Raw genomic sequence first — 51,123 nt, forward strand, 5'->3', positions numbered from 1 at the left:
CAAGCAAGAGTTTAATTTAGGAGTTACTTTTAATACTGAACAACAAGCTCTTAGTGCGGTATGTTCGGCTATAAAGACATATAATCAAAAACGTCCTCACTATGCATTGAACTTAAAAACTCCTGATCAGGTGTACTTTCAAAAGGTAGCTTAATGAAAAAAATTGACTAATAAAACAATAATTAATTATGACAACCTTTTTTAGGACGTGACAATCCCTTTCTATTATCTTCCCTCTTATAAAAAAGGCAGAGGAGAGTTCAGTAAAAGCATTCTTTTCAACGGTTTTAAAGAACTGCGCAAAGTATGGCAATCTCTCTCAGCTTCTCCTCGTTTGAAGTGGTATCTTATTGCTTTCTTTGTGTACAGTATGGGTGTACAAACCGTTATGCTGATAGCCACTTATTTTGGAGAGCAAGAAATACAATGGGCAAACTCCGAAGAAAGCACTATGGGGCTCATTATAAGTGTACTCATTATTCAATTAGTAGCTATTTTAGGAGCACACCTTACGGTTTTAACAGTGCGTAAATGGGGTAATATTGCTGTGCTTATTGGGCTTAATGTTATATGGATAGGCATCTGTTTGCTTTCATATTGCGTATATAAACCTACTGAGTTTTATGCAATAGCTATTTTAGTAGGGCTTGTAATGGGGGGCATACAAACGCTATCACGTTCCACCTATTCTGCTTACTTACCCGAAACTAAAGATACTACTTCCTTTTTCAGTTTTTACGATGTAACTGAGAAATTGGGTATTGTAATAGGAATGGGGGTTTATGGTATGATAGACCAATTTACCAATAATATGCGCAATGCTACTATTTCACTAATAGTTTTCTTTGTTTTAGGAATGTTACTGCTTTTTAAAGTGCGAAAAGTAAGTCGTGTAGCTAATGAATAATTATGAAGATATTTTCTGAATTTAGGTTTTTCCTTGAGAAATACGGCTTTGCAGTATCATCGCGTTTAGCCGAGAAGTTGGGAATGCGTGCCAAAGACGTTCGTATTGTTTTTATTTACGGCACCTTTGCCACCTTAGGAGCTTGGTTTGGTGTATATTTGCTTTTAGCATCACTTTTGAAAATTAAGGATTTGTTCTTTGCTAAACGCACCTCTGTATTTGATTTGTAATTATTTTTTTCTTTAAATTTGCACCTTTCAAAAATACTTCGTATATTTGTGCGTTTATTAGAGTGTAACTACTAATAACTTTAATCGTAAGTAAAACTAAAATTTATTATATTATGGCAAAAACAGGAAACATATTATTAGGATTGGCAACAGGTGTTGCTATTGGAGTGGGCTTAGGTATTCTCTTTGCTCCTGATAAGGGTAAAGTTACCCGCGAAAAGATTAAAGATAGCGTGAGTGACAAGGCTGAAAAGCTAAAAGAACAACTTGACCGTTTAACTGAGAATGTAAAAGAAAAATCAGCGGAACTAAAAGGTTCTTTGGAAGAAAAAGTAGACACCCTGCTTTCCAAATCAAGCTATAAAGCCGAAGACGTGATTACTTTCTTAGAAAAGAAATTAGCCGCCTTAAAAGCAGCTAACGCTAAATTGCAGAAATAAGCGCATATGTCTATCCACTCTATTAAAGAAACTTTTGAGGAAGTTCCTACAAAAGCAAGTTCTGCTCTCAATTCGCAGATAGCTTACTATAAATTATTCCTTTTTAGGTTTATAGGTAAATCGTCTTACGGACTTATAACCTTTTTTATAGTATCCTTTGCGAGTTTGTTGGTATTGTTCTTTTTGTCTTTCGCCGGAGCGTATGCTATTGGTGAAGCACTTGGTAGCAATGCCTTAGGTTTTGCTATTGTAGGAGCTTTCTATGTGTTGATTGCGGTAATAATATTGGCTTTCCGCAAAAAACTTATTGAGAAGCCTCTATTAGAAAAACTCTCTGAAATCTATTTTAAAGCTGAACCCGATGACGAAGAATAAAATCTATAGCTCTTTTGAAGAAATTGATAACGACCTTAAAATACTGCGCTTAGAAAAGGAAATTGACCGACTATCACTTACCAATCAAGTATCGGCAGTGGCAGAGAGTTTAACACCTAAAAACTTACTCGCTCATACGTGGCTTTCTTTTTTGTTTAACGAAAGAAGATGGCTAAACTTAGCTATTGAATACGCTATGTTTTTCCTTTTCAGAAGAAAACGCAAATAATCCACTTATAACTTACAATGAGACATAGCCTTGTAAAGAACCTCGATTGGACTTCAGTAATACTATACTTACTATTGGTAATGTGTGGTTGGATAGCTATCTTTTCCACTACTTACAGCGACTTAAACGTTACTTCTATCTTCGACCTCAATCAGTTTTACGGAAAGCAGTTGCTTTTTATTGGGCTTAGTTTCTTGCTTATTATCTTTATCTTAGCCATAGATAGCAGGTTTTATATCAACTTTTCAGTAATATTCTACATCATTTCGATTATACTATTAGCCGGACTGTTTATTTTTGGTAAAGAGACGAATGGAGCTAAAGCTTGGTATGCCTTTGGCTCTGTTACGGTACAACCCAGTGAGTTTGCTAAAGTAGCTACAGCTCTTGCCTTTTCGCGTTATGTGAGCGATATCCACACCGATATTCGCCGTACTCCTGACCTCTTACGGGCTATTGCAATTATTTGTATTCCTGCTGTACTCATCTTATTACAACCCGACGTAGGGAGCTTATTGGTGTTCTTTTCATTAGCTTTTGTACTTTTTCGCGAAGGTATGCCCTCTGCCCTACTCTTCTATCTATTTCTTTCAGGAGTAGTATTTGTTTCCTCACTAAAGTTTGGAAGGACTTTCACTCTGTTTGCTTGTGCAGCTTGTATTGGATTTTACGGCTTTTGGCATAAGAGAAAAACAAAACGCATTCCGTTTCAAAATATATTTATCTTATCGGTTATATGCTTGCTTACGGCGTTTGTTACGCACCCAGTATACGATAACGTACTCAAACAACACCACCGCAATCGTTTGAACTTATGGCTACGTCTTGAAACTGACCCTCAGAAGATAGCTGCAATGAAACGCGATTTTGCCTATAATACCAATATGGCTGAATCGGCGATAACCTCAGGAGGTACTTTTGGGAAAGGTTTCTTGGAAGGTACTCGTACCAAAGGGAGCTTTATCCCTGAACAACATACCGACTATATCTTCACAACCGTAGGTGAAGAATGGGGCTTTATGGGTACTGCCTTAGTGGTCATACTCTTCTCATTTTTACTATTGCGACTTATAGTACTTGCCGAGCGACAGAAATCTAAATTTAACAGGGTGTATGGGTATTGTGTGGTATCAATACTGTTTGTGCATTTCTGTATCAATGTCGGTATGGTGATTAGCTTAATTCCTACCATCGGGATTCCGTTGCCTTTCTTCAGCTACGGAGGTTCTGGGCTTTGGTCGTTTACTATTCTGCTTTTTATCTTCTTACGATTGGATGCTAACAGACTGAACGATTGGATTCGATAATAATGACGAATGACAAATTACGAATGACAACAAATTCATATAAAGAAAAACTTTCAGAGGCAACACAGCAATACCTAAAACTTACTAAACAATACAACCAAATTAGCTTCCTCCGATTAGCTGAAATGCTACTTATCATTTGGTCAGTATACAAACTTATAAAAGCTCCATCAGTAGTAATGGGACTATTTTGTATGCTTACTATTGTGGTTTTTCTTCTTTTGATAGTAAAACACAAGAAAATAAGTGCGTTGCGCAGTATCGCTCAAACTAAAATACGCCTCAATGAGCAGGAAATTGCATTTTTAGAACAACATACTTTCTTCACCGATAACGGCAAAGATTTTCAAGAAGAAAACCACCCTTATGCTTACGATTTGGATATTTTAGGCGAACATTCACTTTATCATTATCTTAACCGTACGCATACTTTCTTAGGCAAAAAACTTTTAGCCAAGCGACTTCTCTCTCCTTCTTCTGAGGACATTATCAACACACAAGAACAGATAAAAGCACTTACTCCCGACCTAAGCTGGCGACAAACCTTTACTGCTTATGCTCAACAAATAGATGACAGCAAAGATTTTTACATCAAACTACGCACTTGGGCAAGCAGTACTGCAAAACTATTGAGCAAAACAATGCAATATACTCTCATTGTTCTACCTATATTCCTCATCATAAGTCTTTTGATAGGATATGGGAACGACAATGAACTACTAAAAAGCGTCGGAAAGCTCTTAATCACTGTAAACTTGCTACTGTTTTTCTCTTTTATTGGTAAAATGACGAAAGAAAAACTCGGTTTTGAGCGTACTTATACGATGTTATATGCTTTTAAGGAGTGTATTGCGCAAGTAGAAGCGCGTTTCCCTGAGAAAAACAAACAAGCAAGCGCTAAAATAGCTCAACTTTCCCGATTGTTAGACGATTTGGATAACGTGAGTAATATATTAGTCTCTATACCCCTAAACCTTTTCTCTTTTTATCACGTACATCGTTATCAGCAACTTTTGCAATGGAAGTCGCAATATGCAAACTGTATTGAAGAATGGTTAGAGTCGGTGGGGGAAACGGAAGTGTTGTGCAGTTTTGCTAATTTTAGTTATAACAACCCTGAATTTGTTTATCCTACCCTCAATAATGATTATGAAATAGCTTTTGAAGCCGTAGGACACCCGCTTATCCCTTCTGAACATCGGATTACCAATGATATTACGTTGGACAAGCACGCTTTTGTATTGCTTACAGGCTCTAATATGTCGGGTAAGAGTACTTTCTTGCGCACTTTGGGGGTTAATATGTTGCTTACCCTTGTTGGGTTACCTGTTTGTGCGCGCAAAGCTGATGTACACCCTTTGCGTTTGCTTGTCTCTATGCGTCTTGCTGATTCGCTTAACGACGGCAAATCGTATTTCTTTGCTGAAATCAATCGTATACAGCAGATAATGGAGACCTTAGAGGACGAACGTTGCTTTGTGCTCTTGGACGAAGTACTACGGGGTACTAATTCAGAAGACAAACAGTACGGCACTATTAAGATTATCGAACGATTGCTTTCCTTACAAGCTTTGGGCGTGCTGGCTACTCACGATATAGAAGTGTGTAAACTTACTGAACAATATCCTCATCAACTTCAAAATAAATGCTTTGAGTCTGACATCACCAATGGAGAACTCACTTTCGACTATAAGTTAAGAGAGGGCGTTTGCCAAAACAAAAATGCTACTTTCTTGATGAAGAAATTGGGAATCATTGAAGATTGAAATGATTAATGATTAATGGTTAGTGGTTAATGATTAATAATTGAGTGTGAGTGGAGAGGCTTGAAGAGTTGGGGGGACTTGGAGGAGTTCGGAAAATATCGGAAGAAGAAAATAAAAGAGTTGCTAAAAGGAATAAAACGCTGTATTTTCTATAAAAAGATGAAAAGTACCGGAGAAGGGATTGTGATACAGTTAGCTTATAGGAAGCTTATAGGATAAACGAACAAAGAGTGGCTCTACAGTGGGTCTACAGTGGGTCTACAGTGGGTCTACAACGAACAAAAGACGAACAAAAGACGAACAAAAGACGAACAAAAGACGAACAAAAGACGAAGGAAGAGTGTAGGTAAGTTAGTACTAAGTAGAAGAATACTTGAACGTGTAAGGCAAGTTTCTTCTATTTTTTATGCCTTTAAACTAACATTTTAGGCTTTAAATATTGTTAGTTGGTAATTATTCACTACCTTTGCACCAAATTAAATAGAAATGGCAAATACCAAATATATATTTGTAACTGGGGGCGTAACTTCTTCTTTGGGGAAGGGCATCATTGCGGCTTCGCTTGCCAAGCTCTTGCAGGCTCGTGGCTATAGGGTGACGATACAAAAATTTGACCCTTACATCAATGTAGACCCTGGTACGCTCAACCCTTATGAACACGGCGAATGTTTCGTGACCGAAGACGGTGCTGAGACTGACCTCGACTTGGGACATTATGAACGTTTCCTAAACGTACACACTTCGCAAGCTAATAATGTAACCACAGGACGCGTTTACCAAAGCGTTATCGAGAAAGAACGCCGCGGCGAGTTCTTGGGCAAAACGGTGCAAGTAATACCACACATTACCAACGAAATTAAGGAACGCATTCAGATACTTGGCAAAACAGGCGAATACGACATTGTGATTACCGAAATAGGTGGTACGGTGGGCGACATCGAATCGTTGCCTTATATAGAATCAGTAAGACAGCTTTTGTGGGACTTAGGAGAGCACAATGGCATCGTGATACATCTTACCTTAGTTCCTTACCTTGCTGCGGCGGGTGAACTGAAAACTAAACCTACGCAACACAGCGTGAAAACCCTGATGGAAAGCGGTATTCAAGCCGATATATTGGTTTGCCGTACCGAACACGAACTTTCGGACGAGCTTCGATACAAGCTGGCGCTTTTCTGCAATGTGAAGCGAGAGGCAGTAATCCAGTCTATTGATGTGCCTACTATTTACGATGTACCCAATATGATGCTTTTAGAAGGGTTGGACAAAGTGACACTCAAGAAGCTGAACCTCCCTTGTAAAAACGAACCCGACCTCACCCAATGGAACACTTTTTTGCAACGCTACAAGAACCCCAAACACCGCATAAAAGTAGGGTTAGTAGGCAAATACGTAGAGTTACAAGATGCGTATAAGTCGATTTTAGAAGCCTTTATACACGCTGGAGCGGCGAACGAAGTGCGCGTGGATGTGGAGAGTATTCACTCAGAACACCTCAATGAAGAAAATATAGAAGCCAAATTAGGTCATCTGGACGCTGTGCTCGTAGCCCCAGGTTTTGGCGGTCGCGGTATTGAAGGCAAGATAAAAGCTATTGAATACGTGCGTGAACACCGTATTCCGTTTTTGGGAATTTGCCTTGGTATGCAAATGGCAGTCATTGAATTTGCCCGACACATAGCTGGACTTAAAGGGGCTAATTCTACCGAGATGAACGAGCAAACGCCTTATCCGGTAATCAGCTTGATGGAAAGTCAGAAGGAAATTACTCAGAAAGGAGGCACTATGCGCCTTGGGGCTTGGGCTTGCGAACTTAGCAAAGGCAGTAAGATATACGAAGCCTATGGCAAAAAAGAGATTTCGGAACGACATCGCCACCGCTATGAGTTTAACAACGACTACAAAGAACAGCTCGAAAAGGCAGGCTTGCAGTGTACTGGTATCAACCCCGATACGGGTTTGGTGGAAGTGATAGAATTGCCAAATCACCCTTGGTTTGTGGGCGTACAGTATCACCCCGAATATAAGAGTACCGTTGCCAATCCGCATCCGCTATTTGTAGCTTTTGTGAGAGCAGCCTTAAACAATAAACTAAAAAAGAACTAAAACACGGATAAAAACACTTATATGGAAGAAAAAAAATTCGATTTAAAGAGTATTATAGGTTTTACCTTGATTTTTATACTTTTGATGTGGTTTATGAATAACAATAAACCAAGTGAAGAAGAATTAGCTAAACGCAAAGCTCAACAAGAACAACAAGCAAACCAAGCTACTAACACCCAAAAAGACACCCATACCGCTACCTTCCAAGGTATCCCTACTGATTCGGTAGCCTTAGAAAAGTACAAAGCCAGCTTAGGTGCTTTTGCCTATTCGGCTACTCTACCGTCGGCAAAAGACGGGGTAACTGTATTGGAAAACAAAGACATCAAGCTCACTATCAGCAACCGTGGCGGACAACCCAAGGAGGTTTTGCTCAAAGAATTTAAAACTTATGATTCTTTGCCTGTTTACTTAGTTAAAGATTGGAATGCTACTTTTAACCTCAGTTTTACTACCGCTCAGAACCAAACCCTAAGTTCTAAAGATTTATACTTTGAGCCCACGCTAAGCGAAAACAACGGCAACAAAGTGCTTTCGATGAAGCTCAAAACTTCAGAAAACGCTTATTTAGAATATGTGTACACCCTACCAAAAGAGGGTTATATGTTGGACGTGGCAGTGCGCTCACAAGGTTTATCGGGTGTTGTGAATACTTCTAAGCCTATGAACATCGACTGGAAGTTACAGGCACGCCGTATGGAGAAGAGCGTCACCTATGAAAACCGTTATACGCAAGCGACCGTGCAGTACGACGGCGACCGCATTAGTCGCTTGAGTCAAGGGGGTAATGACGAGCAAAAAGAAGAGAAAGTGAACTGGGTGGCTTACAAACAGCACTTGTTTACATCGGTGCTCATTTCTGACAACCCGTTTGCCAAAGGCGATTTCGTTTCTCACAATATCGCTGTGAGCGAAGGGAAAGATGTAAAATACACCAAGAACTTCCTCACTTCTTTGCCTATACAAGCGAAAAGCGGAGAGCTAAGCGAGTCGTTGCACTTCTATTTTGGACCTAGCGATTACAACGTGCTCAAACAGTACAACGACAAGTATGAACTTACTGAGCTCATTCCGTTAGGATGGGGTATTTTTGGTTGGCTCAACAAATGGTTGTTCATTCCGCTTTACAACTTCCTCACTGATTATTTCTCGGTAGGATTGGTGATTATCTTGATGACTATTATCGTGCGTTTATTATTGTCGCCTATCGTTTACAAATCGTACGTATCGCAGGCTAAGATGAAGGTATTGCGCCCTGAGATTGAGGAAATCAACAAGAAATATGAAGAGCCTATGAAACGCCAACAAGAAACTATGGCGCTCTACAACAAAGCAGGCGTGAACCCACTCAGCGGTTGTATTCCTGCTCTGTTACAGTTGCCTGTGTTCTTGGCACTCTTTAACTTCTTCCCTACCGAATTTGGATTAAGACAAAAGAGTTTTTTATGGGCTCACGACCTATCGTCATACGATGCTATTTTTGAACTTCCTTTCTCTATACCGTTTTACGGAAGTCACGTGAGTTTGTTTCCATTGTTGGCTTCTGTGGCTATTTTCATCTACTCAATGATGACAATGGCACAGACTGCACAACCTCAGCAACCTGGAATGCCTAATATGAAGTTCCTCATCTACTTATCACCAGTGATGATGTTGTTCTTCTTTAACAACTACGCCAGCGGACTGAGTTTGTACTACTTTATATCTAACCTATTGACCATAGGCATTATGTTGGCTATCAAGTATTGGATTATAGACGAGCAGAAGATTCACGCACAGATACAAGAAAACAAGAAAAAACCTAAGAAGGAAAGTAAATTCCAAGCCAAGATGCGTGAGATGATGGAGCAAGCCGAAGCCCAACGCAAGGCACAACAGAAGAGATAACCGAAGGATTAAAAAATAATTATAAGGTACTCCGAGCCCTTAACATAAGGGGGATGGAGTACCTTTTTAGTTATAGATTAGGAAATGAGGAAATGTGGAAATGAGGAAATGTGGAAATGAGGAAATGTGGAAATGAGGAAATGTGGAAATGAGAAAATGTGGAAATGTGGAAATGGGAAAATTAGGAAATGGGAAAATTAGAGAATTAGAAAATGAGGGAATTAGAAAATGAGAAAATGTGGAAATGTGGAAATGAGGAAATGTGGAAATGAGGAAATGTGGAAATGAGGAAATGGGGGTGTGGGTTTGCTTGGGGAGCTAGGAGAGGCTTGGGGAGATGCTAAGAATCTCTGGGAGGTGAGATAGCCAAAAGGATTAATATATTAGGGAAACGTTACTATTAGAATGTAAAGTGAAAAAAAACGTAAAAAACTTGCATTATTCAAAAAAAGTTCTGACCTTTGCGGTCATATAATTAAAACCTGTTGGACAATGCTAAAGTATCTTATCTTCTTTTTAGGTACCCTTAGTATCTATGCTCAAAAAGAGTACTGTTTTCAGTACGACAGCGCGGGTAACCAGCGCAGTGCGCTTTTGTGCCTCAACGGCAAAGACGACGCTACCGATGAGGAGCTCTTTGACGAATTGCCTGAGGCTTTGAAATCTTCAGAGGCTGATAATTCTTCTAAAATTACTCTGCAAGGAGCACCTAACCCTGTAACTGATAACTTGGCGGTGTATTGGCATCATAGTGAAAATGGAGTGCTGACGCAACTTGTTGTGTTTTCGGTAGACGGCAAGATGATGTATAGGACAGATCAAATTCCTGCGAATGAGCCTTTTCACATCAATGTATCGACTTGGTCGGTGGGGTATTACTTTTTGGTAGCTACGTTTTCTGACGGCAGTAGGAAGGTGTTTAAGGTGGTGAAACAATAATATTAATGATTAACGATTAATGTTAAGTTATAAACGATTAGGCATATGAAAAAGTTGTTATTATTACTATCTGTTTGTTATACTCTTGGCAGTGTAGCTCAAGAGAGTTATCCTTTGCAGGCTATTGAACGCACTTCATTTTATGCAGAGCCTGTTGACCCTCCTACTGAAACGGCACTTCCTTCGGGGAACATAGCAGCACGAGATGGCGGGGGTAATACTGTGGGCTTGACTACGGGTGAACTGAGTGTATCAGGCACAGGAGCTGCAGTGTATACCGTGCCTATTGCGGTACCTAAAGGCATAGGAGGTGTAGCACCTACGTTGGCATTGACCTACAATAGCCAGAGTGGTAATGGCATTGCGGGTTACGGTTGGCACTTAGCGGGGCTTTCGGTGATAAGCCGAGTAGGGAGCACGATGTATCACAATGGTAAGATTACAGAAGTAAACCTTACGGAAACAGACCAGTTTGCGTTGGACGGACAGCGGTTGATGCTGAAAGAAGGCAAACACGGTGAGAGTGGAGCGGTGTACGAGACTGAAACTTTCTCGCAAGTACGTATTAAGGCAGTAGGCAAGAGCAAGAACGTGGCTTTTGGTCCTGATTACTTTGAGGTACTTTACCCTGATGGCTCTAAGGCGTATTATGGGAAGGAAAACAATAGCCAATCGCCTATGGAATATGCGATAAGTTCTTGGGAGAATGCACAGGGAGTAAGGATAGAATATTTTTATACAATAGAAAATAATTCTCTTCGTATTAAGCATATTGAATACGGTAATAATGCAAAGATTGAATTTAATTATGACGACCGTACACGTCCTGAAGTAGCATACGTAGGAGGTATGGAATTTATAAATGGAAAGATACTATCACAGATTAATATAACAGACAATAACACTTCTTATAGAAACTACAAACTTAGTTACAATACTAATAGTTTGGAATATAACCGATTAACTTCAGTACAAGAAAATGTAGGAGAAGAAGAACGCTCCCCTATAGAGTTTAAATATTGGGATACAATCGGTCATCATAGGTTGAGACGTAAAAGAAGATTTTTAACTAAAATTTCAACTGTAGAAACTTCTTTGGGAAAAATAAATGCTCTAAACACAGCTACTATCCCTATAGATCTCAATGCAGATAACTTCACTGATTTTATTCTATATCCTACAATAAAGGAACAAGCTAAAAAAGAACTTTTTTTCTTTGATAATTTTAGACAGGAAAACCTTAGAACTGTAGCATATAAGGCTACAGTTCCTAAATTTGATAATATTTTTGCGGTAAAAATGCTTACTAATAGTGGTCACCTATATAAAGCGCAAGGCTTTGTAATGGCAACACAAGAATTTAAAAAAGTTATTCTAAAGGTTTGTAAGCAAGGAACAAATTCTATAATTGTTGAAGATACTAAAGAATGGAACTTACCTACTTACTGGGATGAAAGAGCTTATTACCAAGGAATATTAGACAATAGGGCAGCTTCTCTACCTAATCCTCCAAAAGAGAAATACATAGAAAATCCAAATTACAAACTATTATCAGGAGACTTTAATGGTGATGGTCTTACAGAATTATTAGGGATTGAGTACGCTTTTCCTTATGAAAGATGCCATATAATGAAACGAGAATGTTTCTGTGATGTAGTAGAAAAAGGAAGAGGTATCTATTTGATAGATTTAGACAGACGGAAAAATAAAGACTATACTTATGGTATTGGCTACATAGGAGACCTTTCGAGAACTGATTTACTGTGGGCAATGGATATGAATGGCAATGGGAAAACAGACCTTGTACGCATTGCAAAAGGAGGTATTTACATATATGAAATGAATGAAAATAAGGAATTAAAACTTATCAATGAACATCATAGTCCTAATATTCATATAGATGAGAAGCATCCTATAACAGGCGATTTTAATGGAGATGGTAAAATAGATTTTCTGCTTCCTACTGAAGATAAAAGCAATAAGTTTGAGGTATTGCTTAATGCTGGTATTCGTTTTTTTTCTACTGACCGATATTTTTCATTTAGTTTTAAAAAATCATATGAGGAAAGAGTTCCTATAAAAAGCCAATTTATTATATATCAAACTTTTATTCATAATAATACTCTTATTCCCATAGATTTCAACAATGATGGAAAAACAGATATTGTACAATATCACTCAGTAATAGCAAAAAATAACTATGATGTTATTAATGGGGTAGAGAGCCATCGTGAAATAGAAGTTTTTACTAATACACAAAAAGGAAGCGAGATAACTTTTAGTGCAGGTGAGTCAAAGTCTTTAGAAAAGGGATATACTCCTCATATTATATTTTCATCTCCTGATGAACGCGATAGAGTAACTGACATTTCCTTATTTTCAGGTGATAAGATACACACCCTTTCTTTGCGAGAGAACAATAGAGAAGATGTATTAGTTAGAAATGTGATTAATGGAGACGTTAAGCAAAACATTAATTACAAAAATATGGCTACCTTACCTGATTTGGATAAAGAAAAAGGAACTTATTATTGGGTTTCTAATTACTTTGATGAGTTATACCCATACACTACACTTCCTAATATGCAAACGGTACGCTTGGTCTCTCAATTAGAACGTGAAGGTATAAGGGTACCAAAAGCTATTCGGCGTTATGTATATTACAATGCAATTACTCATACACAAGGGTTGGGTTTTCTTGGCTTTAAAGCTATGGGGCAAACTAATTGGTTTGAGCCCAGCAAGGAAAAAGAACAAGTACTATTTACTTTTAAGGAAATGAACCCTCTGCTTAGAGGTGCTTTAACCAATGAATATATTATAGAAAAACAATGGTTTCTCCCCACCTATATTGTTAATAAAATACCTTTTCAAACAACTACCTACCAATATACTGATGCCCTCAGTCCTAACAAGGTCTTCAAGCTACAACTTACCCAGCAGACTACCGAAGATAAACTTTCGGGACTGACGACTACCAATAATTTTAGTTATGATGTGGACGGTAACCTCACGGAACAACGCACCCAAACGGACGGCTATAGCCAAAGTACGCGCGTGAGCTATTTGCCAAAGAGTGAGAGTCCGTATTTTTCAGGCTTACCTCAACAGAAAGAGACGACCACCACCTTGTCAGGCGATAGTTTTAGCACCGCTGAAACTTTTGCTTATGAGAAAGGTTTGCTCACTACCCATAAAACCCAAGGCAATGGTACGGGTTGGCGTACTACTTCTTATGGTTATGATGAGTACGGCAACGTAATAGAACAAACCGCCACTGCTGAAGACGGACAACAACGTACCGAACGCTATACCTATGACCCAAGCCACCGTTTTGTAACAGCTCATACCGACCACGAAGGACAGGTAACCAAGTTTAGCTATAACAATAGAGGTCTGCTGGAAAGCGAAACGACTCCATTAGGACAAAGTACTCTTTATGCCTATGACCTTTGGGGTAGACCTACCCAAACTACGAATTTCTTAGGCAAGAAAACCACGATGCGTTATAGCTTTGACGGAAGTATTTTTAAGAGCATTACCGAGAACGAAGAAGGTGCTTACAGTGCAGAGAGCTATAACACTTTAGGCTGGTTGTTAGAAAAAGAGAGTAACGATGCTTTTAACAACCACTATGCGGTTAGCTACGAGTACGACGGTATAGGGCAACTAATGAGCGTGAGTGCCCCTCACCCAGGAGGTGCTTCTCAAAAGGCGAAGAGGACAGAATACGATGTATATGGACGACCTACCACTATCACCAGTCCCGAAGGTAAAATAACCCGTTTTACCTACGACAAACTCAAAACTACCGCTGATGACGGACAGCAACAAGTGATAAGCACCCGCGATGCCCAAGGTAACATTGTAGAACACCAAGATACGGGCGGTACTGTGCGCTATACCTACTTTGCCAATGGTAGCTTAAAAACAGCCGACTATGGAGGTGCCATACAAAAGATAACCCAAGACGGATGGGGACGCAAAACAAGCCTTACCGACCCTTCGGCAGGGCGATATACCTATCAATACGACACGTGGGGTAACCTCACCGAAGAAACGACCCCTAAGGGTAAGACCACCTTTAGCTATGAACAAGGTACCGACCGCCTGAGTGAAAAACATATTACGGGCGATTATACTGATATGCGCATACGCTACACCTATAACGCCGACAAACTGCTCACCCAAATAGACAACCAAAACAAAGACGGCAATAACGATAGTTACCGCTATGAGTATAACGGACTCAAACAATTGGTTCAAACTACCGAGACCAACCCGCAAGCGGTATTTACTAAAAACTATACCTACGACAGCTTTGGACGTGTACAACAAGAAACCACTACCGCCCAAACGGCAGGCAAGCGTGTGAGCAGTGCCGTGCAATACCGCTACGAGAATGGGGAACTCATAGAAATGAAAACACCGAGCGGAGCGACCCTTTGGAAACTGAGCGGAAGTAACGAATACGGACAACCGCTGAGCCTTTACAAAGGAAAGACCCAAGAGAATTTGCAGTACAACAGTCATTTTCCTAAAACACAAACTGTACAACGGGAAGATACTCCGCTGAACGTATTGCAATACGATTTTAATACGCAAAGAGGACTGCTGAATCATCGTACTTATAGTTTTTATAACCAAAAAGAAGAATTTGCGTATGATACCACCGACCGCCTCACCCGTTGGAACAATGCCACCCACCAATACGACGAACGCGGAAGGATCACGGAGAATAGCGCGATGGGTACCTACGAATACACCCAACACAGCTACCAACAACAAAAGCTTACCACCAACGAAGCAGGTGAGACGTATTTAGAAAAACACCCTTTGCCTATTGTAAGGTATAACGCTTTTAAAGCCCCAGAGCAGATATATGTAAAGGATAAAGAACGGATAAGCTATGAATACAACGCCTTTGGCGAGCGTTCGCATTGCTATTACGGCAATGCCGAAGTAGAAAAAGCCAAACGCCCACTGCTTAAACACTACAGCCACGACGGTAGTGTAGAGATAGTATGTAACAAAACCGATAACAGCAACAAGTTTATACTTTACTTAGGCGGTGATGCCTATAGTGCTCCTGCTATACTCATTTCGGACGGAGAAACCTCAAAACTCTATTACCTACACCGCGACTATCTGGGAAGTATTGTAATGCTCACTGATGAGAACGGCAACATCGCTGAAAGACGCCATTTTGACCCTTGGGGACAACCCATAAAAGTAGAAGATGGAGCGGGAAAAGTGTTACAAGGTTTAACTTTATTAGATAGAGGCTTTACGGGACACGAGCACCTGCAAACGGTAGGACTTATCCATATGAATGGACGGTTGTACGACCCTGCGTTACACCGTTTCTTACAACCCGATAACTATGTACAAGACCCTTTTAATACTCAAAATTTTAATAGATATGGGTACTGTTTGAACAACCCACTGGTGTATGTGGATGAGAATGGGGAGTTTATTATAACAGCTCTCATAGTAGGGGCTATAATAGGAGCTTATATAGGGGGTTCACAAGCCAATGGTACCTATAACCCTTTTAAATGGGACTTTAACAATGTTGAAACTTGGGGAGGAATAGTAGGAGGAGGTATAATAGGATGCCTTTCTGGAGGTGTAGCGGCTTATGCAGGAGGGATAGTTGCAGCAGGATTAGCCACCTATGGAATTACGGGAGGAGTTATAGGAGGAGCAGTAGTAGGAGCCACAAGCGGATTAGTAGGAGGCTTTATAAGTGGAGGCTTTATGTCTCAACTACCTGGAGGAAATGGTAAGTTTTGGAGTAGTGCTGGTTGGGGGGCTTTATCCGGTTTTATAGGTGGAGCCGTATTAGGTGGAGCCACAGGAGCTCTTACCACCCCTAAAGGACATAATATTTGGACAGGAAGAGAAATACAACCTGTTCAAACCTTAGAAGGAGCTCCTATTAAAATAAACCTTGAAGCTAATGATTTAGATGGTTTAAGTTTACAAGATGCTAAACTTCAAATAAAACAAGCTATTCCTGATAATGGAAGTCCTATACAGTATAAAGCAGAATATATAAAAAAAGCTACAGGGCTTGATGCTTCTCACAATTGGAATAGAGAAACCATTGAAATTGTTGCAGATCACGGAAAAATATTTAATTCTGTAGGAGGAGATGGTAGTAAACAAATATTAATACAAATGTTAGGAAAAAAATATGGTGTAGATGGTGTTTATGAAATAATAATTAGAGATGGTGTTGTTACTCATCAACGTTTTATAGAAAATGGTGTGATAAATGGTATATATAATCAAAAAGGGGGAGGCGTTGGAGCTCCTCGTGCTTGGTGGAAATAGAAATAATTAATAAAGAATTTACTATGGTTTTATTTGACAAAGGTTTTATGTTAAACGACTGGAGAGCTGTATATGTAGGATTAAAAAAACATTGGCTTACTCCTGAAGAAGTACTATCTTATTGTGAATATGGCTATATACTATGTAGTGAGGAAATGTTTACTGAGATGTATATGTCATCTGAGCTCTCAGATGAAAATCTTTTAAACATAACAAGGAAGATTTACCCTAACCCGATTTGGGAAAAAATTGATGACAATCTTTATGAAAGACGTCAAATAGGAGGTGAAAATTACTATCTTTTTTGGGCAGTGGAAAAATTATCTGAAGTAGTAGCTTTAGATAAAGATAAAAGATATAAGTTAGACGAAGTAGGATTTTTATATGCAAATTTCAATTATCCTGACGATTGGTATTATCTTATATATTATAATCCTCCTAAAAAAAGTAGAAAAATTGGGGTAGAACCTATATATGAAGATATATTGAAATATATAGATGACTCTACAAAGCAATTAATAGAGAGTAAGACTATAGAGCTGAAAAAGGTATAATAGCTGAAAGACACTTTGACCCTTGGGGACAACCCATAGAAGTAGAAGACGGCGCAGGCAATACCTTAGATAAACTCACCCTATTAGATAGAGGCTTTACAGGATACGAACACCTGCAAACGGTAGGACTTATCCATATGAACGGACGGTTGTACGACCCAGCCTTACACCGTTTCTTACAACCCGATAACTATGTACAAGACCCTTTTAACACCCAAAACTTTAATAGGTATGGATACTGCTTGAATAACTCGCTGGTGTATGTGGACGAGAATGGGGAGTTCTTTTGGGCTGCTGTTGTTATTGGAGCTATTATAGGTGCTTCCAGTTATGCTATGAGTGCTGCTTTTCATAATTCTTGGTCTTGGAAAGATTTTGGTCTATCGGTTTTAGGAGGTGCTGTAGGAGGTGCTATTACGGGAGCTTTAGGATCAACAGCTGTGCTGACGGCTGAATCTATTGCCAATGGTATAGCTACAGGAGCAGCCTCTTCAATGTTACCAAGTGTTAGTTTTCCTATAGGAGATTGGAATATAAGTTTATCCATGGTATTAGCTTTTGGCAACGCTTCGGGTATGGGGGCAAATTTTGCAGTAGGCTATAACGATGGTAATTGGGGCTTTTCAGCTGGAGTGGGAATAATGGGGTATGGTAATTATTACGGGTTTGGCAAAAATGCTATAGAAGTACGCAATTCTATAATGGCCTCTTGGGATGATGGTACTACCGGAGTTAGTTTAGGCACTAATGCTTGGTCAGGTGATTTTTCACAAAGAACAGGGATGATAGGATTTAGAAGTGGCGATTTTAAGATAATGTATGAAAATGATGGAGCTCCTTTCAATAAATTAGGTAAGATTTTAAGCAATAATACTGATATGTACCGTACTGCCGCTGCAAGTATTGAAATAGGAAAGTTTTCTTTGCAAACAAATTTATTTACAGGAAAATCAGGGACAGATGAAAGTGGGAAGCCTTTTAAGCAGGCAATAAAAGATCCTAACTTAGTAGATTTTTCATCAGGAAGAAAAGGATTAGGCATTTGGAAAAATAAGGAAGCAGATATGTATAGATTAGGAGCATTAACTATTGGTTATGGAGGTTGGAGAGTAGGTACAAACTCTGAGCACATACGAGATGCTGTTCAAAACTGGTTTGCACACAAAATTATATCTCCACAACCTGGCTTCAGAATGTTAGATACAAGTTGGAATGGGTTTTATCAATATCAAACAAGAAATTCTTACACATTATGGTGAAAATTATTATTTCTGTATTTTTATTTTTTTGTCTGTGTGCGTGTAGTGTTATTTATAATAAAAAATCTTTTGTATTTAGTGATACACCCAACGAAAGAAAATTAAGAACAAATGGATATTATTATCATGTTTACAATCTTGATAAAGAATATATGCGACAAAAAGGTGTATATATCAATATGCAACTCTTTTTAGATAATGGATATACTTATGTTGTCAAAAATGGTTTTGGAGATTATTGTGGTGATTTAATAGAGAAGGAATGTGCTGTTAAAGCCTCAGAATATATGTTAGATAAAAATATAAATGAGTTTTTAGAAGAGACTGATAAACAAAGTAATAGAAATTATCATATTTGGAATTGGGGAAAATATCATATTCAAAATGATACTATAGTTGTAAAGTGGTTTTATAATTGTTTTGGTGACTATTTTTTAGTAGAAGAAAAAGGTATTGTAATAGATTCTACAACGATTGATTTTTTCTATTTCAAAGATTACCAAACTAATAACGATACAATATATAAGATTCCTAAAACATATAACTTTAAAGTTTACCCCATTGATAAAATATATAATAAAATCCCAAGGAAATTAGTTGAATGGAAATAGAAAGTTTTCAGTACAGAAATTATAATCCTTATTCATTATGGTAAAGACATTTAAAATATTACTTGCTTGCGTCCTGCTTGTCTCTTGTGCCGATTATATTCCTAAGAGAGTAAGTAAGAATTTTTCCTATTGCTACGACCCTCATACGGATTATAGCAAAAATTCTGTTGTGAAATTCAATGGAATTTATAAGATTTGTTACTGCGATTCTATATCTATAGAATGCAATGAAAATTGCTCTTTTGAGTATATGAGATTCTTTCCTAATGGTATTTGTGCTACAAGTTCAAGAATAACTCATAATCTCAATTTTGAAAAAGAATTGATAGTAGATAATGATACTTTGTGTGCTTTTACCTTAACAAATAGTGCTTATACTGTATCAAAAAATGTAAATGAATTTTATGGTCTTTATAAAATTTCAGGAGATACTATAAAAATGATGACTGTTAATGACCAAGTATAGCCTAATCCTTATTGGTATCATTCTGAATATTGGTATATTATTTCAGGTGATACCTTAAAGACGATACTTGACAAAAGTTATACACACGATAATCCTACAAATAAAGTTGAGCCAATGGCTACTATTCATTTTATTGAAAAAAATATAAGCGTTACACCAGATGTATGGCTTAAACGTAAAAAATGGTTTTGGTGTAATTCTCAAGAATATGAAAAATATATGAAGAAAAGGAAATAACAACTATATTTGCACCGCGACTATCTCGGAAGTATTGTAATGCTCACCGATGAGGATGGCAACATCGCTGAGAGAAGACACTTTGACCCTTGGGGACAACCCATAAAAGTGGAAGATGGAGCGGGAAAAGTGTTACAAGGTTTAACTTTATTAGATAGAGGTTTTACAGGACACGAGCACCTGCAAACGGTAGGCTTTATACATATGAACGGACGGTTGTACGACCCAGCGCTACACCGTTTCTTACAACCCGATAACTACGTACAAGACCCTTTTAACACGCAGAACTTTAACAGGTATGGGTACTGCTTGAATAACCCGCTACTCTATACTGACCCCACGGGAGAATGGTTTGTAATAGATGATGTTATTGTGATGTTAGTAGGAGGGGCTGTAAATCTAACCATAAATGCTATACAAGGAAATGTAACTTCTTTTTGGAATGGTCTTGGTTACTTTGTGGTAGGAGTAGGAGCTGGAGCTGCTAGTTTATATGGAGGTCCTTTAGCGGGTGGTGCTGTATTAGGATTTGGAAATAATATCACCACACAAGTTTCGCAGAATGGGTGGAGTAATATTGATTGGACAAGTGCTATAATAGATACAGGAATAGGAATTGGAACTGCTTATATAGGAGGTCAATTTTCGGGAATATCTTCAAGGATATTTAAAGATGTTTCAAGTCCTGTCCTTAGAAATGTATTGATAAGTGGTACTAGTAATGCAGCTTCTGGTTTTGTTGTCTCAGGAGGAGCTTCTTATATAATGAATGGAGATGTAGATCAAGCTTTTAAAGATGGCTTAAGAGGGAGTGGATATGGTTTAACTTTAGGAACTATTTCTGGATTTGTGCAAGGATTTCAATATGCAAGAGAAAAAGGTGTTAATCCTTGGAATGGGATAATCTATGAAGAAAAATTGATACAAAGATCAGCTATTTTTGCGGATGATTTTGTCCCCTTTACAAAAAATGATGGGGTAACAGGAACTCTAAAACATCAAGCAGCTAGTACTCTTTTAAAAAGATATCAAAATATTTATGAGGATAGAGGACTAAGATTTGGAGAATATTTTAATAATAATAAGATTTTAGGACTTGGCAATAGAGGCTTTTTAGATGTAGTAAATCATAAAACTATGAATATATATGATTTTAAATTTAGAGGTGCTGACTGGAGAAAAGGACAATTTGAAAAATATCAAAGAAATTATAAAGGTTATAAAATTTTTAAAATCAAACCATAGTAGAATGAAAATAGACAGAGAGCTCAAGCAAGAAATTAACAAAGAATGGCAAAAGGCTTTCCCCCAGCTAGGAAGATATGCCCAAAATAAACTTTATAAAGTTTTAGGGACTCTTGTTATTGGTATAGAATTGATAAAAGTTCCTTTTATGGAACAATATAGACCTCTTTTTGTTATCTATACTCTGTTTGATAAAGATTTAAACACAAACCTCTCTGAAGAAATATTATTACAAGAGTTTCATAATAAGAAAGGACTTCAGTGTGATATACCTTATCTAAAACACAATGAGTATTTTAAAGAAGCAGTAAGTTGTATTGATAAACAACTTCCAATTTCTTTACAAGTAGACATACAAATTGATAAAATAAATGTTCTTTTAGAAAGTTATATTAGAAAAGCCCCTTTTAATGGAGGAGCTACTAACTCTTTCAGTTATGCAAAATATCAAGAAATTAAAATGAAAATAGCCTTATATGTGAATAAAGAAAGAGCTCAACAAGTATTTAGAGATATTTATAATGTAAAATGGGATAATAAATCTTTTGAAGAATCTAATTGTTTTATAAATAGTTGGTTAGTCTCTTTGCAAGAAGTGATAGATAGTAGAGATACTTTTCTAAGACAAATTGAAATCAACAAACAAAGTAAAAAGATTTTAAAATTACCTTATTCAGAGATTGTTTTATAGCTATAAAAAGAATTTGGAAAATATTTGTGAAGACTTTAAATTACCGTTAGATAATGTGATAATAATAGTTTTGTTATGAAATTAACAGATAAATTAATAGCACTACTAAAAAAAGGAGCTCCTGTATATGGAACAATACAAAAATCTTTTTCAAAAAATGATGCCTTAGAGATTTTAGAAGAATGCCTAAAACTAAAAATTACAGTTTTTGGAGGGGATGTAGTAGAGTATAAAAATAATTATTTTGAACATAATTATGACAATTGGAGTTGCGAAAGAAAAAAAAATGAGTCTGATGCTGATTATGCTTTGAGAAGTGCTAAAAGAGCTATTAAATACATTTTAGAGTACAAAAAGGATAATGCTTATTTTATTCTTGTACTTAATGTAAAAGATGAAAATATTAAACAACATCTTTTTTTTAATGAGATGATTTTGTAACCTACCACCAACGAAGCAGGTGAGACGTATTTAGAAAAACACCCTTTGCCTATTGTAAGGTATAACGCTTTTAAAGCTCCTGAGCAGATATACGTAAAGGATAAAGAGCGAATAAGCTATGAATATAACGCCTTTGGTGAGCGTTCACATTGCTATTACGGCAATGCCGAAGTAGAAAAAGCCAAACGCCCACTGCTAAAACACTACAGCCACGATGGTAGTGTAGAGATAGTATGTAACAAAACGATAACAGTACCAAGTTTGTGTTTTACTTAGGAGGTGATGCCTATAGTGCCCCTGCGATATTCATTTCGGACGGTGAGACACAAAAGCTCTATTACTTACATAGAGATTACTTAGGCTCTATAGTAATGCTCACCGATGAAGACGGCAATATAGCTGAAAGACGCCATTTTGACCCTTGGGGACAACCCATAAAAGTAGAAGATGCTGCAGGTAACACCTTAGACAAACTTACCCTATTAGACCGAGGCTTTACAGGACACGAACACCTGCAAACGGTAGGACTTATCCATATGAACGGACGGTTGTACGACCCAGCCTTACACCGTTTCTTACAACCCGATAACTATGTACAAGACCCTTTTAATACCCAAAACTTTAATAGGTATGGATATTGTTTGAATAACCCGCTGGTGTATGTGGATGAGAATGGAGAGTTTATTATAACAGCTCTCATAGTAGGGGCTATAATAGGAGCTTATATAGGGGGTTCACAAGCCAATGGTACCTATAATCCTTTTAAATGGGACTTTAACAATGTAGATACTTGGATAGGAATGGTAGGAGGAGCTGTAGTAGGAGGCGTCTCGGGAGGCATAGCGGCTTATGCAGGAGGGTTAGCTGCAGCAGGATTAGCAGCCTATGGAATTACCGGAGGAGTTATAGGAGGTGCTGTAGTAGGAGCCACAAGTGGACTTGTGGGAGGTTTTATAAGCGGAGGCTTTATGTCTCAACTACCCGGAGGAAATGGTAAGTTTTGGAGCAGTGCAGGATGGGGAGCTTTGTCTGGTTTTGTAGGAGGAGCTGTAATAGGAGGAGCTACAGGAGCTCTTACCACCCCTAAAGGACATAATATTTGGACAGGAAGAGAAATACAACAACCTGTTCAAACCTTAGAAGGAGCTCCTATAAATATTCATTTAGATGCTGAGAATAATATAACAGGAAATTTAGAATTAAATGCTCCAACAACAAATTCGGTTTTAGATCTTCAACAGCCTAAACTAATCCCTATTGAAACACCTGATGGAGGAATAAAATTAATTTCACAATTTTCAGAGAATTCTATAGATAAGGGAGTGAGACTAACAATGTCACAAAAAGAGCTTCATATTTTTGCAAATAAACTTCATCCCAAACCTTGGTTGAATGATTTATCTACTAAAATGGGAGGCAATCAAAATGTTATAGAATCTATCCTTAGGGATGTTAGCGGAAAAATACAACCTAATACTTCGGGAGTTTTTCAAGTTTCTACAACTATAGATGGAATTCAAATTTATGTTCGTGGATACATTAATCAAGGAGTTCCTATTATTAATACAGTGTATATACCTAAATAATAAATAATTATGCTTGAATTAAACAAAATAGAAGAATCCTTAGATATACCTAAGGCTATTGAATATATTGCTGATAATCAAAATAAAAATATTATTAACTATTTACGAGTTCTATTTGTTATTACCTATTTTTTGAAAGAAGAACCTTATAATGAAAAAGAATATCTTTTATATACTGATTATTTAAAGAAGATATTTTTAGAATCTTCAAGAAAATATTCAGATAATGCAGAATTCTTATTCTATACAGGGTTCATTATCTCTATGGGAGAATGGTATTTCAATTTGACTTTTGAACAGTCCGTAGAAATGATGACAAAAGCATCAGAAATAGAACCTAAAAATGAGTTATACCAATGGGTTTACTTTTTCTATCTTGATAAAAAAAACAAGAAAAAGGAATATGCTAAACATCTCTTAGGAAAAAAAACAATACAAAAGGAGTTATATTCAAAAGGGTTACTAGGAAGATATATATATGGTATTATTGAATATGCTTCATAGAAAAGATTATAGTTTTATCCTAAAACAGATTACTCTACTTTGTAACGAAAAAGATTTATTACTTATTGATGAAGAGCTAAAAGTAGTATCTTTAGATTTTGAAATCATAAACAAGTGTTTTGAAGAGGTGATGAATGCGCCTATTCATTAGATAAAATAAATGAAATTTTAGCTAATGATATATGGTTACAAATGGGAAGAGATTCCTCCTTATTTAATTTAAAAGAGAATTTTTGCTATGGTTTTATTTGAACTGAAAAGAATGTGGTAGCTGAGAGAAGTACGCTTTCAGCACAAGGAGATATTATTCACATAAAATCAAAATTATGATGACAGACAGGAAACAGTTACTTTTAGACTTAATTCTTTTAAAAAACAAGACTCAAGATATAAAAAAAGAACTTTCCAAATATTCTTGGGATAGTGTGTCTCCTATTGTTAAAATAGATACACAATCTATGATTTTTGTTTTAACAAAATACATCAAAGGGGATATATCAACTGATGAATTAGAAGAGTGGGCTAATCTGGTAGAATGTAGAGATGATATAGAAATTCCTTCGCTGATACAAGAATTTATTTTTGAGTTAGCTAATCCTGAAATAAATGGAGATATAACTAAGAAAAAAGTAAATGATTATGTAAAAGTTTTAGAATGTGAGAATATTTAAAAAATTATGAACATAACAACTATTTTTGAAGGACACGAAAAGTACGATTATATCTTTTACGTAAATAATACATATCAAGTACGGGTACCAAATAATGAAAGAAAAACTTAAATATCATTAAAAACAGTACTAAATTAAATTGAGGATATGAATATGTTTTTAGAAAATGAATTTACTAAAATAGAAAAAGAGTTTGGATTTCATAAAGAGATTGATTGGCTATCTAAAATCGTATATATAGACAAAAAACTAGAACAATATAAGAAAAATGTAAAGATAAATATTAGAGCCATTTATATATTGCACAATATTTTGGTAGAAGAAGAATATCCGTTTGAAGAACAAAATAAGATGTCTTATTTTTTGCAAAAATGGTTTTTAGAAACCAATAATAGGTTTCAGAATGATGCTGTATATTTATTTTTTATAGGAAAAATATTATATATTTCAGAATGGTTTTTCGGATTAAAAGATAATACATTAGCTTTTGAATTTCAAGAAAGAGCTTTTGATATAGAACCTAAAAATATCTTATATGAATGGGGATATGCTCTTGCAAAAAATGAAAAAGAGAGAGTTTATATACTTTCCAAAGTAATATTATTTAAAAATAAGAAAATTTTAGATTGGCTGAAACAATATGGATTTGCAGGGAGTTATATGATAGAATCTTTGATGTATTGTTACGAGAATTATAATCCTTATTAAAATTTTGATATATCAGATGAAAATATTTGACGAAGGTTTTATGCTAAACGACTGGAGAGCTGTATATGTAGGATTAAAAAAACATTGGCTTACTCCTGAAGAAGTACTATCTTATTGTGAATATGGGTATATACTATGTAGTGAGGAAATGTTTACTGAGATGTATATGTTATCTGAGCTCTCAGATGAAAATCTTTTAAACTTAACAAGGAAGATATACCCTAACCCGATTTGGGAAAAAATTGATGACAATCTTTATGAAAGACGTCAAATAGGAGGTGAAAATTACTATCTTTTTTGGGCAGTGGAAAAATTATCTGAAGTAGTAGCTTTAGATAAAGATAAAAGATATAAGTTAGACGAAGTAGGATTTTTATATGCAAATTTCAATTATCCTGACGATTGGTATCATCTTATATATTATAACCCTCCTAAAAAAGGAGAAAAAACAGGAATAGATGTTTTGTATGAAGATATATTGAAATATATAGATGACTCTACAAAGCAATTAATAGAGAGTAAGACTATAGAGCTGAAAAAGGTATAATAGCTGAAAGACGCCATTTTGACCCTTGGGGACAACCCATAAAAATAGAAGATGGAGCGGGAAAAGTGTTACAAGCTTTAACTTTATTAGATAGAGGTTTTACAGGGCACGAACACCTTCAAACCATATTTGATTTCTTAACAAAAAATGGAGATGGTATATTGCCTTATAGTTTTGTGTATAGTTCTTGTTCTACACATACAGGATTGGCATTGAACTTAGCAGGGATACCAACTCTATTCATACATCCTTATACTGTTCAAGGTTCAGTATGGTTATGGAATAAAGGAATAACCCCTTCGAATATTAATAATTCTTATCATTTACAAAATCAAAGAAAATGAAATATTTCAAGTATATTATATTTATGAGTATATTCTCATTCTCTTGTTTTTCAAATAGAGGAAGAGAAAAATGTGAAGTTAGAAGGATTTTGAGTTCTAAAGAAAATAATCATATTTACTATATTCACATTTTATTTAACCATTGTATTTCTCAAGAAGAACGGAAAGCTCTTGCATTGAAAGAAATAAAACTGATATATGCTTCTTCTTTTAAAAATGATAATGTAATTCATATAGAAGAATATTTAGGCAAAATGTATAATGAATATAAATATGAAATTAAAGTCAAATGAATAAGAAAAATTTATTTTTAATATTACTTTCCTTTTTCTATCTTTGTGTAGGTGCGCAAAGTAAAGACACAATTTATACTCAAAATGCAGGAGAAATCGCTATATTAGGTAAGAGAGTTGCTTATGTTTATAAAGGAGAACAAATTTCAGAGGATAAAGTAGAAGAATTAAAACAAAGAGAAACATTTTTCTATCCTTTGCGTTTTATATTGATAGCAACTAATATCGAAAGGCGTAAAAAGTATGATTATGTTTTCTATGTATACAATACACATCAAGAAATTATACCTGATATTATACTAAAAAATAAAAATAAAGAAAAAATATTAAGAAAAATAGAATAGAAAAATTAGTATTTCATAAAGGGGTAAAAGATAAAAAACGTATTACAACGCCTTTGGCGAGCGTTCACACTGTTATTATGGCAATGCCGAAGTAGAAAAAGCCAAACGCCCACTGCTTAAACACTACAGTCACGATGGCAGTACAGAAATCGTATGTAATAAAACCGATAACAGCACCAAGTTTGTGTTTTACTTAGGAGGTGATGCGTATAGTGCTCCTGCGATACTCATTTCGGACGGTGAAGCGCAAAAACTCTATTACCTACACCGCGACTATCTCGGAAGCATTGTAATGCTCACCGATGAGAATGGTAATATAGCTGAAAGACGCCATTTTGACCCTTGGGGACAACCCATAAAAATAGAAGACGGCGCAGGCAACACCTTAGACAAACTCACCCTATTAGATAGAGGCTATACAGGGCACGAACACCTGCAAACAGTAGGCTTGGTACATATGAACGGGCGGTTATACGACCCTACGTTACATAGATTCTTACAACCCGATAACTTTGTACAAGACCTAATTCAGCCCTGTGTTCTTAGGCTAATATTCTCCCTGTTTTTTTACGTATGCTGTTTTAAATTATTAAATGTTATTAAAGCTCTTTTAGAACGGCTTTCAATAATAGGAGATTTTGTTCTATCATTTATTATTTCCTCATAATTTGAAATAAAAGCATCTAATATTTGTGTTGTTATTTCTCCTATCTTAAAAGTTTGATTGTGAATAACTATATCCCCTAAGTTTTGAGTAAAATTCAAATCAAAATTATTTTTGTATGCTGTGTAATCAAAACTTTTTGGTTTTAGAAGAATCTGAGGACTTCTTTTTTTAATCGGCTTATTTTTAAATTTTGCAATAACTATCTCCAAGAGATTATGATTCTCAGGAGTAACATCATTGATATTAATATTAGAAAAGCGAAAATTACCTAATTTTTCAATTTCTTTTAGTCTTTTAAAATAAGCTAAATAGAACTCATTCTTTGGGGATAGAAAGCTTGCCTCTTTCCCAAATCTTCCCTCAAAAGCTCTTTTTCCATCTACATAAATTGAAAAAAGCTGTCTCATTGAGAGATGCTTAATCAATTCAAAGAAAAGTATTTGCTTGGAAATATTACTAATTTCTTTTGATATTGTATAAGAAAATATAGTTTCTATTTCTCTATTTGTTGATGGATAAAAAACGATTTCTAATTTATTTCCATAGAACTGAGCTATTACTTTTGCTTTTCTTCCAATTATATTTAAAGGAATAACTTTTAAGTTTATATCATTAATTTCCTTTCCATTTTCAAAGACGACATCTATTTTTTTATCGAAACAAGGTAATAAGGTAAATTTTATACTTTTGATGTCATCGATATTCCTATAACTAATGCCATTTATATCAAGATTGAAACCTCTTAACATTTCTTTATCAATAGTCATTTCTTCAGAAATATCTCCTATACTTATTAAATTATTTACTTTATTATTGATTTCATCAAAAGATTTACTGACAGAAAATGTCATTTCTATTTTTGTATCTTTTCCTTCTATTCCTGTAAGATTTTTCACAATATTTTTCCCTATTGATGAATCTACTTCTATTTCCGACTTCAAATCAAAATTACCTATGAACTCGGAATAGACATCAGATGAGATATATTTATTCTCAAAGTTCTTTGTGATATTCTTTCTTAGATATTCTATGAGCTCTTCAAAGAACTTTTCTCCTGTAAGAGAAATTGGATGTATGTTTGCTTTCTCTAAATTAACTGACTTGATAGGAGGAATATAAGGAGCTACAAAATAGCATTCTTTACCATTCTTTCCTGTTTTATTCTTTATTTTATTAAAAATAACTTCAACATTGGAATCTTCTAAATTGTATCCAATAAATAGGATACTCTTGGTTGCAACTATTCCTTTGATAATATTCCAAATAGTATTTTGTTCTGTGTCATTTTCAAAAAATCTATTATAATCAGATTTTGTTATAATTATAGAATCAGGATCTGATAAATCTCCGTGTATTTTGAAAAGATTTACCTTTTTATCATCTATATACGGAGTATGGTTGTCAGAGAAAATTAGATTTAGTTTATTACCATATACGTTTTCAAATAACCTATCATAGTTAGTTGTTATTATATTCCTGAAATGAGGTATTTTAGAAATAATTTTGTGAGTTTCTGTTGATGAAAAATCTTTTGTAAAAGTACTTGTTAGTACCTTGATAATATAATTCCTATTTCCTTTAAGTTTACAAATCTCATCTGCTAAATGAGATAGGTCTGAATTTTTTCTAACTTCTTCTTTCTCTAAAGGAGTTTAGCCTTCGTATAGAATCTCTCTAAGTCGTGCTCCTGATGGTAAACCAGCATACAAAGACAAGCCTGCCCCTGCCCAAAGAACTACCTCACCCTTACTTATAGATTGAAATAGGCTTTCTTTATATATGTTTTTCATAGATTCCATAACGATAATTTCTTGTTTTTAACTATCGGAAGTGATTCAAAAAGTATGATAAAGAATGGACAATTACAACAAAATTTGTAATTTTGGTAATAGAATTACATTGTCTTAATTGTCAAGGTGCAAAGATAGTAAAAAGGGGTAAAAAAATTAATAGGGAATAAAATTATCTTTGAAAAAATGAAGAATACTGTTGCCAATTTATTGGAAAACTATAAAGACTAACGTTTCTAAAGGTAATAAAACAAAAATACAAATAATAGAAAAAGGCTCTTTTTTGTTTGAAGTATCTTATGTTTAGCTTATAGAAAGCTTATAAGATAAACGAACAATGAGTGGCTCTACAGTGGCTCTACAGTGGCTCTACAGTGGCTCTACAGTGGCTCTACAACGAAGAAAAGACGAACAAATGACGAACAATGAACGAACAAAAGACAAATTTAAATTAAGGATATAATGGAGGTAAGAAAGAGACTATTGGGAGTTTTCAGCTTTGGGAAAGTCTGAAATTTTGGGAAAGTCCATACTATGAAAAGGGAGTGTAGCGATGCAAAAACAAAGGTAAGACAGTATGAGCCACACAGGCAGTCGTAGCACGACAGGCATATAATGAAAAGACAAACTATGTACGGACAGAGAGACAAAAGATGAACAAATAGCGAACAAATGACAAAAATAGGGTTTCGAGAAGAAAGAAAGAGAAAGGTCGTAGCACGACAGGCAATACGAATTGGCAAATAGGTTAATTAGTGAGGAGAAGTGGAGAAAAATGAAAGGGTTCTGGAAGGAGAGGTGCTTGTGTTTCAGACTTTGGTAGAGGTCGTAGGACGACAGAAAGTATTAGACTTTGAAAAACCAAAAGATTTATTCTATCAGAAAGTAATCTGAAAAATTGCACTTGATGGTGGAATGGGCGGCTAATAGAAAAATTGTTTTTTCTTGTTTTTTAGTAATATAGTTTGTACTTTTGTCGCATTTATATAACATTAGGAAAGAAGATTAATAATTAAAAAAACGATGAGAAAAGTTATTCTTATAGCAGTAGCAGTGCTGGTGGCACTGACTGTTAGCAATTGTGGGAAAGGAGGCGATGATGCTCCTAAGGAGCCAAAAACTAAGATTTACGAGAATTTTGAAATTACTGAAGATGGCTCAACATTAGTGAAATGGCTTACTGATGAAGAAACTACCATTGATATGGCAGCAGACGAGATGCTGAGCAAAGTAACTGCTATCTCAGATTATGCTTTTGCAGAACACCGAGAAATAACCTCAGTGACTTTGCCCAAAGGCTTAAAGAAAATGGGGAAATGTGCTTTTAAGAGCTGTTCAAAATTAACTTCGATTGTTATTCCTGAGGGGATAACAAGCATAGAAGAGGGTTCTTTTGCGTGGTGTGAAGCCTTAACTTCGGTTACTATCCCGGGCAGTGTTACAAACGTAGGATATGCGGCTTTTTCCCAATGTACGAATTTAGCCAAAATTACTATTCCTGACAAAGGTTTAATAACCATAGGAGAGCGCGCTTTTTCGTGCCCTGCCTTAAAATCGTTTACTATCCCTACTACTGTAACAAGTATAGGGAAAGACGCTTTTTTTGATTGTCAAAAACTTACTTCGTTAGTTATTCCTACTACTGTAAGAAGCATAGGAGAGGGTGCTTTTAGAAACTGTAAGGCTATAACCTCTATAATAATTCCTAAGGGAATAACAAAAATTGAAGATTCTACTTTTATGAATTGTGAAGCTTTGACCTCGGTTACTATCCCTAATACCGTAACAAGCATAGGTAATGGCGCCTTCAGTTCTTGTATGTCCTTACCTTCTATTGCCATTCCTAATACTGTAACAAATATAGGAGAAAGTGCTTTTAGTTCGTGTTCTGCATTGAAGACATTCACCTTCCCCGATAACAATAGCATTACTAGCATTGAGGAAAAAACTTTTTTGGCTGCCGGTTTAACTTCTATTACTATTCCTAATACCGTAAAAAGTATAGGAAATAATGCTTTTGCTGAATGTCCTGCATTAAAGTCGGTTACTTTAAAAGGAGGTACACCTCCCACCATAAATATCGACAGTTGGCCTGGTACTTTTAGCGATACTCCGCTTAATGCTATTTACGTGCCTGCTAACAGTGTAGAAACTTATAAAAAGGCTGATGGTTGGAACAAATTTGCCGATAAAATACAAGCTATTAAATAAGTTATTTGATAGATAACCTATTTTTTCTTGCTTTTTAGTAATACAATTTGTATCTTTGGCACATTATATAAAAAAGTATACAATGACACAGATATTAAACCACACTGATATTGAACACAAGATAAGACGAATTGCTTATCAGATTTACGAAACACACCTCAATGAAGAGGAGATTGTGCTAGCAGGCATTAATGGCAATGGCTATGTGTTTGCTGAGAAACTTGCAGTAGCACTTGCAAGTATAGCCCCTCTGAAAGTAGTTTTATGCCAAATTATAATGGATAAGAAGAACCCATTGGCAGGCACTGCTACTTCTATTCCTGCGGAACAATACAGCAATAAAGCAGTGATAGTGGTAGACGATGTGCTCAATTCAGGACGTACGCTCATCTATGGGGTAAAACACTTTTTGGAAGTCCCCTTAAAACGACTTACTACCGCTGTATTAGTTAATCGCAATCACAAGGACTATCCTGTAAAAGCCGATTTTAAAGGCATATCACTATCTACTTCACTGCAAGAACACGTTTCGGTAACATTCGACACAAGTAAGTATAGTGTTGATTTATCAAATTAATAAGCTAATCTGTTCATTTGCTAATTAACTAATTTGTTATGTATACCACTCTTATCATTCTTTTTATATCGGCTTTGTTTTTTATGAGCGGGAAGGTGCGCTCCGATTTGGTAGCTATGTGTGCCTTAGTGCTCTTGGTGCTCTTTGGCATATTAACCCCTGAGCAAGCTTTATCGGGCTTTTCGGACAAGGTAGTAGTGATGATGATAGGGCTCTTTGTGGTAGGAGGCGCTATCTTCCAAACGGGATTAGCAAAGATGATGAGCAGTAAAATCTTACGCTTGGCAGGCGATAGCGAGGTAAAACTCCTTATCTTGGTAATGCTTGTTACGGCTTTTATTGGGGCTTTTGTAAGCAATACAGGTACGGTAGCCTTGATGATGCCCATAGTGGTGAGTATGGCAATGAGTGGTAACATCAACAGTAGTCGCCTGCTGATGCCTATGGCTTTCGCCAGTAGTATGGGCGGTATGATGACGCTCATCGGTACGCCTCCTAACTTGGTAATCGATGGAGAGTTAGTGAAAAACGGCTACGATAAACTCACTTTCTTTTCCTTTACTCCAGTGGGATTGGTGTGTTTGGCAATAGGACTGTTAGTTTTAATTCCCACCAGTAAGTTTTTTCTTTCTAAAAAAGGTGATTCTAAGCAAGAAGGGAACCGAAATGGCAAATCACTTACTGATTTGGTACGTGAATATCAACTCTCTAACAACTTATACCGCGTATTAGTAGAAGGAAACACTCTATTTATAGGTAAAACGCTCAAAGAAATCAACCTTTCGCAACGTTATCACATTTCGGTATTAGAAATCAGGCGCAAACCTACTTCTAACAATCCTTTTTTCAAAACAGGCAACCAAGAGGTAGTAAATGCTGATACCGTAATTTATGAAGGAGATATTCTTTATTTGCGCGGTAGCTTTGAGTCGATTGAACAAATGAACGCCGAAAATCACTTAAATTTTCTCGACACACACCACCCCGAACAACGCTTGCCTAACGAGTTACACTTCCACGATATAGGCATAGCCGAAGTACTGATAATGCCCGCTTCGAAATTGGTAAACACCCGCATCAGTGATAGCAAACTGCGCGAACACTTTGGGCTCAATATCTTAGGTATTCAGCGCAAGGATAACTATATTTTGCAAAACTTAAAAGACGAAAAGATGCACGCTGGCGACATACTATTGGTGCAAGGAACTTGGGAGCACATTGCTAAAATGGACGCTGAACGCAGTCAGTTGGTAGTATTAGGGCAGCCTCTTGCTGAGGCATCTAAGGTAACCCTCACCCACAAAGCTCCTATCGCTGCGCTGATAATGGTAGGGATGGTAATAGCAATGATGTTCGATTTTATCCCTATAGCACCCGTTACTGCCGTACTTATCGCCTCTTTATTGATGGTTATTTCAGGAGCTTTGCGCAATATCGAAGCTGCTTACAAGACGATTAACTGGGAGAGTATTGTACTTATTGCAGGTATGTTACCTATGGCATTAGCCTTGGAAAAGACAGGAGTATCAGCCTTAGTATCGAATGCATTAGTAGGGAGTTTAGGCGATAAGAGTCCATATATACTCTTGGCAGGCGTGTATTTTACCACTTCACTTATGACGATGTTCATCAGCAATACCGCTACAGCTGTACTCTTGGCACCCATTGCTATTAAAATCACCTTATCGTTAGGCTTACAACCCCACGCTTTTATGTTTGCAGTAGCCGTAGGTGCAAGTATGTGTTTTGCTTCTCCTTTCTCCACTCCGCCCAATGCATTGGTAATGTCGGCTGGGCGTTACACTTTTATGGATTATGTGAAAGTGGGCTTACCTCTGCAAATCATTATGGGGATTGTAATGGTATTCGTATTGCCATTATTATTCCCATTTCAATAAAAAGTTGTATCTTTGCCGAAATTTTTAAAAGTAAAGAATGAAAAAAAGAATTTCAGATTTTTTGTTAGACGTTTCTAAATACGTATTTGCGGGCTTATTAATCGCTCCTCTATTTAACTCAACTTTCGCGTGCAACGATGCTTATTGGTGCGCTTTTACTGTAGCTATTTTAGCTCTTATAGTAGGGCTTTTCCTCTCTAAACAGAAAAAAGGAGCGGTGAATAAAAACAACAATAACAACCGCAACAAAAACTATCGCAAGAACAATAATAGCAGAAATAATACAACTTCTAACAGAGCATAACTATTTCTTCCTCTCAAAACTATGAAAGTCTATTTCGATAATGCGGCTACTACCCCCGTCTATCCAGAGGTAATACAGAAGATGACGGAAGTACTGAGGGATACTTATGGCAACCCCTCTTCTACACACGCTTTTGGGCGTAAAGCCAAGTCGCTTATTGAATATAGTCGCAAGCAAATAGCTAAACAACTGAATGCTTCACCCTCTGAAATTATTTTCACTTCAGGGGGTACTGAAGCTAATAACCTTATCTTGCGCAGTTGTGTGCGCGATTTAGGTGTACAAATTGTCATTTCTTCCCCAATAGAGCATCACGCTGTATTGCATACCTTAGAGGTATTAGCCAAAGAATATCCTATAAAAATAGTTTACGTAAACCTTACGAACAAAGGGGTCGTAGACCTTTCCCATTTAGAATACTTGCTCCAGCAATATACTGAAAAAAAGGTATTGGTGAGCCTAATGCACATAAACAACGAAATAGGAAACATTTTACCTTTAAAAGAAGTAGCTACACTCTGTAAACAATACAATGCTTATTTCCATTCAGATACCGTACAGTCTGTGGGGCATTACCCTATCGATTTGGAGGAAATCCCTGCCGACTTTATCACAGCTTCAGCTCATAAGTTTCACGGACCTAAAGGAGTAGGATTTGCTTTCATTAGAAAAGGCATTGCGCTACACAGCAGTATCACAGGGGGCGAACAAGAAAAAGGCTTGCGTGCAGGTACCGAAGCTGTTCACAATATAGTAGGAATGGAAGTCGCTTTTAGTCTATCATACACTAATTTAGATAGAAACACTGAAAAGCTCAAAGACCTGAAGCGTTATTTTATCAAACAACTCAAACATCATTTCCCAGAGGCGGTATTTAACGGAATGTCCGATACTTTAGACGAGAGCAGTTACACCATTGTGAACATAGGTTTTCCCTCATTGAAAAACCAAAATAGCACCCTGCTTTTTCAGTTAGACTTAAAAGGCATTGCTTGTTCCAAAGGGAGTGCTTGCCAGAGTGGAAGCGTGCAAACCTCTCACGTACTATCGGCTTTTTTACCTGAGGAAGCTCTACAATATCCCTCACTCAGATGCTCTTTTTCCGTCTTTAACACAGTAAAAGACGTCGATTTTCTTATCGAAAGCCTTAAAGAAATCTCCCATAATAAACACTGATAATAAACTACTTACATTTCTACTACACATTAAGCAGAAAAATATTTACAGAAAAATAGTAGGTAATTCAAAATATTGTTGTAATTTAGTAGCGTTTTTAAACAATAGTTGCATTTAAATCTTAGATATGTCAGAGGAAAAAAACACATTAGCCATAGAGGATAACCGCGAGGACAACCGTTTAGAAGATGCGTCATTAGTAAACTATGAGGCAATGTCTCTTAGTGAATTAACCAAAGAACTAAAAGAACTACTCCAAACTGAGAAAACCCAAGCTATCAAAAAGCAAGTGGACGCTATTCGTTATGAGTTCGACAAAAAATACGACGCTCTTGTAGAAGAGAAAAAAGAAGAGTTCATAGCCGACGGAGGAGAATTATATAATTTTTCTTACGAAATTCCTGTTTATAGAGAATTCTACACCGCTTTCAACGATTATCGCGAAAAGCGCAATCAATACTATAAAGAGATTGAGAAAACCCATAAAGAAAACCTTGCTAAACGCCGAGAAATCATCGAAGAACTCAAAAGCCTTCTCAATGCCGAAGAACATTTAGGCACTACCTTTAAGCAGTTTCAACAATTGCAAGAGCGTTGGCGCAAAGCAGGAGCCGTCTCTAATGCCGATTATGAGGATTTGTGGAATACTTATCACCACCACGTAGAGAACTTCTATGACTTTATCCACCTCAGCAAAGACTTGCGTGACATCGACTTTAAGCGCAATTTAGAAGAAAAACTAAAAATTATTGAGCGTGCCGAAGCACTTGCCCAAGACGACGTAGATGCTCTCATTGCCTCTCGTGAGCTACAAGTGTTACACCGTGTTTGGAAAGAGGAAATAGGTCCTGTAGATAAAGAACACCGCGAAAGCATATGGCAACGTTTCAGTGAACTTACTAAGAAAATACACGACAAACGCCAATATTACCTCAAAAACTTAGATAAGATATACGAAGAAAATGCAGTGAAGAAGCAAGGCATCATTGAGCGGATTAAGAAACTCGGTGAGAAAGAACCTACTACTCACAGCGCTTGGAAACAGCTTTCTAAGCAAGTAGAAGATTTACGTCAGTCGTTTCTAAATGTAGGAAAAGTACCTTTACAACAAGCTGATGAGGTATGGAAATCTTTCAATATAGCTTTACGTGCTTTTAACAAGAAGAAGAACCAATTTTACAAAACACTCAAAAAAGAACAACAAGAGAACCTCACTAAGAAATTAGCCTTATTAGAAATAGCAAAAGCTAACCAAAATAGCACCGATTGGGAAACCACTACTGAACTGATGAAGAACATTCAGAGAGAGTGGAAAGAAATAGGAAGCGTTCCTCTTAGAAATACCGAAAAAATTTGGAAGGAATTCAAGAGAGCTTGTGATACGTATTTCAGTAGATTTGCTGAGACTATTCAGCATTCTAAAAATAAAGAGTCTGATGCGCTTGAACAAAAGAAAGCCTTTTTGGATAAGCTGAAAGAATATCAATTAGGCACCGATAGAGATAAAGAGATAACAACCTTACAAAACTTTGTGAATGAATGGAATGCTATAGGAAATACTCATCATTCTAAGAGAACCATCGACATCAAATTCCATAAGATTATTGATGCACTGTACAAGAAACTCAATTTTGATAAGCAAGAAATTGAGCTTATTAAGTATAACAACAAGTTAGAACGACTTATCAACGATGATAACGAGAACTCCCTTAACAATGAGGTGATTTTTGTAAGACGTCGTATTGATGAACTCAAATCGGAGATACTACAGTTAGAAAACAACTTAGCTTTCTTTGGTAATATCGACGAGAAGAACCCATTAGTACGCGATGTGATTAAGAACATCAACAACCAAAAAGAAGCTCTTAAAACGTGGGAAAATAAACTTCGTGAGCTAAAGCATTTGCAAAAAACACAATTAGCTGAAGCCTCTGAAGAAAAGATAGAAGAAAAGGAATAATTTTATTGTTTTCATATTTAGAGAAGAGGTTATGCTTGCTAAGTAACCTCTTTTCGAGTTTTATATCTGTATGAAATTAGTATTTGCTACCCATAATCAGCATAAATTAAAGGAAATACAAGCCCTTTTACCTAAAAATATCGAACTGCTAAGTTTGAGCGACATAGGTTGCAATGACGATATAGCAGAGACTGCTACTACTATTGAGGGCAACGCTTTGCTGAAAGCTCAATACATCAAAGAGCATTATCATTGCAACGTTTTTGCCGATGATACAGGCTTAGAAGTACAGGCATTAAACAATGCTCCTGGGGTATATTCGGCACGGTATGCAGGTGAGCACAAAAGCGATGCAGACAATATGTATTTGCTACTAAAGAATATGGAAGGAATTTCACACAGAGAGGCTCAGTTTAAAACGGTTATTGCTTTATGTTTAGATGGCTCTATATATACTTTTGAAGGTATCGCAAAGGGACGTATAGGCACTATCCCTGTAGGCACTAACGGTTTTGGGTATGACCCTATATTTATTCCTGAGGGTTCTGACCAAACTTTTGCCGAGCTGACCCAAGAAGAAAAGAACCGTATCAGTCACCGTGGGAAAGCCTTTGGAAAGCTATTACATTTCTTAAACCAAAATATTCAGTAAGGAAAATGAGTTTATTAGAGATTAAAAATATCAAACGAGATTTTAGATTAGGGTCTGAAATACTGCACGTACTGAAAGGCATCAACCTATCTATAGAAAAGGGAGAATACCTTGCCCTTATGGGACCATCGGGCTCTGGTAAATCTACTTTGATGAACATCTTAGGGTGCTTAGATACGCCTACCTCAGGCGAGTATATTCTGAACGGTAAAGATGTAAGCAAGATGAGCGACTCGGAATTAGCCGACATTCGCAATAAAGAGATAGGCTTCGTATTTCAAACCTTCAACCTAATGCCACGTACTACGGCTTTAGACAATGTAGCTTTGCCTATGGTATACGCAGGCGTTAAGAAAGAAAAACGACACGAGCGCGCTAAAGAAGTACTGAAATTAGTAGGATTAGAAGACCGTATGCTTCACAAACCCAATGAACTATCAGGAGGGCAACGCCAAAGAGTAGCTATAGCGAGAGCTTTGGTAAACCACCCTTCAATTATCTTAGCCGATGAGCCTACTGGGAACCTTGACTCTAAAACTTCTTATGAAATAATGAACCTTTTTGACGAAATCTACCAAAAAGGGAATACCGTTATCTTGGTAACCCACGAAGAAGACATTGCTCGGTATGCCAAACGGATTGTCCGCTTAAAAGACGGACTTATAGAAACTGATAGCGCTAAGTAAATGAATATCGGAATTATTATCCCTGCTTATAACGAAGCTGAAAGCATTGGTGTTACCTTGCAATCTCTGCTAAATCAGACCTATCTTCCCTATCAAATTATAGTAGTAGACGACGGTTCTACCGATACCACTGCTGAGGTAGTGAACCAAATTGCTACCCAATATCCCGTAGTACAATTGGTGCAACGCAGTGAGAAGGGTGAACATCTACCAGGGGCTAAAATAGTGCAGACTTTTAACTATGGGCTTCCTTACCTAAAAGAAGACGTAGAGGTGATTTGCAAATTTGATGCCGACCTCATCTTCCCTAACAACTATCTCGAAACAATGTGCCAGCAATACAGTGAAAATCCACAGTTGGGAATGTTTGGGGGCTTTTGTTATATTGAGAGAAATGGCTCTTGGGTACTTGAGAATCTCACTAATAAAGACCACCTAAGAGGTGCTGTAAAATCTTATCGGAAGGCGTGTTTTGAAGCTATAGGTGGACTTAAAATAGCTATGGGCTGGGACACCGCCGATGAGCTATTGGCGCGCTACCAGAGTTGGACAGTACAAACTGACGATACTCTTCACGTAAAACACCTACGCCCGACAGGTGCTGGCTATAAAAGCAATGCCCGTTACCTGCAAGGAAGCGTTTTCTACCGTCTGCGATACGGTTTCTTCCTCACTTTACTCGCTGCCATAAAATTAGCCATAAGAAAACGCAATGGTAAACTCTTCTTAGATTATTGCAAAGGATTTTATAAAGCTAAACAAGAAAAACAACCTTACTTACTCACTCCTGAAGAAGGTAAATGGGTAAGACAATACCGGTGGAAAGGGATTTTCAGTAAAGTAGTGAAAAAAAAGTAATAATATCAAAAATGCCAATAAAGCCAATAATACTAAATCGATGATGATGCGAGGTCGTAGTACGACAGGCAACCAAACAAAGAGTAACCAAATAAAAGACGGTGCGAACCGCACGGGCAGATAAACAAAAGACGAACAAATGACGAACAAAAGACGAACAAAAGACGAACAATGAACGAACCTAAGTAGAAGGTAAGTTAAAGTTAAGATAGACATAAAAAGAGAGTTATTAATAGATTTCAACATTGCCAAAATTTGAAACTTTGGCGATGTTCATACAAATGACGGTGCGAGTAGGACGAGCAGATGAAGAATAAACGAACACAAAATAAAAATAAGACGGAGGTAAGAGGAGAGACAATTGGGTGTTTTTAACTTTATCAAAGTTTGAAACTTTAGCAAAACTCATACTGCAAAAGTAATAGTATATAAAGGATACCCCTACCCCACTGCTAATTAAATGCTATTCAGTTATTTTTATGCATCAAATGGCATATTTGGCAAATAATTATTATCTTTGCCCCGACTAAGAAATAAAAAAACAAGGTTCAAGAATGATAAAACACAAGTATGGCAGAACGCAAACCAATTTGCCCACTGAAATTATTGAACTACTGAACAACCAAGTGAGTAAAGAATTGGTATGTTCTATTCTTGACCCCTTCGAGTTCTACGACGAAAAAGATTCGCCTATGGCTCTTAAACTTATTGATGAACACATTCTTTTAGACGAGAAATAATGATTTTAGTAACTGGCGGAACAGGGCAGATTGGCAGTCGTTTACTTTTTCACCTTACCCAAAACAAGGCGCATAAAGTAAGGGCTATCTATCGCAGTACCCACTCGTTAGAAAAAATCGAACAACTTTTTATACAACAATCCCCCAATGGAGCGGAACAATTCCGCTCTATTGAGTGGGTAGAAGCCGATATAAGTAACATTCCTGCGCTCGAACAAGCGTTTGCGAATGTTTCTTTTGTTTTTCATTGTGCGGGCTTCATCTCTTTTCAGCCTAAGGATTTTGCTCAGCTCATCAAAGTGAATGTGGAAGGAACTGCTAATATCGTAAACTTGTGTATTGACTTTAAGGTAAAAAAGCTCTGCTATGTAAGTTCTATCGCTACGCTTTCGGCTTTGCCTCACACACCTATTGATGAGGAAAACGACTGGAATAGTGAGGACAATAACACTGATTACGCTATCAGTAAGAACGGTGGCGAAATGGAGGTATGGCGTGGCTCGCAAGAAGGATTGCCGGTGGTGATAGTGAATCCATCGGTAGTGCTGGGAGCTGACTTCTACGAGCAGGGGTCAGGCTTATTGTTTAAAAAAGTAGCTGATGGACTGAGATATTACCCCACAGGAGGCACAGGCTTTGTGGCGGTAGACGATGTAGTGCGTGCAATGATACAGCTACAGTTCTCTGAGGTTACAGGAGAACGCTTTATACTGAATACTGCTAATCTTAGTTATCAAATGGTTTTTGAGAAAATTGCGAAAGGTTTGGGAGTGAAAGCTCCAACCAAAAAGATTTCGCATAAAACATTACGTCGTTTAGCACGTTTAGACGGTTTTTTGAGTTTCTTTGGTATTAAAAAGCGAGCACTTACCCTCCAAACTGCCAATGCTCTTGGCTTGATAAGCACTTATAATGGTGATAAAATAAAAGAGTTTATCGATTTTCAGTACAGTGATATCGATGAAGTGATTCAAGAGATTTGTGCAAAATATCCGCTATGAGAAAATGGTTTAAATATCTTTTTAGAATACTTCTTTTCCCTTTGGCGTGTTTGTATGGTGCAATAGTTCGTCTGCGCCATTGGTGCTACAATGTGGGCATTTTTAAAGTACATACCTTTGCGGTGCCTACTATTTGCGTAGGTAATGTAGCGGTAGGAGGGACAGGTAAGAGCCCAATGGTAGAATACCTCATCAGGCGATTGCATAAACAACGCAGAGTGGGCGTGCTCAGTCGTGGTTATAAACGCAAGACAAAGGGTTTTATATTAGCTACTGAGACTTCTACGGTATTGGATTTAGGTGATGAACCTTTCCAATTTTGGTGGAAATTTAAGGATTTTATCTTAGCCGTTTGTGCCAACCGAGTAGAAGGTGTAGAACGAATGCTCGCTTTGCCTACACCTCCTGAGCTGATTATATTAGACGACGCTTTCCAACATCGCCCCATAAAAGCAAAAATCAACATAGTGCTCACCGCTTACGGACATCTGTTTACTGACGACTGGCTACTTCCAATGGGGCGACTCCGCGATGTAGTAAGCCGAGTGCAACAAGCCGATATAGTGGTTGTAACTAAATGTCCTCCCTCATTGTCAGAAAAAGAACGTACTCAGCTCATAGTGCGTTTACAGAAGCATTGCCTTTGTCCTATCGTTTTTGCAACCATTGCCTATGATAAGCAAGTATTTTCAGAGACGGAAAACATATCTTTGACGACTTTCATTCAAGAACCTTTTACTTTGGTAACAGGCATTGCCAATCCGAATCCGCTACTCACATTCTTGAAAGAACAAGGAGCAGATTTTCAGCATTTAGCTTTTGCTGACCATCATCATTTTACCGAGAGAGAAATACAGCAATTGCAAGGCAAGCGAATCTTGACCACTGAGAAAGACTACGTGCGCCTGCAACCTCATTTGCAAGACTTGTACTACCTGCCTATCGCAATGCAATTCCTCACCCCCACTGATGAACATACATTTGGCACGGTTTTTGAAAATCTATAAACACGAAAAAATTACAAACTTTTATCAGTATGACAAGAAAACTCATCGCTATTGTAGCTTTTGTTTTGGTAGCTACCGCTACTCTTGAAGCTCAGGAAATTAAATGGATGACTTTTGACCAAGCTATTGCTGCTCAGAAGAAAAAACCTAAAAAAATATTTATTGATGTATACACTAATTGGTGTGGACCTTGTAAGATGTTAGCGAACAACACTTTTAAGAACAAAGACTTAGTAAAGTATGTAAACGATAATTACTACGCTGTAAAGTTCAATGGCGAAGGTAACGAAGTAGCGAACTACAAAGGACAAAAGTTTGAGAACAAAGGCTATGACCCCTCATTGGCTGAACGCCGTAACGCCACACATCCACTTACCGGATATATGCAAGTACAGGCTTACCCAACAATGGTGTTCTTAGACGAAAATAACGATTTAATAACAGGTATCACCGGGTATATGTCGCCTACTCAATTAGAACTCTACTTGAAAATGTTTAACAACAATGATTACAAAAAAATCACTACTCAACAAGAGTTTCAAGTATATCAATCGAAGTTCAAACCTACATTTAAAAACTAATAAATACACTTTTTCATAAACACACGTCAAAAACTCTTGGCAGAATGTCAAGAGTTTTTTATTTTTTTACTACCTTTGCGGAGTAATTAGCAGATTATGCCAAATTGGCAAATGGAAAGATTGAATTTATGGCAAAAATACTCATCATAGAAGACGAATCGGCAATTCGCCGTGTACTTACCAAAATATTGGTAGAAGAAAGCAAAGAGTACGAAGTAGAAGAAGCAGCTGATGGTGTAGAAGGCGTTGAAAAACTCAAAAAAGAGGACTACGACTTAGTACTATGCGACATCAAAATGCCTAAGATGGACGGTATGGAAGTACTCGCTGAGGTCAAGAAACTCAAACCCGAAATCCCCTTTGTGATGATATCAGGTCACGGCGACCTCGAGACAGCAGTAAACGCAATGCGCTTAGGGGCTTACGACTATATCTCAAAACCACCTGATTTAAACCGCTTGCTCAACACCGTGCGCAATGCTCTCGACAAGAAGAAATTAGTGGTAGAGAATAAACACCTCAAAAAGAAGGTGAGCAAGAGCTATGAGATGATAGGAGAAAGTGCCCCCTTGCAACAAATCCGTCAGATGATAGAAAAAGTAGCACCTACCGAAGCGCGTGTGCTCATCACGGGCTCTAATGGTACAGGTAAAGAATTGGTAGCTCACGCTATTCATTACCAAAGCGAGCGCAGTGAAGCTCCGATGGTAGAGGTGAACTGTGCCGCTATTCCTTCTGAACTGATAGAAAGTGAACTCTTTGGACATATCAAAGGGGCGTTTACTTCGGCGGTAAAAGACCGTGCAGGTAAGTTTGAGGCTGCTAACAATGGTACTATTTTCTTGGATGAGATAGGCGATATGAGTCTCTCTGCCCAAGCCAAAGTGTTGCGTGCCTTGCAGGAGAACAAGATTACCCGCGTGGGAAGTGATAAGGACATCAATGTAGATGTACGTGTAATAGCGGCGACCAATAAAGATTTAAAAAAAGAAATAGCCGAAGGTCGTTTCCGTGAGGATTTGTACCACCGTTTGGCAGTAATTCTCATCAGAGTACCGTCACTTAACGAGCGCAGAGACGATATCCCACTACTTATTGATTATTTTTCAGCAAAAATAGCCGAGGAACAAGGTATTAGTCCGAAGAAATTTAGCAAAAAAGCAATAGAGCTTCTTCAAAAACAAGATTGGACGGGTAATATTCGCGAACTGCGTAATGTAGTAGAGCGACTCATTATCTTAGGAGGCAAAGAAATCTCAGAAGATGATGTAAAAGCGTTTGCAGGAAAATAGTGCGAACCACACTGAAACTTTAAATTAGGAAATAAGTAAGCGTTACAAAATCTTACTGATTAACTATGAACAAAATAAAAATCCTCTCTATAACTATTCAGAAATAAAAAATGACGGCAAGGAGTTCTCTCTACCGTCATTTTCTTTATATATAACTCTTCTTATAGAATAAGCATCGCATCACCGTAAGAATAGAATTTATATTTCTGCTCTACGGCTTCTTTATAAGCACGCATAATGAGGTCGTGCCCCGCAAAAGCTGAGACCATCATTAACAAGGTAGATTTAGGAGTGTGAAAGTTGGTAATCATTGCATTGGCTATACTAAAATCATATGGAGGAAAAATAAACTTATTTGTCCAACCGTCAAAAGGATTTAGAAAACCATCAGATGAAACTGAGCTTTCCAACACGCGCATTACGGTAGTTCCTACCGCACATACACGTTTTTTATTCACCTTAGCTGCATTAATGATTTTTGTTTGACTTTCAGGAATGTGTATCTCTTCACTATCCATTTTGTGCTTAGAAAGGTCTTCTACCTCTACAGGATTGAAAGTTCCTAACCCCACGTGTAAAGTTACCTCAGCGAAGGTAATACCTTTTATTTCCAAACGCTTCATCAAGTGCTTAGAAAAGTGCAAACCCGCAGTAGGTGCAGCAACAGCGCCTTCGTATTTAGCATAGATAGTTTGGTAGCGTTCTTCATCTTCAGGTTCTACCGGACGAGAGATGTATTTAGGCAGAGGTGTTTGCCCTAATTCTGTAAGATGTTGGCGAAACTCTTCATAAGTACCATCGTATAGGAAACGAAGGGTACGACCACGAGAGGTCGTATTGTCTATTACCTCGGCTACCAATTCGGCATTTTTGCCAAAATAGAGTTTATTGCCTATCCGTATCTTGCGAGCAGGGTCTACAAGTACGTCCCACAAACGTTGTTCAGCGCTGAGTTCACGCAACAAAAATACTTCTATCTTTGCCTTTGTTTTTTCTTTATTCCCATACAAGCGAGCAGGAAATACTTTAGTATTGTTCAGTACAAACACATCTCCATCGTCAAAATAGTCGATTACATCTTTAAATAGTCGGTGTTCGATTTCTCCTGTTTTACGATGTATTACCATTAAGCGTGCTTCGTCGCGGTTCTCACTGGGATACTCAGCTAATAGCTCTTTAGGAAGTTCAAAATTAAAGTTTGAAAGTTTCATATATTTTCTATATAATAATCATCAGTTTATAAATGGTATCGTAACTTTTATGCTGAATTTAAAACAATCCATATTGTTCTCCACCATAAATATCCGTAGATATACATTCAAGAAATAGACGCTAAAGAAGGGTAAAATAGAGATATAATAACAAAGGAAGATATACCTTATTCATTTCAAATAGCTATTGTATAAAAAGAAAAAGTCGGGATGACTGGACTCGAACCAGCGACCACACGCACCCCATACGTGTACGCTACCAACTGCGCCACATCCCGATTTTTAATTTCAGAGCGCAAAATTACTACCTTTTACAGAAACTACCAAATAAATAGAATAAAATATTTTGCAACAATGGCTATTTATTTGATATACTGAAAAGTCCTATTTTTCTATCTTCCCTAATGAAACCGTAAAGATTCCAAAATCATCTATCAGCATATCCTGCTTTTGCACTCCATTAAGAGAAAATATCCCGTCTAACTCTCGCTGACTACGGCGACGCATCACCCAATCTTTCTCTTGATGACTTTTTAGTACAAAGGCTATCGTTTTGAGTTGTGGGTGCCACGGCTGTCCTGTATAAATCAAAAAACCGTTTTCTGAAATCGACACAACTCCCTTTATCGCCTCATTAGCTAATTTATTATCACCAAAAAGTTCAAAAATACCAGATATGATAGTGATATTAGGATTATAGTCCAAACTTGTGTAGTTATCGGCTTTAAAACAATTGTAGTTAGTGAATCGTATATCTTGAAAGCCTCTTTCTCTGACGGTTTGCTCCCCTTTTTCTATATTAGCTGGTAAAAACTCATTGATGACAATTTCTACCTCTGGGTGCTTTTCTTTGATGTCAAACAGATAATTACCTACTCCTCCAGCAATATCAAGTATCTTTACTTTCTTCCCTTCGGCTTGCAAAGCTTGTATCGCTTTATCTACTTGCTCCAATAAGTGTGCTTTGCGTATACGTACGCCTCGCCACCCAATGGCATTGAGATAACTTTTGTCCATCAGTTTACCTATACCCCATTTCCCTTGAGGAATATTCTTGTAAACGTAATCCATTGAAGCTCCTGAATCAAATCCATATTCCAGTCCTATCGCCATTCCGCCACTGAGGTGTCCTAACTTACTCAGTGCCCATTTCTGAAATCGGTAATAGTACTTTTCTCTATTGGGGATAAGCTCGTATTGCATTATTTCGTACTCTTTTTGAGTAAAAGTATCGGGTTTCAAAGAAGGTGATACAAGAGGTGTTTCAAAAGCTCTACTGATAAACTGTTCAAGTAATTTATATACCTCTTCTCTGCCTTGCTCAAACAAAATGCCGTGGTGGAATCCTTCTAAGGTAACAAATTCTTTTATTTCAGAAGATAAGTTTACATAGAATTGTTTCTGCTGCTTGTTAATCACCACAAAGTCTTTTTCAGCTGAAAGCAGTAGTGTGGGAATAGTAATAGCAGCAGCATCTTCGACCAATCGCTTGCCTGCATTAGCTAAATCTATAAGCAGTTTCCCGTTGATAGACCGCGTGATAAACCTATCGGTATCATAGGCGCGTTGCTGTTCAGGGTCACGAGTGAGCATTTTAGACTTAACATAGCTCTTTACAACAAGATTAGGTTTCACTTTTAGTGCTAATTCTATAGCTTGCTTGGCTAAGGGAACTATTAAATTGATTTCAAAAGCAGGTGCTAAAAGTGCCATTCCAGCAATACGTGGAGCAAAATCGTGTACCCAAGCCGATACAATCACCCCTCCTATGCTGTTGGCTACTACAAATATATCCTCTTCTTGCACGTCGTATTCTTGTTGCAAAAACTTAGCAAAAGCATCTAAATCTCGTACTGAATCCATAAAAGCAGGCGATACTGAAGCTTTAGTATGTCCGTGTCCTCTCATATCAAAAGCAAAAATATTATAGGACGCAAACAGCGGGTGCGTAGCAAATTCCTGTAAGCGCTCACCGTACTCGTGACCGCGATGTATTACAATAAGTGTTTTTTGTTGAGGCTTGTAATTCCATTCGTAGAAGTATAACTCTGCCTCTTGATACCCCTTGAAAAAACCTGTATTCATTATCTTGTTATTTTGTTGTGCAGGCAAAGGTACGCTTTTTAATGATAAAAACAATAAAAGTGAAGGATAATTACTTCATTACATTAATATTTAAGAAGTATGTAATAACAAAAAAATCACTACCTCTCTTCGTAAGTAGTGATTGAAAATTGTACTCAATAACTAAAGGCTACCTAAACAAAATTTAGATAGCCTTTCTTATTTCTTATTCAGGGTATTTGCTAACATCTTGGTATGTATTGAACACCCCTTTAATGATAATTTCTCTTTCTATATCATCTACTACATAGAATACAATGTAAGGGTATTTCTTCATAGAAACACCTCTTAAATTATCTTTGTATATTCGCTGAAAAGGGAAGTGCTTTATAAAATCCAAGATTTTTACAAACTCATTGATAAAGTTCTCAGCTACTCTATCATTAGCAACTTCTTGGTAATAGTTGATTGCACTCTCAAGCTCAGACTCAGCTCGTACTGTATTACTAATTTTGTAAAGTAAGTCCATATTTAGATGCAAGTCTATTAACCATTACATACGAATCTTCACATTGGTCAAAAGGAGTGTTATCAGCTTCCAACTCTTCCAAGTATTTCATTAATCTTGGCGTCATTTCAATAGGCTGAGGTATGTCCTCTTCTTGAATGATAGAGACATTTAAAGACTTTATAAAATCTTTTATTGAATTTAATTTATCTACATCAGAGGTAGCAAAGGTTACAGCTGTTTCCATACTCAAAATATTTTTAAAGGTTACATAAAAGCAAAAAATCACTACCTATCTTCGTAAGTAGTGATTGAAGATTGTACTCGGAGCGGGACTTGAACCCGCACAGGCATTACTGCCCACTGGATTTTAAGTCCAGCGTGTCTACCGATTCCACCATCCGAGCCTTCTATGATAAACATAAAAAAAGAGCGAAAAACGGGGTTCGAACCCGCGACCTCAACCTTGGCAAGGTTGCGCTCTACCAACTGAGCTATTTTCGCTTATTTCTTTTCCAATAAATTCGCAACTGGCTTTTCCTTTATTTGCGGTTGCAAAGGTACAACAATTATTCATTCCTGCAAATTTTTTGAATACTTTTTTTTATAACTTTTTTATACTACTATTATAACCTACATTCTCTCAGGAACTTGTATACCCAGCATTTTAAACGACTCTGCTATAATTTCTCCTATTTTCTTGCTCAACATTACCCTGAAATCACGCTTGCTCTCCTCTTCCTCTCCCAAAATCGATACATTTTGGTAAAACGAATTAAAGTCTTTAACCAAATCATACACATAATTGGCAATAATAGCAGGACTATAACTATCAGCAGCATCTTGTACAACCGACGGAAATAGGGTGATGCTCTTTAACAAAGCCTTCTCCTTTTCGTGCAAACCATTAACTTTTTCTACCGTTGCTTCATTCCTACCTCCCATTTCAGCATACTTGCGCATAATCGACTGGATACGAGCGTAAGTGTATTGTATAAACGGACCTGTATTCCCTTGAAAATCAATAGACTCTTTAGGGTCAAACAAAATGCGCTTCTTGGGGTCTACTTTTAATATATAGTATTTTAAGGCTCCCAAACCTATGGTGTGATACAAGGCTTCTTTCTGCGTTTCGGTATAACCGTCGAGTTTGCCCAGTTCTTGTGAAATCTCTTTGGCGGTTCGCTCCATTTCAGCAATAAGGTCATCGGCATCTACTACGGTGCCCTCGCGACTTTTCATCTTGCCACTGGGCAAATCTACCATACCATAGCTCAGGTGATACAAGTGTGATGCCCAATCGTAACCCAACTTTTTCAGGATAAGAAAAAGCACTTTGAAGTGATAATCTTGCTCGTTACCTACCGTGTACACCATTCCTTTTACATCAGGATAGTCCTTCACACGCTGGGTAGCAGTCCCCATATCTTGCGTCATATAAACCGACGTACCATCAGCACGAAGCACCAACTTCTCATCTAAGCCATCGGCGGTAAGGTCACACCAAACTGAACCATCTTCTTTCTTGAAGAACACACCTTGCTCCAAACCGCGTTCCACAATGTCTTTCCCTAATAAATAGGTATTGCTCTCGTAGTAATACGAATCGAAATCAACACCTAAATTCTTATAAGTAACGGCAAAACCATCGTATACCCAGCCATTCATCTGTTTCCAAAGTTTTATTACTTCGGGGTTGCCTGCTTCCCATTGGCGAAGCATCTCTTGGGCTGCTACAAATATAGGAGCTTGTTTTTCCGCTTCTTCTTTGGTCTTCCCTTGTTCTACTAATTGCTGTATTTCAGCTTTGTACGCCTTATCGAACGCCACATAGTAATTCCCTACTAATTTATCACCCTTCAACCCTGTATTTTCAGGAGTCTCACCATTACCAAAACGTTGCCACGCCACCATCGATTTGCAAATGTGTATCCCCCTATCGTTGATGATTTGGGTTTTATACACCTTATGTCCAGCTGCTTTTAAGATTTCAGCTACCGAATACCCTAAGAGATTGTTGCGGATATGCCCTAAGTGCAACGGTTTATTAGTATTAGGTGATGAGTATTCCACCAAAATAGCCTCTTTACTATTAGGCGTTGCCAAACCAAACTGAGGATTATTCTTCACCTCTTTTAAAAAGTCGATGTAGTAACTATCAGCAATTACAAGATTTAAAAAACCTTTGATCACATTGAAGTCAGTTACCAAATCACCTGCTTTCTCTTTTAAGTACCCTCCTATTTGTTCTCCTATCTGCACAGGATTACCTTTGATATGACGCAATAGCGGAAACACCACAAGAGTAACATCGCCCACAAACTCTTTTTTAGTCTGTTGCAATTCAACGCTTTCTAAGCTCACACCATACAGTTTTTGTACAGCTTGTAATATATGTTGTTTAAGGGTATCGTTTAAGTTCAACATTTGCAAATTCTTTCTTTTGAGAGGGCAAAGGTACAAATAATTTAATATATAAAAACATTTTGCTTTCAGTTTTGTCACGTCCTAAAAAAGGTTGTCATAATTAATTATTATTTTATTAGTCAAATTTTTTCATTAAGCTACCTTTTGAAAGTACACCTGATCAGGAGTTTTTAGGTTCAATGCATAGTGAGGACGTTTTTGATTATATGTCTTTATAGCCGAGCATACCGCACTAAGAGCCTGTTGTTCAGTATTAAAAGTAACTCCTAAATTAAACTCTTGCTTGAGAATCCCATTGATACGCTCCGTGTGAGCATTTTCATAACAGTGATTCTCCTGAGTCATACTAATTTGAATGTCCTCTTTTTGCAATAACAATATATACTCTTTGCAACAATATTGAACTCCTCTATCCGAATGATGTATTAAAGACTCTGACCTTTTCTTCCCTTTTAAAGCCTTCTTCAAAGCCTCTAAACACCCTTCA

General features: G+C 37.1%; 51 protein-coding genes, 3 tRNA genes and 3 pseudogenes. 45 read left to right on the plus strand and 12 right to left on the minus strand.

Annotated elements, in window-relative coordinates:
- The 30 genes and pseudogenes from ACSQ7D_RS10695 to ACSQ7D_RS10840 form a co-directional block, all read left to right on the plus strand.
- The coding region (locus ACSQ7D_RS10695; RefSeq protein WP_437136224.1) for an integrase core domain-containing protein at window positions 1-154 on the plus strand (154 nt) is incomplete at its 5' end.
- A gap of 57 nt (window positions 155-211) precedes the next feature.
- Window positions 212-907 (plus strand): annotated as a pseudogene (locus ACSQ7D_RS10700) (MFS transporter); the annotation flags it as partial.
- 2 nt (window positions 908-909) lie between these two features.
- On the plus strand, window positions 910-1,137 hold the full coding sequence (locus ACSQ7D_RS10705; protein ID WP_002672970.1) for a hypothetical protein: 228 nt from the start codon (window positions 910-912) through the stop codon (window positions 1,135-1,137).
- A 113-nt stretch (window positions 1,138-1,250) separates the two neighbouring features.
- Window positions 1,251-1,577: a YtxH domain-containing protein gene (locus ACSQ7D_RS10710; RefSeq protein WP_009418037.1), complete on the plus strand. Its 327-nt coding sequence runs from the start codon at window positions 1,251-1,253 to the stop codon at window positions 1,575-1,577.
- Window positions 1,578-1,583: 6 nt separating this feature from the next.
- Window positions 1,584-1,952 (plus strand): phage holin family protein, encoded by a 369-nt coding sequence (locus ACSQ7D_RS10715; protein ID WP_178957574.1) that lies wholly within the window; start codon window positions 1,584-1,586, stop codon window positions 1,950-1,952.
- Window positions 1,939-2,181: a DUF6327 family protein gene (locus ACSQ7D_RS10720; protein ID WP_002672980.1), complete on the plus strand. Its 243-nt coding sequence runs from the start codon at window positions 1,939-1,941 to the stop codon at window positions 2,179-2,181. Before ACSQ7D_RS10715 ends, ACSQ7D_RS10720 begins: the two co-directional genes overlap by 14 nt.
- A 17-nt stretch (window positions 2,182-2,198) precedes the next feature.
- Window positions 2,199-3,488 (plus strand): rod shape-determining protein RodA, encoded by a 1,290-nt coding sequence (gene rodA, locus ACSQ7D_RS10725; protein WP_437136225.1) that lies wholly within the window; start codon window positions 2,199-2,201, stop codon window positions 3,486-3,488.
- A gap of 2 nt (window positions 3,489-3,490) precedes the next feature.
- Window positions 3,491-5,254, plus strand: a complete 1,764-nt coding sequence (locus tag ACSQ7D_RS10730) for a MutS-related protein (RefSeq protein ID WP_437136226.1) — start codon at window positions 3,491-3,493, stop codon at window positions 5,252-5,254.
- Window positions 5,255-5,740: 486 nt separating this feature from the next.
- A complete protein-coding gene (locus ACSQ7D_RS10735; protein ID WP_048746178.1) occupies window positions 5,741-7,360 on the plus strand; it encodes a CTP synthase in 1,620 nt (539 codons plus the stop codon).
- A 21-nt stretch (window positions 7,361-7,381) separates the two neighbouring features.
- Window positions 7,382-9,247 carry a membrane protein insertase YidC gene (gene yidC / locus ACSQ7D_RS10740; protein WP_437136227.1) on the plus strand — a complete coding sequence of 622 codons (1,866 nt, stop codon included), beginning with the start codon at window positions 7,382-7,384 and terminating at the stop codon, window positions 9,245-9,247.
- Window positions 9,248-9,739: 492 nt separating this feature from the next.
- Window positions 9,740-10,186, plus strand: a complete 447-nt coding sequence (locus ACSQ7D_RS10745) for a T9SS type A sorting domain-containing protein (protein WP_002675602.1) — start codon at window positions 9,740-9,742, stop codon at window positions 10,184-10,186.
- Between the two features lie 45 nt (window positions 10,187-10,231).
- Window positions 10,232-16,525, plus strand: a complete 6,294-nt coding sequence (locus ACSQ7D_RS10750; protein WP_437136228.1) for an RHS repeat-associated core domain-containing protein — start codon at window positions 10,232-10,234, stop codon at window positions 16,523-16,525.
- Between the two features lie 23 nt (window positions 16,526-16,548).
- Complete coding sequence (locus tag ACSQ7D_RS10755) at window positions 16,549-17,079, plus strand: DUF2247 family protein (protein ID WP_437136229.1); 531 nt, start codon at window positions 16,549-16,551, stop codon at window positions 17,077-17,079.
- Window positions 17,079-18,338, plus strand: coding sequence for a polymorphic toxin type 23 domain-containing protein (locus tag ACSQ7D_RS10760; RefSeq protein WP_437136259.1), 1,260 nt, complete (start codon window positions 17,079-17,081; stop codon window positions 18,336-18,338). Before ACSQ7D_RS10755 ends, ACSQ7D_RS10760 begins: the two co-directional genes overlap by 1 nt.
- Complete coding sequence (locus ACSQ7D_RS10765; RefSeq protein WP_437136230.1) at window positions 18,332-18,949, plus strand: hypothetical protein; 618 nt, start codon at window positions 18,332-18,334, stop codon at window positions 18,947-18,949. The genes ACSQ7D_RS10760 and ACSQ7D_RS10765 overlap by 7 nt, the downstream gene beginning before the upstream one ends.
- A 37-nt stretch (window positions 18,950-18,986) precedes the next feature.
- Window positions 18,987-19,415, plus strand: a complete 429-nt coding sequence (locus ACSQ7D_RS10770; protein WP_437136231.1) for a hypothetical protein — start codon at window positions 18,987-18,989, stop codon at window positions 19,413-19,415.
- A 243-nt stretch (window positions 19,416-19,658) separates the two neighbouring features.
- Window positions 19,659-20,009: pseudogene (locus ACSQ7D_RS10775) on the plus strand (RHS repeat domain-containing protein); the annotation flags it as partial.
- 15 nt (window positions 20,010-20,024) lie between these two features.
- Entirely contained in the window at window positions 20,025-20,897 is an 873-nt protein-coding gene (locus ACSQ7D_RS10780; protein ID WP_437136232.1) for a hypothetical protein, read from the plus strand.
- A 4-nt stretch (window positions 20,898-20,901) separates the two neighbouring features.
- Complete coding sequence (locus tag ACSQ7D_RS10785) at window positions 20,902-21,588, plus strand: hypothetical protein (RefSeq protein ID WP_437136233.1); 687 nt, start codon at window positions 20,902-20,904, stop codon at window positions 21,586-21,588.
- Between the two features lie 75 nt (window positions 21,589-21,663).
- Complete coding sequence (gene imm40, locus ACSQ7D_RS10790) at window positions 21,664-22,029, plus strand: Imm40 family immunity protein (protein ID WP_437136234.1); 366 nt, start codon at window positions 21,664-21,666, stop codon at window positions 22,027-22,029.
- Between the two features lie 45 nt (window positions 22,030-22,074).
- Window positions 22,075-22,305 (plus strand): hypothetical protein, encoded by a 231-nt coding sequence (locus ACSQ7D_RS10795; RefSeq protein WP_437136235.1) that lies wholly within the window; start codon window positions 22,075-22,077, stop codon window positions 22,303-22,305.
- Window positions 22,293-23,615 (plus strand): RHS repeat-associated core domain-containing protein, encoded by a 1,323-nt coding sequence (locus ACSQ7D_RS10800; RefSeq protein ID WP_437136236.1) that lies wholly within the window; start codon window positions 22,293-22,295, stop codon window positions 23,613-23,615. Before ACSQ7D_RS10795 ends, ACSQ7D_RS10800 begins: the two co-directional genes overlap by 13 nt.
- Window positions 23,616-23,624: 9 nt before the next feature.
- Window positions 23,625-24,119, plus strand: coding sequence for a hypothetical protein (locus tag ACSQ7D_RS10805; protein ID WP_437136237.1), 495 nt, complete (start codon window positions 23,625-23,627; stop codon window positions 24,117-24,119).
- Window positions 24,109-24,270 carry a hypothetical protein gene (locus tag ACSQ7D_RS10810; protein ID WP_178976768.1) on the plus strand — a complete coding sequence of 54 codons (162 nt, stop codon included), beginning with the start codon at window positions 24,109-24,111 and terminating at the stop codon, window positions 24,268-24,270. Before ACSQ7D_RS10805 ends, ACSQ7D_RS10810 begins: the two co-directional genes overlap by 11 nt.
- Before the next feature lie 175 nt (window positions 24,271-24,445).
- Window positions 24,446-24,790 (plus strand): hypothetical protein, encoded by a 345-nt coding sequence (locus ACSQ7D_RS10815; protein WP_437136238.1) that lies wholly within the window; start codon window positions 24,446-24,448, stop codon window positions 24,788-24,790.
- Window positions 24,791-24,937: 147 nt separating this feature from the next.
- Window positions 24,938-25,498, plus strand: coding sequence for a hypothetical protein (locus ACSQ7D_RS10820; protein WP_178976770.1), 561 nt, complete (start codon window positions 24,938-24,940; stop codon window positions 25,496-25,498).
- A 16-nt stretch (window positions 25,499-25,514) separates the two neighbouring features.
- The gene (locus ACSQ7D_RS10825) at window positions 25,515-26,045 is read left to right on the plus strand and encodes a DUF2247 family protein (protein WP_437136239.1); all 531 of its coding nucleotides are present in this window, start codon (window positions 25,515-25,517) and stop codon (window positions 26,043-26,045) included.
- A gap of 340 nt (window positions 26,046-26,385) precedes the next feature.
- A complete protein-coding gene (locus tag ACSQ7D_RS10830; RefSeq protein ID WP_053580820.1) occupies window positions 26,386-26,682 on the plus strand; it encodes a hypothetical protein in 297 nt (98 codons plus the stop codon).
- Window positions 26,679-27,026 carry a hypothetical protein gene (locus tag ACSQ7D_RS10835; protein ID WP_437136240.1) on the plus strand — a complete coding sequence of 116 codons (348 nt, stop codon included), beginning with the start codon at window positions 26,679-26,681 and terminating at the stop codon, window positions 27,024-27,026. Before ACSQ7D_RS10830 ends, ACSQ7D_RS10835 begins: the two co-directional genes overlap by 4 nt.
- A gap of 184 nt (window positions 27,027-27,210) precedes the next feature.
- Window positions 27,211-27,693: an RHS repeat domain-containing protein gene (locus ACSQ7D_RS10840; protein ID WP_437136241.1), complete on the plus strand. Its 483-nt coding sequence runs from the start codon at window positions 27,211-27,213 to the stop codon at window positions 27,691-27,693.
- On the opposite strand, the gene ACSQ7D_RS10845 is transcribed toward ACSQ7D_RS10840, so the two are convergent.
- From ACSQ7D_RS10845 to ACSQ7D_RS10855, 3 genes and pseudogenes are all read right to left on the minus strand, one after another.
- Window positions 27,594-28,634, minus strand: coding sequence for a hypothetical protein (locus ACSQ7D_RS10845; protein WP_437136242.1), 1,041 nt, complete (start codon window positions 28,632-28,634; stop codon window positions 27,594-27,596). The genes ACSQ7D_RS10840 and ACSQ7D_RS10845 overlap by 100 nt on opposite strands.
- Window positions 28,635-28,769: 135 nt before the next feature.
- Window positions 28,770-29,285: pseudogene (locus ACSQ7D_RS10850) on the minus strand (SIR2 family NAD-dependent protein deacylase); the annotation flags it as partial.
- Between the two features lie 60 nt (window positions 29,286-29,345).
- On the minus strand, window positions 29,346-29,483 hold the full coding sequence (locus ACSQ7D_RS10855; RefSeq protein WP_437136243.1) for a hypothetical protein: 138 nt from the start codon (window positions 29,481-29,483) through the stop codon (window positions 29,346-29,348).
- Between the two features lie 337 nt (window positions 29,484-29,820).
- Here ACSQ7D_RS10855 and ACSQ7D_RS10860 point away from each other — a divergent pair, with 337 nt between their 5' ends.
- From ACSQ7D_RS10860 to ACSQ7D_RS10930, 15 genes are all read left to right on the plus strand, one after another.
- Window positions 29,821-29,946, plus strand: a complete 126-nt coding sequence (locus ACSQ7D_RS10860; RefSeq protein WP_437136244.1) for a hypothetical protein — start codon at window positions 29,821-29,823, stop codon at window positions 29,944-29,946.
- A 560-nt stretch (window positions 29,947-30,506) separates the two neighbouring features.
- Window positions 30,507-31,694 carry a leucine-rich repeat domain-containing protein gene (locus tag ACSQ7D_RS10865; RefSeq protein WP_437136245.1) on the plus strand — a complete coding sequence of 396 codons (1,188 nt, stop codon included), beginning with the start codon at window positions 30,507-30,509 and terminating at the stop codon, window positions 31,692-31,694.
- Between the two features lie 82 nt (window positions 31,695-31,776).
- Window positions 31,777-32,271: a phosphoribosyltransferase family protein gene (locus ACSQ7D_RS10870; RefSeq protein WP_437136246.1), complete on the plus strand. Its 495-nt coding sequence runs from the start codon at window positions 31,777-31,779 to the stop codon at window positions 32,269-32,271.
- Window positions 32,272-32,309: 38 nt separating this feature from the next.
- Complete coding sequence (locus ACSQ7D_RS10875; RefSeq protein ID WP_437136247.1) at window positions 32,310-34,169, plus strand: SLC13 family permease; 1,860 nt, start codon at window positions 32,310-32,312, stop codon at window positions 34,167-34,169.
- A gap of 37 nt (window positions 34,170-34,206) precedes the next feature.
- Window positions 34,207-34,473: a DUF6722 family protein gene (locus ACSQ7D_RS10880; RefSeq protein ID WP_009417984.1), complete on the plus strand. Its 267-nt coding sequence runs from the start codon at window positions 34,207-34,209 to the stop codon at window positions 34,471-34,473.
- A gap of 21 nt (window positions 34,474-34,494) precedes the next feature.
- The gene (locus ACSQ7D_RS10885; RefSeq protein WP_437136248.1) at window positions 34,495-35,649 is read left to right on the plus strand and encodes a cysteine desulfurase family protein; all 1,155 of its coding nucleotides are present in this window, start codon (window positions 34,495-34,497) and stop codon (window positions 35,647-35,649) included.
- 127 nt (window positions 35,650-35,776) lie between these two features.
- Entirely contained in the window at window positions 35,777-37,609 is a 1,833-nt protein-coding gene (locus tag ACSQ7D_RS10890) for a DUF349 domain-containing protein (protein WP_437136249.1), read from the plus strand.
- Between the two features lie 70 nt (window positions 37,610-37,679).
- On the plus strand, window positions 37,680-38,261 hold the full coding sequence (locus ACSQ7D_RS10895; protein ID WP_437136250.1) for a non-canonical purine NTP diphosphatase: 582 nt from the start codon (window positions 37,680-37,682) through the stop codon (window positions 38,259-38,261).
- A 5-nt stretch (window positions 38,262-38,266) separates the two neighbouring features.
- Window positions 38,267-38,947 (plus strand): ABC transporter ATP-binding protein, encoded by a 681-nt coding sequence (locus ACSQ7D_RS10900; RefSeq protein ID WP_009410673.1) that lies wholly within the window; start codon window positions 38,267-38,269, stop codon window positions 38,945-38,947.
- The gene (locus ACSQ7D_RS10905; RefSeq protein ID WP_437136251.1) at window positions 38,948-39,805 is read left to right on the plus strand and encodes a glycosyltransferase; all 858 of its coding nucleotides are present in this window, start codon (window positions 38,948-38,950) and stop codon (window positions 39,803-39,805) included.
- A 554-nt stretch (window positions 39,806-40,359) separates the two neighbouring features.
- Entirely contained in the window at window positions 40,360-40,545 is a 186-nt protein-coding gene (locus ACSQ7D_RS10910) for a hypothetical protein (RefSeq protein WP_437136252.1), read from the plus strand.
- A complete protein-coding gene (locus ACSQ7D_RS10915; RefSeq protein ID WP_437136253.1) occupies window positions 40,545-41,546 on the plus strand; it encodes an NAD-dependent epimerase/dehydratase family protein in 1,002 nt (333 codons plus the stop codon). The genes ACSQ7D_RS10910 and ACSQ7D_RS10915 overlap by 1 nt, the downstream gene beginning before the upstream one ends.
- A complete protein-coding gene (gene lpxK, locus ACSQ7D_RS10920) occupies window positions 41,543-42,553 on the plus strand; it encodes a tetraacyldisaccharide 4'-kinase (RefSeq protein WP_437136254.1) in 1,011 nt (336 codons plus the stop codon). The genes ACSQ7D_RS10915 and lpxK overlap by 4 nt, the downstream gene beginning before the upstream one ends.
- Before the next feature lie 29 nt (window positions 42,554-42,582).
- Window positions 42,583-43,134: a thioredoxin family protein gene (locus ACSQ7D_RS10925; protein WP_437136255.1), complete on the plus strand. Its 552-nt coding sequence runs from the start codon at window positions 42,583-42,585 to the stop codon at window positions 43,132-43,134.
- 128 nt (window positions 43,135-43,262) lie between these two features.
- The gene (locus ACSQ7D_RS10930; RefSeq protein ID WP_002676357.1) at window positions 43,263-44,426 is read left to right on the plus strand and encodes a sigma-54-dependent transcriptional regulator; all 1,164 of its coding nucleotides are present in this window, start codon (window positions 43,263-43,265) and stop codon (window positions 44,424-44,426) included.
- Between the two features lie 161 nt (window positions 44,427-44,587).
- On the opposite strand, the gene queA is transcribed toward ACSQ7D_RS10930, so the two are convergent.
- From queA to ACSQ7D_RS10975, 9 genes are all read right to left on the minus strand, one after another.
- A complete protein-coding gene (gene queA, locus ACSQ7D_RS10935) occupies window positions 44,588-45,637 on the minus strand; it encodes a tRNA preQ1(34) S-adenosylmethionine ribosyltransferase-isomerase QueA (protein ID WP_009410665.1) in 1,050 nt (349 codons plus the stop codon).
- A 205-nt stretch (window positions 45,638-45,842) separates the two neighbouring features.
- Window positions 45,843-45,915 (minus strand) — tRNA-Pro (locus ACSQ7D_RS10940).
- A 106-nt stretch (window positions 45,916-46,021) separates the two neighbouring features.
- Window positions 46,022-47,722: a bifunctional alpha/beta hydrolase/class I SAM-dependent methyltransferase gene (locus tag ACSQ7D_RS10945; protein ID WP_437136256.1), complete on the minus strand. Its 1,701-nt coding sequence runs from the start codon at window positions 47,720-47,722 to the stop codon at window positions 46,022-46,024.
- Window positions 47,723-47,927: 205 nt separating this feature from the next.
- Window positions 47,928-48,230 carry a type II toxin-antitoxin system RelE/ParE family toxin gene (locus tag ACSQ7D_RS10950; RefSeq protein WP_437136257.1) on the minus strand — a complete coding sequence of 101 codons (303 nt, stop codon included), beginning with the start codon at window positions 48,228-48,230 and terminating at the stop codon, window positions 47,928-47,930.
- Window positions 48,208-48,456, minus strand: a complete 249-nt coding sequence (locus ACSQ7D_RS10955; RefSeq protein WP_009410662.1) for a hypothetical protein — start codon at window positions 48,454-48,456, stop codon at window positions 48,208-48,210. The genes ACSQ7D_RS10950 and ACSQ7D_RS10955 overlap by 23 nt, the downstream gene beginning before the upstream one ends.
- 74 nt (window positions 48,457-48,530) lie before the next feature.
- Window positions 48,531-48,616, minus strand: a tRNA-Leu gene (locus ACSQ7D_RS10960).
- Between the two features lie 24 nt (window positions 48,617-48,640).
- Window positions 48,641-48,713 (minus strand) — tRNA-Gly (locus ACSQ7D_RS10965).
- 129 nt (window positions 48,714-48,842) lie between these two features.
- Window positions 48,843-50,636, minus strand: a complete 1,794-nt coding sequence (argS, locus tag ACSQ7D_RS10970) for an arginine--tRNA ligase (protein ID WP_437136258.1) — start codon at window positions 50,634-50,636, stop codon at window positions 48,843-48,845.
- 132 nt (window positions 50,637-50,768) lie between these two features.
- Window positions 50,769-51,123: transposase (locus tag ACSQ7D_RS10975; protein ID WP_437135747.1), on the minus strand; the 355-nt coding region annotated here is incomplete at its 5' end.

This window comes from Capnocytophaga sp. G1920, from assembly GCF_051417515.1.

What these genes read in the sequence shown, in the direction of transcription:
- yidC (WP_437136227.1), top strand. Translation starts at nt 7,382, where the DNA reads ATGGAAGAAAAAAAATTCGATTTAAAGAGTATTATAGGTTTTACCTTG.
- ACSQ7D_RS10865 (WP_437136245.1), top strand. Translation starts at nt 30,507, where the DNA reads ATGAGAAAAGTTATTCTTATAGCAGTAGCAGTGCTGGTGGCACTGACT.
- ACSQ7D_RS10895 (WP_437136250.1), top strand. Translation starts at nt 37,680, where the DNA reads ATGAAATTAGTATTTGCTACCCATAATCAGCATAAATTAAAGGAAATA.
- ACSQ7D_RS10815 (WP_437136238.1), top strand. Translation starts at nt 24,446, where the DNA reads ATGATGACAGACAGGAAACAGTTACTTTTAGACTTAATTCTTTTAAAA.
- ACSQ7D_RS10945 (WP_437136256.1), bottom strand. Translation starts at nt 47,722, where the DNA reads ATGAATACAGGTTTTTTCAAGGGGTATCAAGAGGCAGAGTTATACTTC.
- ACSQ7D_RS10930 (WP_002676357.1), top strand. Translation starts at nt 43,263, where the DNA reads ATGGCAAAAATACTCATCATAGAAGACGAATCGGCAATTCGCCGTGTA.
- ACSQ7D_RS10860 (WP_437136244.1), top strand. Translation starts at nt 29,821, where the DNA reads ATGAGTGGCTCTACAGTGGCTCTACAGTGGCTCTACAGTGGCTCTACA.
- argS (WP_437136258.1), bottom strand. Translation starts at nt 50,636, where the DNA reads ATGTTGAACTTAAACGATACCCTTAAACAACATATATTACAAGCTGTA.
- ACSQ7D_RS10900 (WP_009410673.1), top strand. Translation starts at nt 38,267, where the DNA reads ATGAGTTTATTAGAGATTAAAAATATCAAACGAGATTTTAGATTAGGG.
- ACSQ7D_RS10870 (WP_437136246.1), top strand. Translation starts at nt 31,777, where the DNA reads ATGACACAGATATTAAACCACACTGATATTGAACACAAGATAAGACGA.
- ACSQ7D_RS10735 (WP_048746178.1), top strand. Translation starts at nt 5,741, where the DNA reads ATGGCAAATACCAAATATATATTTGTAACTGGGGGCGTAACTTCTTCT.
- imm40 (WP_437136234.1), top strand. Translation starts at nt 21,664, where the DNA reads ATGAAATTAACAGATAAATTAATAGCACTACTAAAAAAAGGAGCTCCT.
- lpxK (WP_437136254.1), top strand. Translation starts at nt 41,543, where the DNA reads ATGAGAAAATGGTTTAAATATCTTTTTAGAATACTTCTTTTCCCTTTG.
- ACSQ7D_RS10855 (WP_437136243.1), bottom strand. Translation starts at nt 29,483, where the DNA reads ATGAAAAACATATATAAAGAAAGCCTATTTCAATCTATAAGTAAGGGT.
- ACSQ7D_RS10785 (WP_437136233.1), top strand. Translation starts at nt 20,902, where the DNA reads ATGAAAATAGACAGAGAGCTCAAGCAAGAAATTAACAAAGAATGGCAA.
- ACSQ7D_RS10910 (WP_437136252.1), top strand. Translation starts at nt 40,360, where the DNA reads ATGATAAAACACAAGTATGGCAGAACGCAAACCAATTTGCCCACTGAA.
- ACSQ7D_RS10705 (WP_002672970.1), top strand. Translation starts at nt 910, where the DNA reads ATGAAGATATTTTCTGAATTTAGGTTTTTCCTTGAGAAATACGGCTTT.
- ACSQ7D_RS10830 (WP_053580820.1), top strand. Translation starts at nt 26,386, where the DNA reads ATGAAATATTTCAAGTATATTATATTTATGAGTATATTCTCATTCTCT.
- ACSQ7D_RS10810 (WP_178976768.1), top strand. Translation starts at nt 24,109, where the DNA reads ATGCTTCATAGAAAAGATTATAGTTTTATCCTAAAACAGATTACTCTA.
- ACSQ7D_RS10755 (WP_437136229.1), top strand. Translation starts at nt 16,549, where the DNA reads ATGGTTTTATTTGACAAAGGTTTTATGTTAAACGACTGGAGAGCTGTA.
- ACSQ7D_RS10765 (WP_437136230.1), top strand. Translation starts at nt 18,332, where the DNA reads ATGGTGAAAATTATTATTTCTGTATTTTTATTTTTTTGTCTGTGTGCG.
- queA (WP_009410665.1), bottom strand. Translation starts at nt 45,637, where the DNA reads ATGAAACTTTCAAACTTTAATTTTGAACTTCCTAAAGAGCTATTAGCT.
- ACSQ7D_RS10745 (WP_002675602.1), top strand. Translation starts at nt 9,740, where the DNA reads ATGCTAAAGTATCTTATCTTCTTTTTAGGTACCCTTAGTATCTATGCT.
- ACSQ7D_RS10820 (WP_178976770.1), top strand. Translation starts at nt 24,938, where the DNA reads ATGAATATGTTTTTAGAAAATGAATTTACTAAAATAGAAAAAGAGTTT.
- ACSQ7D_RS10720 (WP_002672980.1), top strand. Translation starts at nt 1,939, where the DNA reads ATGACGAAGAATAAAATCTATAGCTCTTTTGAAGAAATTGATAACGAC.
- ACSQ7D_RS10885 (WP_437136248.1), top strand. Translation starts at nt 34,495, where the DNA reads ATGAAAGTCTATTTCGATAATGCGGCTACTACCCCCGTCTATCCAGAG.
- ACSQ7D_RS10955 (WP_009410662.1), bottom strand. Translation starts at nt 48,456, where the DNA reads ATGGAAACAGCTGTAACCTTTGCTACCTCTGATGTAGATAAATTAAAT.
- ACSQ7D_RS10710 (WP_009418037.1), top strand. Translation starts at nt 1,251, where the DNA reads ATGGCAAAAACAGGAAACATATTATTAGGATTGGCAACAGGTGTTGCT.
- ACSQ7D_RS10925 (WP_437136255.1), top strand. Translation starts at nt 42,583, where the DNA reads ATGACAAGAAAACTCATCGCTATTGTAGCTTTTGTTTTGGTAGCTACC.
- ACSQ7D_RS10835 (WP_437136240.1), top strand. Translation starts at nt 26,679, where the DNA reads ATGAATAAGAAAAATTTATTTTTAATATTACTTTCCTTTTTCTATCTT.
- ACSQ7D_RS10905 (WP_437136251.1), top strand. Translation starts at nt 38,948, where the DNA reads ATGAATATCGGAATTATTATCCCTGCTTATAACGAAGCTGAAAGCATT.
- ACSQ7D_RS10825 (WP_437136239.1), top strand. Translation starts at nt 25,515, where the DNA reads ATGAAAATATTTGACGAAGGTTTTATGCTAAACGACTGGAGAGCTGTA.
- ACSQ7D_RS10805 (WP_437136237.1), top strand. Translation starts at nt 23,625, where the DNA reads ATGCTTGAATTAAACAAAATAGAAGAATCCTTAGATATACCTAAGGCT.
- ACSQ7D_RS10880 (WP_009417984.1), top strand. Translation starts at nt 34,207, where the DNA reads ATGAAAAAAAGAATTTCAGATTTTTTGTTAGACGTTTCTAAATACGTA.
- ACSQ7D_RS10770 (WP_437136231.1), top strand. Translation starts at nt 18,987, where the DNA reads ATGGTAAAGACATTTAAAATATTACTTGCTTGCGTCCTGCTTGTCTCT.
- ACSQ7D_RS10890 (WP_437136249.1), top strand. Translation starts at nt 35,777, where the DNA reads ATGTCAGAGGAAAAAAACACATTAGCCATAGAGGATAACCGCGAGGAC.
- ACSQ7D_RS10915 (WP_437136253.1), top strand. Translation starts at nt 40,545, where the DNA reads ATGATTTTAGTAACTGGCGGAACAGGGCAGATTGGCAGTCGTTTACTT.
- ACSQ7D_RS10875 (WP_437136247.1), top strand. Translation starts at nt 32,310, where the DNA reads ATGTATACCACTCTTATCATTCTTTTTATATCGGCTTTGTTTTTTATG.
- ACSQ7D_RS10730 (WP_437136226.1), top strand. Translation starts at nt 3,491, where the DNA reads ATGACGAATGACAAATTACGAATGACAACAAATTCATATAAAGAAAAA.
- ACSQ7D_RS10750 (WP_437136228.1), top strand. Translation starts at nt 10,232, where the DNA reads ATGAAAAAGTTGTTATTATTACTATCTGTTTGTTATACTCTTGGCAGT.
- ACSQ7D_RS10950 (WP_437136257.1), bottom strand. Translation starts at nt 48,230, where the DNA reads ATGGACTTACTTTACAAAATTAGTAATACAGTACGAGCTGAGTCTGAG.
- ACSQ7D_RS10715 (WP_178957574.1), top strand. Translation starts at nt 1,584, where the DNA reads ATGTCTATCCACTCTATTAAAGAAACTTTTGAGGAAGTTCCTACAAAA.
- rodA (WP_437136225.1), top strand. Translation starts at nt 2,199, where the DNA reads ATGAGACATAGCCTTGTAAAGAACCTCGATTGGACTTCAGTAATACTA.